Consider the following 57248-nt stretch of genomic DNA (forward strand, 5'->3'; position numbering starts at 1 on the left):
GGCACAGCCCGGGTTCCGGAGCGCGGAAGGCCCGGTCGCAGCCGTCACATTCCTGAAGGGGTGTGGCGGCTGCCCCGGTTGGTGGGGACATGGGCGCAGGCAGGGCTGGTGGCAGCCACTGTTCGAGCCGGTGGGCGAGGAGCCGGGCGGGCCGGTGAATGGGTACGCCGGGCAGGCCCACGCTGAGTGTCCGGGCGACCTGCTCGGGCGTCACCTGGCGTTCCAACCAGGTCTCCACGGCGGGGACCAGGTCGGCGACGTCCCGTACGGAGAGGGTGAGGCGGGGGTCGCGGGTGCGGAGGCCGGCGAGGAGGTCGGCGGCAGGCCCTTGGGGGCGAGGGGCAGGCTGCTCTCGCGGGGGCTTGACCAGGCAGACGACGGGTCGTGGGGGCGTGCTCGCCCGAGCGGGCGCTTGCGCGGAGGGCTGTGCGCCAGGGCAGTCGAAGTACGTCGTACGGGTCACGATCCGCTGCCCGGCGGTCCGCACCTTGGCCCGTTCCAGATACCCGGTGGCCTCAAGTTCCCGCAACGCGGCGGCAATCCGGTACTCGCTCTCCGGGAAGCGGGCGGCGAGGACCTTGATGCCGACGTGGGCCCCGTCGGGCAGCGACTGGACGTACACGGCGAGCCCGATGGCGGTGGCGGAGAGGGCGCGATGCTGAGCGAGATGATTGCCGACCACTGTGAAGTGGGTGGTGTGGCGGTGGCGGATGTGGGTGACGCCGCCGGAGTTGGGGGCGTGGCCGACAGTGGGCGCGTTAGACTGCGCTGAGCTCATGGGGAAGGGTTTGCTTCCTCGTAGTGAGGCCCTCGGACCGGGATTGCCGTCCCGCCGGGGGCCGTCTTTGTGTGCGGTTGTTGCTGCGAACGTAGCGCCTTCGCTCCTGCATATTCCACTCCGTCACCCGATGGGATGACAGGGGGAGTTGGCGAAGTCCCCTGGTGGTCAGGGGAGTTGGCGGGAAGGTTGGAAGGTTCCTTGCTCGGTGTCCTTTAGGGGGCGCCGAGGGTGGGTGCGTCGCGGTTCACCGGGTCGCGGGGGGTGTGATCCGGTGAGGGGTGGGTGCTCACACAGGGCGGCGTGCGTCAGGCGCGATCAACGCCGTCACACTTCAGTAGGGGGCGGCCACGCGGATCTGCGAACAGGCGTCAGACCGAAAGGAATTCGTGCTTCAGCTTCTTGACCATCACCGCATAGCGAGGTGAGTCCTCGGACGGCTGTGATTCTCCCGCCTTGCTATACCCCCACCGCTCGTACAGAGCTTGGACTTTGGTACGTCCAGTCTCGACTTGGAGCGAAACGAGATCCGCAGGTACGGATTCGAGCAGGGCGTCATGAAGTAGCCGCGCCCTGCCGGTCCCACGCCACTTGGGAATCACCATGAGTTCCGAGAGCGCGAACACAGCCCCTCTCGCCGTGACAGGTCGCTGGTGCCCCTTCCACCAGCCTCCTGGTTTCAGCATGGAGCCGTACGCGTAGCCGACTGGGCCACCGTCCTCCCACCCCGATACGCACTGCCAGTTCTCCCGCGAGGACCACAGGTCGACGAAGTACGAGAAACGCTCACGCGAGTGGAAGGGGTCGGGGTCGTCTGCGTATGCCTCGGCGTGGATGTCCAGCAGAAGAGAACGGACGTCGCGCGCATCGGCGTGCGTGTAGCGCTTCAGGTCCATTGGACAGACTCCTCGATCCACTCGACGACTTCGGGGGCCCTCGCGTCTGAGGCTACGAGCACGTTGCGTGTGGCAGCCAGAGTGTTCGTGGTGCGCTTCGACCCGGACGCCGGGGGGAGCATCTTGTACGCCTGCCTGCCGGTTGCGCACGCGAGCTCCAGCTCGCCCTGCCGGGCCTGTGCGAGCGACAGATGTGCGGTGTACAGGGCTCTGTTGCGGACCATGTCGTCGGGGAGGGCAGCAAGTGCGCGGTGAAGGCAGTACTCGGCGCGGCCGTGGTCTCCCAGGGCGGTCCACATGAACGACGCGAGTGCGTCTATTTCACTCGCGTCATAGAACTCGATCCACTGCCACTCCGTGGGCTGATCCTCGATGCTGCGAGCAAAGGACCGTTCCGCATCGCTGAGCGCCCTCAGCGCCTCGGAACGGTGCTGCAAACGGGCAAGACCATTTGCATTGCGCATGTGTCCCAGCGATGCGTACAAGGGGTCGCGCCTGGCAACGGAGGAGCGCTTCATGACCTCAGCACCCGCCACGGCTTCCGCGTGATTCTCCCGCTGGCTTGACGTCAAGGTCAGATTGTTCCAGACGTGATACGCCGTTTCGCTGTGCCTGGACAGACCCGCGAACGCCAGCGCCTTGTCGAGATGGGCGCGTGCTCGCCCGGGAGAGCTGGCATCGATGGCTGCGAACGCGGCAGAGCTGAGGACATCGGCAGCCAGGCGGTGAAGCAGACCCCGGACTCGGGGCGAAGCCGATGCCATGGCGAGTGCGGACTGGGTACGGGAGGCGAGCTCCACCGCGAGGTTCTCGACCTTCCGCGCCCCTCCACCGACTTGGTCTCGTCGCAGGATGGCCATGTAGTCCTGGTGGAAGCGCCGCACGTCGTTGATTCCGAGCCGGGCCGGGGGAGTGGCGATGGCGAGAGCGCTGCCGCTTGTGGCGGAAAGAGACCTACGTCGGTGCACGGGCACGAACCCTAGAGCTTCGGCATCGAGTCCGAGAACCTTCTCCAGGCATAGCCTGATGCGTTCTTGGGGCCACTTGGTATCACCGCGTAACCACCGTCGGACATCGGAATCGGTGACGCTGCCGGGTTTGCCCGTCAAGATTCCGATCTCCGAGTTGACCTGACGTGCCAACTCGGCCTGAGAGAAGCAGAGCTCAGCGACCCTTTCGGCGAGTCGACGATTCTCCTGTGCCATGCCTTGACGGTAGCGGTGAGCGACCGCCCGGACACGAGTGAAGGTAAAAATCACCGGGGTTATGCGAGCGGCAGACCTGTTGTTTCATCTGTCCTGCTCCGCTCGTCGTCCGTTGACTAGGCAGCACCAAGCCGAAGCGGACGGAGTTGAATCATGACCGGGACAGACGCGCATGTGGTGGTAGCCGACATGGCCGAGGACGGGGCGCCATTCGACCTCGCCCAGGTAGGCCGGGACTTGGCATGGGTCCTGCACCCACGACTCGACGTTCCTCGCTCACGCCAGACCATCGATGCCCACGCGCGGCGACTGCACTCGGCGCTCTCGATCCTGGTCACTCTGGATCTCGGGATCGACCGCACCGACACCGGATATGAGCGCCTGTACGCCATGGCGGAAGACGCCCTCGCTCAACTTGACGAGACCGGGCATTGGCGCGTCGCGCTCACCCAGCCCCGGGAGTGGGAGCGCTGCCGACAGATCGCGAAATCCGTGCGGGTCTTCGTCGCGCTCTACCGGCGCCGAGGGGCAAGGAACCCACCCAAGCTTGAGATGTCGGAGCCCCGACCATGCGGGCGCATGCACGACCGCAAGAAGCAGTAGCACCCGAACTCCCGTCCCTGACCGGTCTGTTGAAGCAGCCTCCTGGTCCGGAACGGGCGGTGGCCGGAGAGTCGCAACCTCTCCAGCCACTCATTCCACCCTCCACCCGAATGGAAGGCAGGACACCATCATGGCAACAGTCATCGACACTCCCACCCTCGAGGGCCGGGATCTCGTCGACCCCGCCCTGTTCAAGCGGCTGACCGACTTCTGCGCTGCCGAATACGGCCTCGAAGCGTGCATGGCCGAGCGGATCATGGACGAGGGCCTCGCGTTCCTCGACACCATGGGCCGCAGCGGCGAACCCCTGTCCCCCTCACGACAGGTTGACCCGGCGTGGCACACCTTCATGCTCCACTCCGCCGAGTACACCGAGTGGTGCATGCAGCGCTACGGCCGCTATATGCACCACGCCCCCAACTCCCGCTACCGCGACCGGTCAGCCATGGTCGACGTCACCTCGCGCATCCGTGCCCTGGGCTATGACGTCGACGACTCGCTGTGGGGCGTCGCGGCCGAGTGCAACGAGCCGGCCTGTTGCGGCGACGGCCCTTGCTGCTGACATCAACTCCCCGTCGGTGCGGGCCCCGAGTCGGGGCCCGCACCGATCGGCCGTCCTCTCTGGGGCCTTCGATGAACAGCACGCACAAGGGCATTGGCCGCCGCATCACCGTGTTTCAGATGTTCGACGAAGTCTTCGCCTACACCTCCGGGTCGGAGGACGGGCGGAAGCTCGGCGAGGTTGCCTACGTCGCAACCCTTCGCCGGCGGACGTCGCCCCACATCATGTGGGCCCTCGCTCGCGAGTACTGCAAGGTTCATGACCGTGCCCCGCAGTGGGCGGCATGGATTCTCGCCCAGTCGACCCGCTCCCTGGTGACCGGCGCAGGCCGCCTGTCCTGCCTCACGGACACGGGATGGTCGGCATGGGTGGAGCGAGAACACCACTTCGAGGTCCTGACCAGCAACCACGAAGTCCTGCGCACGGGACACATGACGATCGATGGCTACCACCCCGTGGCGCTGCCATGACCCACCAGGATCGCAACCGCCGACGCCGCCCGCGCCGCTCCGCCGTGGTGGAGGCCGCCATTGTCACGGTCCTCATTGCAGGAGTGGTGCTTACCTTCGCTGCTTTGCTCTATCAGGTCGCCAACGACGGCTCGTAGTACGCGTCTTCCGATCCACCGTCTCTCCCGAGGTCGGGATGCCCGACCTCGGGACGAACTCTCTTACGGGTGAACGGGGCCGGTGGACCTCCACCAATCCTGCTCGGCGTGCTGGGATCGGTGGCGCACCGAGAGGAGACCGTCATGAGCGCACGCACAGGTGGTCATTGGTCCGGTCGGAGCGAGGAATGCCGCCTGCCGCCGGGAAGCGGCAGGGGGGCACAGTTTGAGTGAAAGTACCGAGGGCCAGACACGACCCTCGCAGTGGAACGTCCCGCCAGTCCCCGGACCGGCGGGGCCTTGCATTTCTCTACCCGTGGTCGACGAACCAGGGGGCACACGTGCTCTTGTCGGAGTCATGAGGCCTCATGCACGCCCGCACCGCGTAGGACTTGCCTCCACCGGCCTGCAATTGCACCGTCGGACTCTCGAAGTAGTCCCACGCCGCGTTCCACCACGTTGCCTCGTACGGGCCGCACTGCTTCCAGCCACCGTTTGCCTGTACCTCGTCATCGCTGGGATGGCTCGCGTCGGAGCCCATGACGAACGGGTTGACGCTCCGGTCGATCCACACCTTGTCGTACCGCTCCACGCTGCCGCTGATGGCAGCGAACGCGTAGAGGTCGGTCGCCTTGGCGGTGTAGGTGGTGACGGTGCGGTCGCCGTCGTCGGCGCTTCCAGAAGCGCCCACGAAGTCGTTGTTGGACAGCCAGTCGCACTGATCGCTTTCTGTATAGACACCGCTGTCTGCTCCTACGGCGGCCTGAGCCGGTCCGGCCGCTGTCAGCGAGCACAGGACGACGGCAGTGGCTACAGCTGCCCCTTTGCCGATGCGCATAGACGAACGTCTCCTGTTCCGTGCCGTCACACGGGCGGCACGCCCCCGAATGCCTCCCCCTGAGACACCCGGTCAGGCTGGCATCCTCCGCCCCTCCTGCACAGGCCGGGAACCTGACGCACAGCGCCTCTACCCACGTCCTCCACCCACCCATCGCTATCGGAATGCCCGTGACCGTCGCGATTCAGTGACCGATGGGCCGTCCTCTCCGGGGCCTCCGATGGACAGCACGCACAAGGGCATCGGCCGCCGCGTCACCGTGTTTCAGATGCTCGACGAAGTCTTCGCCCGCACCTCCGGGTCGGGTGACCGGTGCGGGCCGCCTGTCCTGCCTCACCGACACGGGATGGTCGGCGCGCGTGAAGCGGGGAACACCACTTCGAGGTCCTGCCAGCCCGACCTCGGGACGAACTCTCGTACGGGTGAACGGGATCGGTGGACCAGTGCCGGTCCCGTTCGGCATGCTGGGATCGGTGACGACCGATTGGAGACCGCCAATGAGCGCACTCACTGTCGACCACTCCGTGAGCTACGGCCACGAGTGGGACGACATCGTCCGGACCTGGGAAGGTACGGATGCCCCCGAGGGCTGCAAGGTGGAGATCATCGAGGGCCTCGTCACTGTGACACCAGCACCTACTGACCAGCACGGCAAGGTTGCTTGGAAGCTGCAGCGCCCTCTGACCGCTGTGTTGCCTGAGGACTGGGGCATCTTCCAGAACGTCGCCCTTGACATGCCTTCGCGCCTCGGACGCTACCAACCCGACCTGTTCGTGGCTCCGGAAGATGCGGTGGAAGGCAACGCCACCCCCGTGACTGCCGTGGAGCTGGTCGTCGAAATCACATCGCCGCGCAACGCCAGCCATGACCGCATCACCAAGCGCGCGAGCTATGCGGCCGCCGCCATCCCTCTCTACCTCCTCATCGACCGCTGGGCCCCAGGCGGCCCCACGATCACTCTCTACGGGGAACCTACCGGCGACGTCTATCGCACCCTCCACGCCTGCAAGTTCGGCGAGACCATCAAGCTCCCGGACCCCTTCGACGTGGACATCGACACCTCCGAGTTCCCCACGGACTGACCCGGACTGCCCCGGCCCCGGCGGGGCACCGCAAAGCACCGCACCCCACCGATGAGTTCCGCCCCTCCGCACAGTCCACCCACCATGGACACCGACAGCTGGCCCCACCCCGACACCCCGCCCCACCTGACCCTGACCGGCACCCTCGACCAGGACGCAGTGCCCCGCCTCTGTGTTGACCTGCAAGGCCACGTCCGAGCGAGTCCCACCGGCACCGTCGTCGTCGACGTCGCGGGCCTCGGGCCACCCGGTCTCGCCACCCTCGACGCCCTCGCCAGAGCCCAGTTGGCCGCCCGCAGAGCGGGAGGCAGGGTGCAGCTACGCAACCCCACCCCCGCGCTCCAGGCCCTGCTCGACCTCGCGGGCTTCTCCGAACTCCTCGGCCTAGTCGTCGAGATGGAGCGGCACCCCGAACAGCGGGAACCACCTCTCCGTGTCGAGGAAGCAGTGGAATCCGGCGATGCGGCCCTCTGAGATCTCGATGACCTGGATCGACCACGGCATGAAGCCGCCGTTGTCCGGGTCGGGCTTGTACTGGGCGAAGCCCGGCGTGCCGTTCACACTCACCGGCAGCAGGCGGCCGTTGGCGCAGGCCGCGCCCATCGTCGACATGAAGCCCGTGATGTCGGAGGTGCCCTGGAGCCAGAGGTCGAACGGCGGCATCGTCATGACGGCGTCCTCGGCGAGCAGCTCCGTGAGTGCCTTCATGTCGTAGCCCTCGAAGGCCGCCACGTAGCGGTCGAGGAGCTTCTGCTGGTCCTCGTCCAGCGGGTCGGACGTCGCGGTGTCGTCCTTCGGGGTCTCCGCCAGCGTCGCGCGGGCCCGCTGCAGCGCGCTGTTGACCGAGGCGACCGAGGTGTCGATCAGCTCGGCGACCTCGCTCGCCTTCCACGCCAGGACCTCGCGCAGGATCAGCACCGCCCGCTGCTTCGGCGGCAGTTGCTGCAGGGCCGCCATGAACGCGAGGCGCACCGACTCCTTCGCCACCGCGGCCTCCGCCGGGTCCGAGACGGACGGAAGCACGCGGGCGTCCGGCATCGGCTCCAGCCAGACGTTGTCCGCGCGGGGAGTCAGGGCCGCCTGGGCCAAGGGCGCGGCTGCCGTCAGGTCCATGGGGCGGGCCCGTTTGTTGCCCGCGTTGAGCATGTCCAGGCAGACGTTCGTCGCGATGCGGTACAGCCAGGAGCGGAGCGAGGAACGCCCCTCGAACTTGTCGATGTTGCGCCACGCCCGCACGAGCGTGTCCTGCACCGCGTCCTCCGCCTCGAAGGCCGAGCCGAGCATCCGGTAGCAGTAGCCGGTCAGCTCGGTCCGGTGGCCCTCGAGGCGGGAGTCCAGGTCTGCCGTCGTCGCCAGATCACCCATGGTCCCCACCCCTGATCACCGCGAGATCGCCTTGATCGTCGCTGGTCGTCCCCAGGGCCTGTCCGGTGGATCAGGTCCTCGTCCGGCACGCAGTCGCGCCGACACTCAAGGAAGCTACCTGAGCCCACTGACAATCGCCCGGCGAGCAGGGGAAGTTGCAGGTCAGCGACGTATGTGCGCCATCCTGGCCACATGCCCCACAGCGGCCACCCCCTGCCCGTGCCGCACCCGCTCCACCCGCGCCGCCCTGCTCCCGTACAGCGTCACCGACACCACGCCGAGCACCGCAAGCAGCCCGAGCCCCACGGCCCCGCCCCAGCCGCCGGCCCGGTACGCCGTCGCGCCGAGGGCCGCGCCCGCGCTGGAGCCCAGGTAGTACGCGGACTGGTACAGCGCCGACGCCTGCGCGCGCCCCGTCTCGGCGGTCCGGCTCACGGACGAGGAGGCCACCGCGTGCCCCGCGAAGAACCCGGCGGTGATCAGGACGAGCCCGAGCAGCACCGCCGCCAGCGCGTCCGAGAGGGAGAGGAGCAGGCCCGCCGCCGTCGTGCCCACCGCCAGGTACAGCGCCCCGCGCCGCCCGAGCCGCGCCACGAGCTTCCCGGCCGCCGCCGAGGAGACCGTGCCCACCAGGTACACGAGGAAGATCGAGCCGATCACACCCTGGGGGAGGGAGAACGGCGCCTCCGTCAGGCGGTACCCGATCACGGTGTACACCGCCCCGAACACCGTCATGAAGAGCGCCCCGATCGCGTACAAGCGGCACAGCAGCGGGTTCGACAGATGCGAACGGACCGTACGCGCGAGGGACTTCGGGCTGACCGGGCCCCGCGTGAAGTGCCGGGGCGCGGGCAGCAGCGCCCGGAAGGCGAGCGCGCACAGCACGGCGATGACGCCGACCACGCCGACGGCCACGCGCCAGCCCCAGACCTGCGCGACCCAGCCGGTGATGATGCGGCCGCTCATGCCGCCGATGGAGTTGCCCGCCACGAACATGCCGATCGCGCCGACCAGCGCCTTCGGCCGCACCTCCTCCGCCAGGTACGCCATCGCGGAGGCCGGCAGGCCGGCGAGCGCCGCGCCCTGTACGGCGCGCAGCGCGATCAGCGCGCCGATCGACGGCGCGAAGGGGACGAGCAGTCCCACCGCGACCGCGACCGTCAGCGACACCGTCATCAGCGTCCGCCGCCCGAACCGCTCGGACAGCGCGCTCAGCGGCAGCACGAACAGCGCGAGCGCGCCCGTCGCCCCCGACACGGTCCAGCTCGCGGTCGAGGCGCTCACCCCGAAGTCGCCGGAGACGAGGGGGAGCAGGGCCTGGGTGGAGTACAGCAGCGCGAACGTCGCGACCCCGGCGAGGAAGAGAGCGAAGCTCATCCGCCGGAATCCCGGCCCGCCGGGCGCCATGCGCGAGTCGGTGGAGGAGGGAGAGGAATCGGAGGCGGCGGCAGGGAACGACTGATCGAGGGCGACCGCACGACTGTCGTCGGCGGCCGCCCCGCTACTGGCGGAAGGCATGCACCGAACGTACGACCGCGCCACTGATGCGTCCAATGCATGAAAGAGCCATAATCGATCCCGTGCCGCATCAACCGAGCTCACAGCCGCGCCTGTCACGGAACAGTGACACAGAGGACATCGTCACACTGCTCGCCCCGCGGCTCGCCTACTTCGCGGGCGTCGCCCGCACCGAGCACGTGACGCGGGCCGCCCAGGAACTCCAGGTCCCCCAGTCGACGCTGTCCCGCGCCCTCGTCCGCCTCGAACAGGACCTCGGAGTCGACCTGTTCGCGCGCCACGGCCGCACGGTCTCGCTCACGCCCGCGGGCCGCACGTTCCTGACGTCGGTGGAGCGGGCGCTCGCGGAGGTGGGGAAGGCGGCCGAGTCGGTCCGCGCCGATGCCGACCCGGACTCGGGCAAGGTCGCGTTCGGCTTCCTGCACACCATGGGCTCCGAGACGGTGCCCGGCCTGATCCGCGCCTTCCGCGCCGACCACCCGCGCATCCGCTTCAGCCTCGTCCAGAACTACGGGGAGGCCATGATCGAGCGCCTGCGGGCGGGCGACCTCGACCTCTGTCTGACGTCCCCCGTGCCCGACGCCCCCGACCTCGTCGCCCGCCGCCTCGACGAACAGCGGCTGCGCCTGGTCGTCCCCGACGACCACCGCCTGGCCACCCGCAAGCGCGTCCGCCTCGCCGAGACCGCCGACGAATCCTTCGTCACCCTCGAACCGGGCTACGGCCTGCGCCGCATCACCGACAACCTCTGCCAGGAGGCGGGCTTCAAGCCCCGCATCGCCTTCGAGGGCGAGGAGGCGGAGACCCTGCGCGGCCTGGTGGCGGCGGGCCTCGGCGTGGCCCTCCTGCCCCCACCGGCCGTGCCGCGCCCGGGAGTTGTCGAACTGACGGTGACGGGCCAGCGGGCGGTCCGCGAGATCGGCGTGGCCTGGCTGGACGGCCACCCGGACACACCGCCGGTGGCGGCGTTCAAGAGGTTCTTGCTGAACAGGAAGGGCACCCTGCTGAATCAGAGCCTGTCCGGCGATTGAGGACGAGGCGCGCAGCGCCGATACGGGGGTCCGGGGGCGAAGCCCCCGAGAGGGCGCCCATGCCGAAGCGCACCCCGACCCGAAGGGTCACCCGAGAGACTGCCCGAAGCCGGAGGCCAACGGCATGCGAAGCCCCAACGGCGGCGGCGCCGCCAACGCGTCCTCCAGGGGCCGCGCGAAGTCCCGTCCGAACAGCACCCCCATCACGAAGTCCACGGCGAGCGCGTGGACTTCGGCGTGGTGCTGGCGCAAGCCGTGCCCGTCCGAGTGCACTTCGAACCGGCACACCTCCCGGTTCGTCTTCTTGGCGCGCTCGGCGAGCCGGAAGGACAGCTCGGGGTCGGTCCGCAGGTCGTTCGTGCCGTGCACGATCAGCACCCGCCGCCCCGCCAGTTGCTTCACCGGCTCGGGCGGCGCCGCCACGTCCTCCTCCGGCAGCCAAGGGGCCAGCGCGAGCACGGAGTTGACCGCCGGGTGCCCGCCCGCCCGAAGCGCCGCGCGCCCGCCCATGTCCACGCCGACGAGACAGACGGGCACGTCCCCGTACCGCCGTACGACCTCGTCGGCCGCCCAGGTCGCGTCGCGCGCCAGCTGCGCCTCGGCCCCGTTCCAGCCGCGGTAGCGGTAGTGCACGACGTGGGTGGCGAGCCCCGCGTCCCGGCCGTCGTGGGCGAGCCGCCGGCCGAGCCCGCGCACCGAGGCGGTGGCGAGCGGGGAGGGTCTGCGGGTGGATGTCTCGTGGCCGGAGGGCAGTAAGAGCACCGCCCCGCTCACCGCCCCGGCGCCGGTACCGATCGCGCGCCCCAGCCTGGCCGAGCGCGCAGGCTCCGCCGTCCCTTGCTGTGCCATGACAGAACAGTGTCAGAAGCCATGGTGTACGCGACCCGTCCGCCGGGTCACTGTTGCGTATCGCTGTCGATCGGCGGGGTCCGAGTGTTACGTATAACCGTTCCGTATCGACCGCGCGCGAACCCCCGGTGATCTACGCGCGTAGGCGTTAGAGTGCGGAAATGACGAGCCAGCCGAGCCAGAGCAGCGCAACTGGTCCCAGCGACCGCGAGATCCCGAGCCCCGAGCAGATCCGCCGGGCCCCCAAGGTGCTTCTGCACGACCACCTCGACGGCGGCCTGCGGCCGGGCACGATCGTCGAACTCGCTCAGGAGCAGGGCTATACGGGCCTCCCCGAGACCGACCCCGACAAGCTCGGGATCTGGTTCCGCGAGGCCGCCGACTCCGGTTCGCTCCCGCGCTACCTGGAGACCTTCGCCCACACCTGCGCCGTCATGCAGACGAAGGATGCCCTCAGGCGCGTCGCCGCCGAGTGCGCCGAGGACCTCGCCGAGGACGGCGTCGTCTACGCCGAGATCCGGTACGCGCCGGAGCAGCACCTGGAGCAGGGCCTCACCCTCGAAGAGGTCGTCGAGGCGGTCAACGAGGGCTTCCGCGAGGGCGAGCGCCGCGCGAGGGAGAACGGCCACCGCATCCGCGTCGGCGCCCTCCTCACCGCCATGCGGCACGCCGCCCGCGCCCTGGAGATCGCCGAACTCGCCAACCGCTACCGCGACTTGGGCGTCGTCGGCTTCGACATCGCGGGCGCCGAGGCCGGCTTCCCTCCCACCCGCCACCTCGACGCCTTCGAGTACCTGAAGCGCGAGAACAACCACTTCACCATCCACGCCGGTGAGGCGTTCGGCCTCCCCTCCATCTGGCAGGCCCTCCAGTGGTGCGGCGCCGACCGGCTCGGCCACGGCGTGCGCATCATCGATGACATCCAGGTCGCCGACGACGGCACCGTGAAGCTCGGCCGCCTCGCCTCGTACGTGCGCGACAAGCGCATCCCCCTGGAGATGTGCCCCAGCTCCAACCTCCAGACGGGCGCGGCCAGTTCCTACGCCGAGCACCCCATCGGTCTGCTCCGCAAGCTGCACTTCCGCGCGACCGTGAACACCGACAACCGCCTGATGTCGGGCACCAGCATGAGCCGCGAGTTCGAGCACCTGGTCGGTACATTCGGCTACACGCTCGACGACATGCAGTGGTTCACTGTCAATGCGATGAAATCAGCATTCATTCCTTTCGATGAACGACTGGCCATGATCAACGACGTCATCAAGCCCGGATACGCCGAGCTGAAGTCCGAATGGCTGTTCCGTCAGACCGCTTCGACCAGCGGTTCTGTGGAGTAACGACGAGAATTCGTGCGAACCGTCAGCGGCCGGGAGCCTCAATTCCCGGCCGCATTTCGGTGTTTGCGGGCGTCCCGGCGGCATGTTTACGGTCGTTGCACCGCTCAAAGACCCCGTCATCAAGGACGCATTGAAGATGAAGCAGTCTGCTGCCAAGACCCTCGGTGTCGCCGCGCTCGGTGCCGCCTTCGCCGCCGCCGGTGCGGGTGCCGCCAACGCCGCACCCGCGGTGCCGGACGCGGCCCAGGCCGTCGGCACCGTCACCTCGATGCTGCCGGTCGAGGACGCCGCCAAGACGCTGCCCGCCGGCGCCCCGGAGTCCCTGGCCGCCGGGCAGAACGCCCTCGCGAGCGGCCTCAGTACCGCCAAGCCCACCATCGAGCAGACCGCCCCCTCGGTCCTGCCGAGCGACGACAAGGCCGACACCAAGGCGGGCGCGAAGGGCGGCGACCCGCTCTCCGGGCTGCTCGGCGGCCTGCCCGTGAGCAGCAGCAACCTGCCGGTCGGCGGCCCCGGCGGCGGCCTGCCCGTCAGCATGGGCTGACCGCACGCGCCGAAGCTCCGCGCATACGAGGATGGGGCGCCCCTGCACAGGGGGGCGCCCCATCCTCGTACTCATGTGGTCGTCACCAGGCTTCGCGGGCGCCGGCCTTGCCCTCCGAGGGCAGCAGGATCCACAGCGCGATGTAGAGCAGGAACTGCGGGCCGGGGAGCAGGCAGGAGAGCACGAAGATCACGCGCATCGTCGTCGCCGACGTACCGAAGCGGCGGGCGAGGGCCGCGCACACTCCGCCGATCATCCGGCCGTGGGTGGGGCGGGCAAGGGCGGTCATGGCGGGCTCCTTCAGAACCGTAGGGACGAGGCTCCTGTGTGGGCCTCTCGATGTCCTCAAAGCTACGGTCGCGAAGGGGGCAAAGCGTCGGACTACGGGGCGATCCCGACCCTGGGAATCGTCGGGGTCGACCCCTGAGGGATGTCCTCCCGCGGACCTGCGACGGCTCGTCCCGTGGAGCGACAGCGGCGCAGCCTGGCCCGGGCGGCGGGCACCACCACGAGATGCGCGAGGGCCACCCCCACGGTGTTCAGGAGCAGCGAGTCGACGTCCACGACCTGCCCCGGCACCCCGGTCTGCAGCAGCTCGATGCCGAGGGAGAGCAGCGCGCCCGCCGCGACGGTGCGCGCCAGGGACGCCACCGGCGACACGTCGAGCCGCCCCCCGGCCAGCGGAAGCAGCACCCCGAGCGGCGCGAGCAGCAGCATCCCGCTGCCCAGGTGCCGCACGGCCTCACCCGGGCCGAGTGCCAGATCCGCCTTGATCCCGGCGAAGGGCTGGAAGTTCGCCGCGCTCACGTACGGCACGTCCAGCGGACGCAGCGTGAGCCAGCCGACGAACAGAAGATGCGCGACGAGGAGGAGTCCTCCTGCCACACGGATGCGGATGGCGGCACCGTGGCCGCCCGAGCCTTGACGCACGCCCCCCAAGACGCCCGCACCGGGAGGATCGGTTCCGCCTCCCGCGCTTCTCCGGTCGCGCTACTTCACCGTCTCCGACGGCGGCGCCTCCGTGCCGGGCCGTGCGCGCACCTCAGGCGTGCACTCGTAGCGCTCCAGGGGGTCGTCGCCAGGGCCGCCGAGCACCACCGAGCGGTCGCCGTCCGCCGCCGCGCTGCTGGCGTACGTGCAGACGATCTGGGCGAGCGCGAACGACGACAGGTCCTCGGGCCGCGTACTGAAGCGGAGCGCGTCGTCGGGGTCGCCCGCGCGCGGTCCCGAGACCACCGTGCCGCCGCGCACGTCCGTGGAGAAGCCCGCCTGCTCCTCGGCCTCCGACGGCGACGTGGCGAGCTGGTCCAGGAGCGCCTGCGCGATGCGGACGCGGTCCGTGGTGGGCTTGTCCGTGGCGATCCGCACCGACCGGTCCACGGTCACCAGCTGCGCCCCGCACACCAGATAGACCTGCACCGGCACCGCGCTGCTCGACTTCGGGGCGAGCCCGCCGCCCGACAGGAGACAGGCCGAACGGGAGGGCGCAGGACCGAAGTCGGTGGGCACCTCCGTCGACCGGATCCCGCACCCGGCGAGCACCGTGGCGAGCCCGGCGACGAGCAGCCCGGCGCGCAGCGCCCGCCCCCTCATCGGCCTTCTCCTTCGCTCGTGACGCGGCTGTCCCCGGTGCCGGCACCGGAGCCGTTCCCGTTCCCGTTCTCGCCCTGGTCCGTCGCCGTCAGGGGCGAGGCGTCCCGGGGCAGGCGCAGTGTGAAGACGGCGCCGCCCTTGGGGTGGTTGGCCGCGGTGATCTCGCCGCCGTGGATGTGCGCGTTCTCCAGGGCGATGGACAGGCCGAGCCCGCTGCCCTCCGAGCGCGGCCGTGAGGCACTGGCCTTGTAGAACCGGTCGAAGACGTGCGGCAGCACGTCCTGGGGGATGCCGGGACCGTGGTCGCGCACGCCGATCACCAGCTTCTCGCCCTCCAGGCGCACCGAGACCTCCACCGGCGAGCCGCCGTGCTTGAGGGCGTTGCCGATCAGGTTGGCCAGGATGACGTCGAGGCGGCGCGGGTCGAGCCGGACGATGCTGCCCCGCTCGGCGTCGAGCTCGACGGCGTCGAGCCAGGCCCGTGCGTCGATGCACGCGGTGATCTGGTCGGCGATGTCGACGTCGTCCAGGACGAGACGGGCCGTCCCCGCGTCGAAGCGGGTGACCTCCATCAGGTTCTCCACCAGGTCGTTCAGGCGCCGGGTCTCGCTGACCACGAGACGCACGGCGGGTTCGATCATCGGGTCCACGGAGCCGGTCTCGGCGTCGAGCTCCTCCTCCAGGACCTCCGTCACGGCGGTGATCGCGGTCAGCGGGGTGCGCAGCTCGTGGGACATGTCGGCGACGAAGCGCCGCGACGCCTCGTCCCGCGCGCTCATGTCCTCGACCTTCTTCTCCAGGTTCGCCGCGGTCCGGTTGAACGTCCGGGAAAGATCCGCGAGTTCATCCGTCCCCGACACCCGGAGCCGCGTATCGAGCTTCCCCTCACCGAGCCGCCGCGCGGCGACGCCGAGCCGGTGCACCGGCTTCAGCACGGTGGTCGCCGCGGCCTGCGCGAGCAGCGCGGCCCCGATGAGCGCGAGCCCCGTGGCGATCGCGAGCGACCACCCCAGCGAACTCAGGTCCTTGGCTTCTGGCTCAAGGGACTTGAGCATGTACGCGGTCGGCCCGCCCCCGATCACCTTGGCGCCGCCCACCAGATACGGGGTGCCGTGATCGACGGTCCGCTGCCAGTACAGGTGGTAGGGGCTCTTGTTGCTGGAGGTGAGCGGCTGCTCCTTGTCGACCGCCTGCCGCAGCGACCTGGGCACCTTGGCCAGCGTGAACTGCCCCAGGTCCGAGTAGCCGGTGACGGTGTCGCCCTGGGCGTCCGTCGCGATCAGCAGCACGCTGTAGCCCTGGCTGCTGCTCGCCATCAGGCCCACGGCCTGCTGGAGCTGGTCCCGGGTCGGGTGCGGCGGCAGCGCGGCGGCGCGCGTCTGCAGCTGCTGCTGGAAGTCCTTCAGCGCCGCGTCCTGCGCGCGCGTGAGCACCGCTTCGCGGTTGAGCCAGTACGCGATGCCCGAGGCGCTGACCGCCGCGGTGAGCGCCACGAGGGCGAACACCACGACGAGCCGCAGCCGCAGACTCGTGAAGCGCAGTCCCGCCAGTATCGCCTTGCGCGCCGCGGCCCAACCGCGGAGCTTGTCCTGCGGTTTGGTCACTGAGGCGTGTCCAGCCGATAGCCGACGCCGCGCACCGTACGGATCAGGGTCGGCGAGGACGGCACGTCCTCCACCTTCGCGCGCAGCCGCTGTACGCACGCGTCCACGAGCCGCGAGTCACCGAGGTAGTCGTGCTCCCACACGAGCCGCAGCAACTGCTGCCGCGACAGGGCCTGTCCGGGCCGGCGGCTCAGCTCGAGGAGCAACCGCAGCTCGGTCGGGGTCAGTTGCAGGTCCTCGCCGTTCTTGGTGACGGTCATGGCGGCCCGGTCGATCACCAGAGAGCCGAAGGAGGCCGCGTCGTTGGCCTCCCGCTCGCCGCGCCGCAGCACCGCGCGGATCCGCGCGTCAAGGACCCGCCCCTGCACGGGTTTGACCACATAGTCGTCGGCGCCCGACTCCAGGCCCACGACCACGTCGATGTCGTCGTTGCGCGCGGTGAGCAGGATGATCGGCAGCTGGTCGGTGCGCCGGATGCGACGGCACACCTCGAAGCCGTCGATGCCGGGCAGCATCACATCCAGCACGATCAGGTCCGGCCGCTGCTCGCTGAGCAGCTTCAGGCCGTCCTCGCCGGTGGCAGCAGTGGCCACCCGGTGCCCCTGGCGCGTCAATGAAAGCTCCAGGGCCGTCCGGATGGCGTCGTCGTCCTCGATCAGCAACAGGGAAGGCACGGACGTCATTCTGTCCCATGGCACGGCCCCAGTTCGACCGTCGGAGCGCTCCCACACTCGACCCACACGACCCGGAGCCCTGTGACAGGCCTGTGACAGTCGGCGGACACCGTCATGAAGTGGCTCGGGCAGAGTTTTGGTCACACGGAAAAGCCGGACTCCACCGACGGGGGGCGCAAGATGAACACGCTGCACAGCACCAGCTCAAGCGCAGTTGTCACGCGTCTGCACGACGTCGGACGGAGCCAGGAGAAGTCCGGTGCCGTGAGCGGGCGGGGGTGCGCTCGCGGCACCGGGCGTCAGCACACCGCGTACATGACGGTGGTTGACGCGCACCACGGGGGAAACGACGGGGGAGCTCACGGGGGAGCCGCGTACGGGGAGGACACGGGGGAGCGGAAGTCCCTGTCGGAGGCGGAGTTCACCGCCTACGTCCAGGAGCGCCGCGCCTCCCTGTACGCCACCGCCTACCACCTGACCGGTGACCGCTTCGAGGCCGAGGACCTGCTGCAGAGCGCCCTCTTCTCGACGTACCGGGCATGGGACCGCATCAGCGACAAAGCGGCCGTCGGCGGCTATCTCCGTCGCACCATGACGAACCTGCACATCAGCGCGTGGCGCCGCCGCAAGCTGAACGAATACCCGACCGAGGAGCTGCCGGAGACGGTGGGCGACACGGACGCGATGCGCGGCACCGAGCTGCGCGCCGTCCTGTGGCAGGCCCTGGCCCGGCTGCCCGAACTCCAGCGCACCATGCTGGTCCTGCGCTACTACGAGGGCCGCACGGACCCGGAGATCGCGGACATCCTCGACATCAGCGTGGGCACGGTGAAGTCCAGCATCTGGCGCTCCCTGCGCCGGCTGCGCGAGGACGAGGTCCTCAGCTTCGGCCGTGACCAGGAGGAGTCCTTCGGCGAGCTCGTGGCCTGAGGGATCTGGGGGGAACACGGGGGAACACGGGGAAACGGGGGCCGCCGCTCCGGGGGGACGCGGCGGAACAGAGAGCGGGACCGGAAGGCCGGGGGGTCTTTCCGGTCCCGTTTTTTTGCGCCCTCTTCTTGCGCCCTCAGTTGATGGTCGCGGTGTTCTTCGTTGCGGTGTTCCGCGCCTTGACGCATCTGCCCGCCGCGGCGGCGGCCACGCGGCCGAACGCCTCGTCCTTGCCGCAGGGGTGGGCCCCAAGTGCCGCCTGGCGGGCGACGATTGCGCGCTCGGCGCGCATCAGGCGCCAGCCGCGGCGCAGCAGGAACGGCACGGACTTGCGGCCCTCGCGCAGATCACGGAGCAGGCGGCGGCGGAACGTCGTGGCGGGGCGGCCGCGCAGACAGATCGCGTCGGCGAGGACGCCGAGTTCCCGGCAGCGCGCCACGATGTCCGCCGCGAAGATGCCCTCCGCGACGAACAGCGGGGTGCGCGCGATGTCCATCGGCTCCTCACCGGTGCGCGAGCTGGTCGAGATGTCGTACACGGGTACGCGCGTACGGCCCTTCTGGCACAGCTCCACGATGGCGGCGACCGCCACGTCCGCGTCCCACGAGAGCGGGGAGTCCCAGTCGATGTCCGCGCTGCCCGGGACCTGCGGCAGCGTCGGGTCGCCGGCTTCTTTGTAGAAGTCGTCGAGGCAGAGGACCGGGAGGCCGGAGCGGGCGGCGAACGAGGACTTGCCGGAGCCGGAGGGGCCGGCGAGCAGCACGACCCGGGTGGGTATCGGGGGATGGGAACCCAATTCTGTGAGCCTTTTCACCTGGGGTTTTGCTGGCGAATCGGACATTGGTGCCGTCTTCAATCCGGTTCAACCCTCCTGGATCCTGCCCGGTCCCTGGTGCGTGCGCACACGTGTGCACGCACCAGGGACCGCAACAGCGCAGTACAGGAGGCCCGTTGGACCGCATCTCCCGACACGGCTCGTCAGCGTGGTCGGGAGCCATTATCAACCGAGGCGCAAGGGGCGCACAGACGGCTGCGGTCGGCAGTTCCGTGCGTGTTCGAGGAGCGGGCCCGGGAGGGCTCCGGTCGCCTTAGTTGCAGATTTGCCAAGTGATTGTGAGTATCGCAAGTGAATGATCCGCGCGACCTGGGGGGATCTCCGCATGGATCCGCGGACCGCCGCCGGCCGTGGCTCCCGCGCTGGCCCTGCTCGGCTACCTGGTGTCACGGTGGAGGGCCTGATGAGCGAAGAGGGGCAACACCGGCGGGCGTTGACCACGTTGATGCACTCGCCGGTGCGCCTGGCTGTCCTTGCCACCCTGCGGCGCGTGCACAACGCGTCGTTCGCCGATCTGTGTGAGGCGCTCGAGCTGGATTCACCGGAGCTTTCACGGCAGTTGAGGGTCCTGGAGGACGCGGGCGTGGTGGAGCTGGCCAAGCTGCGTGGCGGCCAAGGGCGCCGGTTCCGTACTTTCGTGCGCCTGTCCGACGAAGGGCGCGCACGCTTCGAGGAGTACCTCGCACACCTGCGGGCCCTGGTCGGCGAGAGCTGACGGGCCCACCGGCAGAAACAGACCCACGCGGCAGGCCGAGCTGGGCGGCCATGCCGGCGACGCCGCCAGGCCGCCGAGACCGACGCCCTGGAGCAGGCGCGAGGTGTAGCTGGTCGATGCCGGTTGACGTCCGCGTTCAGCCGCTGGAACGTGCCTTGGAGAGGAGAAGGAGGACGGCGTCATCGGTGAGACCGCCACCCACGTAGTGGACGAGATCGGCGTACAGCCGGGTTGCCAAGTCTTCGAGGGAGCCGTCACGGTTGGGGACGGTCTCGGTCGGAGTGGTGGGAGGTCGGCCGATGGTGATGGGGGGTGCCGGTGTTCGGGAGCACAAGAGGCGCAGGCGCTCTTCAAGTGGATAGAAAATGCCGGTGAGTTGGCTGCGGGCCTCAGTGACTCCGTCGGTGTACAGAACGAGGATCTCGTCGGGCTGCATCGGGGCCGTCCAGGCGCTGGGGATGCCGCCTGCCAGGCTGGAGAGGCCGAGGGGAGCGCCGACGTCCGGTGCTTCCAGGGGGCGTACCGAACCTCCGGGGCCCACCAGTAGCGGTGGCACGTGGCCACAGGAGACGAGGGTGAGAGCGGCTTCGTCAGTGAGTTCCACGAAGACAGCGGTGACGAAGGCGTCCGGCGCGGTGGAACGGGCCACGCATGCCTCCACTTTGGCGGCTACTGTCGTGAGCGTGCGCTCGTACTGAGCGGCTTCGCGGAAGGCACCCAGGACGCGTGCGGTGGTCTGCACGGCGGAAAGTCCCTTCCCTTGTACGTCCCCGACGACGACACGTGTTCCGAACGGGGTGAGCACGACTTCATAGAGGTCGCCACCCACCTGGGCCTCGGCCGTCGCGGAGGCATAGCGCACAGCGGTGCGCACCGTGCCGACAACCGGATCGGGGGGCTGGAGCACGGCCCGTTGGGCGGTTTCGGCAACAGATGTGACGCTCCGCAGAGCTGCCTCTCGAACCTCACGCAGACGGGCGGTGTACATGCTGAAGAGCGTGATCGCCAGGTAGCTCGAGGCCAGGCCGACGTAAATGCCTGGTCTCTCTCGGAGCTGGCCGACGTACTCGGCCATGCCGATGCGCCCTGCCAGCGCGAGGACGCCCATGACGGCCACCCACGCTGGTCGTGCGTGCAGAGCGGTCAGCGGGGCGATGAGCACCAGCATCGGGGTGAAGATGGAATGGCCGCGGCCGGTGGCGAGATCTGCTACGACGAGCGCCACCAGAATGGTCGCGGACATGGCGAGTCCACTTCTTGGATGGCGCAGACGGCTGGCTTCGCGCCACGACCGCCAAGTGGCATGTACGAATGCACGAATGGCATGTGCGGTACGGGCGAGGCGTCCTTTGTTCACGCGCTGAGACTAGGAGGGCATGGCCGTTGTCAGGCAGTGACATACCGTTGGCTGTGAACGCGGAGGCCGCCGCGGAGACTTCAGGTGCGATCAGGGGCGGCACGGGCCGGAGCGTGAAGGGTTCACTCGTACGAATTGCTTCTGTGTTTACTCTCTGTGCCTCCCTGCGACAGTCGTCGGGGAGTGAATCAGGAACGAGCCCACCACCTCGGCGAGACGCCCGCGCCGCTGCCCCGTTCCGCACCGCACCGCCGCCCGAAGACACGGCGTGGAACGGGGGATTCATGCCAGAGCCCCGAACGCGACCCCCTGAACCGCTCCGTGGCCGGCGAAGGCTCCGGCCGGAACTCGAGGCGGCTCAGTGCGGCGCCAGGGCTACTGGCGGCGGATGGCGTCCCAGAACTCCGGATCCTCCTGTCCGAGCGCCCACAGGCTGGTGTTGTTCACTCCGTACTTCTTCAGCACAGGCAGTTGGGCCATGACCCCGTCCGCGTCCTGGTACCACACCTCGTGCTCGGTCTCGCCCTCCTTGTACGTGAAGTACGGGTTGCCGGAGGCGTGCAAGCGGTACGGGAGGCCCTTGCTCTGGCGCAGATTTTCTGCCTCTTTCCATGTCACACGGGCCGCGCGGGGATTGGCGCCCTTGGCGCTGGAGCCCTTGGTCCAGTTCCAGCCGTACCCGGGAAACGCCAGCTCCACCTTGCTCCGGGGGACGCGGGCGGTGGCATAGCGCAGGATGCCTTCGTACCAGTCGTGGGAGGACAGCGGCCCCGGTCCACTGGTCGCCCAGTGCATGTTGTAGGCCATGATCCGCATACGGTCGACGATCTTGCCGAGATGGCGGTAGTTGTACGCGCCGCCATCGCCGTTGACGCGGGGCATCACGGTGACCACGCAGGTCTTGCCGCGAGCGTGCAGCCGGGAGCACAACTCGCCGACCAGCGCGTTGAATCCGCCCCGTACCCGGGTCTGCAGCTGTGTGTCGGTGGTGAAGCCCATTTTCTCGTAGTTCAGCTCGATGCCGTCGTACGGCTGGCTTGCGGCCACCTTCAGCAGTGCGTTGACGTGCGCGGTGCGCTGGACGGGGTCATTCAGCAGGGCGGCCATGGCCGGGGCCTGGAGGCTCTCGACGACGGTGGGGACGACCTTGATGCCGGCGGCGTGCAGCCCGTCGATGATGCGTCGCGAGCCCGCGCCCTTGTAACTCTTGATCTTTGTGGCGGAGTCGGTTCTATACCAGAACGGGCTGACAGTGTGCAGCTGGGCCGCGTGGCTCAGCGCGTCAAGGTAACCGATCTCGGTGTCCCAGTAGGGGAGCCAGGCAGAGGCGGTACGGGACTCTGGCGTGGGGGCGGTACGGGGTCCGGGAGCTGCGGCTTGTGTGGTGGATGCCGGTGTAGCGACGGCGACCGTGACCGCGGCCAGCAGGAGTGCGGCAGCCCGGCCGGACCATGGTCGAGAGGCTGGTGGTTGATCCATGCCCTGAGGGTGACCTGGTCGGGGTCGTCACGCCTAGCCGGTTCGGCCGGATGGGTGTGCCGTGGCAGGCACGGGCCCCCGCGCCGGCTCCGGGGGGCCGTTGTCCGGGCCCGGTCCACGAGCACCGTGACGAGCCGTTCGGCCGCGGCCGCGCGGGAAACACGCGGTTCGACGCGGTTCCCGGCCGACCTGGGTGTACCAGCCCTTCGGCCTACCTTCGGTGGTCGACCGTCGGCGGTGCCGATACCTCTGGAACCAGGCGAACCATCCTCTAGCGGCGACCTGGGAGCAGACGTGGCACACGCACCGGCGACTGGCAGGAGACACTGCATACTCTGCTGGGTGTTGCCCCTCGCAACCGCTCTGACCGCCGCCGTGTGCGGCTCGGGCGCGGCTGCCGCAACACCCGCTCCGGACTCTCCGGAGACCCAGACGTGCACCGCGGTGACCGGGCCGAGCCAGTGGCAGGTGGAACACCTGCTCGGTCTGCGCCGCGACGGCCAGATGTCCTCCGAGGACTGTGTGGCCATCCGAAGCGCCCAGCAGCGCCTTGGCATCTCTCCCGCCGACGGCTCGGCGGACCAGCGGACCTTCCAAGTACTTCTCACAGCCGGTCAGCAGGCCGCCCGGCGCCCCGCAAAGACCAAGCCGAAGCCCGAACCTGAGCTTGCCCCCAAGCCGAAGCCCGTACCCAAGCCGAAGCCCGTACCCAAGCCAAAGCCCAAGCAGCCGGCGGCTTCCCACTGGATGCCTCCGGTGAAGGGCAAGCAGCACATCTCCGCCCGCTACCACCTTCCCGGCGACTGGCTCGCCGGTTACCACACGGGCGTCGACCTCGTCGTACCTTCGGGCACTCCTGTGTACGCGGTGGGCTCCGGCACCGTCACCTTGGCCGGGTGGTCGGGCAAGTACTACGGCAACGCCGTGAAGGTGAGGCTCTTGGACGGGCGCCATGTCGTCTACGCCCATCTGTCACGCGTCTCGGTGCGCAGGGGCACGAGGGTGGATGCCGGTGTCCGCTTGGGCTACAGCGGCAACACGGGCCGCTCGTCGGGACCCCACCTTCACTTCGAGGTGCGCAGCCAGCGCCACTACGGGTCCGACATCGACCCCGTCCGCTACCTCACCAAGAAGGGCGTACGGCTCCGCTGGTCCACCTCGGGCCACAGAGCCGGAGAGTACTCGTCGTGCGATCCGGCGGCCGTGGCGTCGGCGGAGGCGCTTCGGGGAGACGTGACGTAATGCGGCCGAGGTGACACGGCGCCGGGTGCTGGGCTGTTCGGGCTGTCGTCATGCGGCAGCCCGGCGAAATCTCCGAAGGCATCCAGGCTGAGGCGCAGGGATTCCGGTCCTCTGGCCTCCGTCGGCTGCCGCGATGTCACCACGAACTCCATCGAGCAGGGAGGACTGCGCTGTACCCAGGGAGTGCTCGTCGTGGCTGCGACGAACGGTGGGTCGTCTGCGCGGTCTGGAGTCGCACTCCTACGCCTCAGAGCAGTCCGACTCCGGAATCCACGGCGGCCAGTGCGACTCGTGCGACACGGTCGTGCGGCACAACACGGTTGAGCACAACGCGGTCGGCATCGAGGTCACCAACGCCTCACGGGACCTGTACTTCCTGGGCAACACGGCGCGCCGCAACCGGGTGGCAACGCCGCCGACAGCGCCGGCACCGCGTTCGTCCTCGCCACCTCGCGCACCGGCGGCAACTGCTTCACCGGCGAGGGCGCCGGGCACGACGGCGTCGGTGGCGGCGCCGCCGGGGGGGCGTTCAAGGAGGCCGCCGCGCCGGGGCCGCAGCAGCAGATGCCGGGGGTGGGACCGCGCCGGGGCGGCCCGCCGTGGGTTTGCCCGGCCCGGTCGCCCCGGAGCGCTACCGGCTGTCGGCCCCGTGACGGCCTCGCGGAGCGTCAAGAAGTACTGGAGGCGGTGCCAGGAAGGCACTTGTTCACGGCCGGCGCGACGACTTCGAGCAGGTGGGGGAGCTGCTCCTTGGGGAGCTGATCGCCGAGCTCCGTCAGGTCTTGCACCAGCTTCTCAGTTTTGGGGACCTTGTTCGACGCGAGGTCGGCAATGGATTCGTTGATGTCCTGGCGGACGGTGTCCAGGGTTGCTTGATCCACGGTTTCGGCGAGCTTTGGAAGCGAACCGCGGAGGCCCTGCATGGCCTTCTTGCAGCTCGCATGGTCCAGAGGGGGCGGTGCGTCCGCTGCTGCGGCCCTGGCGAACGCGGCGGGCGCCGTGGCTGCCACGGCGCCGGTTGCGAGGGCAGCGGTGGCGATCAGTGTGACCAGGGGGCGGGTGAGGCCTCTCATCGGGATCCTTTCCGGGCGTCACGTCACACGGAAGGCGAGGGAGTCGGCAAGCGGACCCGTGTTGCGTGTGACATGGCTGTCAGTGAGGTGACCGTAATTGCGTGTGGCGTGACCTGCGACTCGGCGAGTGGCCCTCGCACGCTGGGGTGCCCGCGAAGTCCTGGGGACGGTCGGTGGGACCGCCCTGGTCGGCGCCGTTGCGGGTGTCTGATCACAAGCCTCCCCGAAGGCGAACCGCACCTGACGCCGTTCAGGTGCGGCCTGGGTGCCTGGCCGGGGGCGCGGGCCGGTCCGTGTGCGGCCGGAGCCGGGTCGGGAGCTGCGCCCCGCAGGGGGAGGACACACGGCGGCCCCCCTCCGCGCCAGCAGCCCCCTTCGGCGCGGGCTGCCCGGCAGCTGTGGGCCCGGGCGGGGGCCGGGGAATTCGGCCGTCCAGGGCGGTTTTATCAGCTCAGCGGGCTAGTTCCGGTGTCGGAATCAGTTCGGTCATTCATTGACGGCTACTCAGGTACGCGGCCCGCCGTGTGTGCGGCTCGGGTCAGACCTGCAGGTCTCTGAAGGAGGCGTCTTGCCTACAGTTCTCCCTGCCGCACTGCGCGGCAGACGTCTGCCGCAGCGCGCGGGCACTTGGGGTGTCGTGCTGCCGCTGCTGGCCTCCAGTATCGGGTTGGGGGCCGCGCCTTTGGCGCATGCCGCCGACACCGGTGATGGTGAAGTCAAGGTCCGTGTGGTCCGTGAGGTGAATGCCAACAAGACCTGGGACCGGGTGCTCGAGCCCGGCATGGACCAGGTCAAGGTCAACCTCACCGATGACGCGGGGAACACGATCAGCGGGACGACCGGCGCTGACGGCACGGTCACCCTCAAGCCGGGGGAGAAGCTGAAGGGCGGCAAGTACCGCGTCCAGGTCATCAACCCCAAGCCGGGCGTGCTGTTCTCCGCGTTCGCCTCGGAGAAGGGGCTGCAAGCCGGCAGTACCGAAGAACTCGTCAGTACCGAGGAATTCGTCGACCTCTCCCACGGCAACGAAGCGGAGATGACGACGGCGTTCTGGAACCCGGGGGACTACTGCCAGAAGAACGCCGATCTGGTGACCGCCTGTATCCGTAACGACAACCCGGTCGGCGAGCAGGACGTCGACACGCGGACCCTGGTCAAGTTCCCGTACAACGTCCCCACCGGCAGCTGGGGACAGCGGGAGAACGACGTCACGAACCTGTCGGACAAGTCGATCACGGGTTCTTCGCTGTACGGCATCGGGTACAGCAAGCAGAAGAAGCGGATCTTCTCGGGTGCCTTCGCCCGCCGAAACGCCGAATACGGGCCCGGCAAGCAGGGCGCGATCTACGTGACCGACCGGAATTCCGGCAAGACCTCGCTGTTCACCAAGGTCCCCAATGCCGGTACCACCGAGCACGCTCTCGGCGGCAGCAACGACCAGGACCTGGCCTTCAACAAGGCTGTCACCAAAGAGGCCCTGGGTGATGTCGAGGTCTCTCCGGACGGCAAGGACCTGTACGTCGTCAATCTGAAAGACCGCAAGCTGTACCGGTACGACGCCACCAAGGAGACCGCGGACGCGCCGAAGGCGTCGTACGAGATCCCGGACCCGGGCTGTGCGGACGCGGGTGACTGGCGCCCCTTCGCTCTGGGGGAGCAGGACGGCGTCTGGTACGTGGGTGGTGTCTGCTCGGCGGAGTCGACCCAGGACCGGGGCGACCTGAAGGCCGTGGTCCAGAAGTTCGACCCGGGCACGGGGAAGTTCACCGGCAAGGTGATGGAGCAGAAGCTGGACTTCCCCAAGCAGGTGGCCGACACCATCGCCGGCTGCCAGGGCCCGGGCTGGTTCTCGTGGTCGGACACGTGGCGCGACCAGCAGACCCCGGGCCTGCCCGGTGGCGCGACACGGACCTGTGGGGCCGGGCGCCAGGCCTACCCGCAGCCGATCCTGGCCGACATCGTCTTCGAGACGAACGGCGACATGGTCCTCGGCTTCCGTGACCGCTTCGGTGACATGGGCGGCAACGGTGTGCCCTTCAAGCCCGGGGGCGTGGGCGGGCTCGTCAACACCATGTCGGGTGGTGACATCAACCGGGCCTGCCCCGGGGCGGACGGCAAGTTCGTGATGGACGCCAACGGCGGCTGCACGAATAACTCCAGTGATCCCAGGGTCAAGGAGTACTACGACGGCGACCAGCGGACCGTCTGGCACCCGGAGGCCGCGTTCGCCGGTATCGCGCTGTCCAAGGTCGAGGAGACCATCGCCTCCTCCGGTATCGACCCGTCCAATGAGACGTACAAGAGCGGCACCATGTTCCTCAACCGGTTCTCCGGTGCCGCGGCCGGGGGCAAGACGCTCACCAACGTCTTCGGCAAGGGCGGCGGCATGGCCGACCTGGAGGTGCTGTGTGACGAGGCGCCGATCCAGATCGGCAACCGCGTCTGGTACGACGTCGACAAGGACGGCATCCAGGACCCGGGCGAGAAGCCGGTGGAGGGTGCGACGGTCAACCTGTACGACGAGAAGGGCAACAAGGTCGCGTCGACGAAGACCACCGCTCGCGGTGAGTACTACTTCGACAGCATCGATGACGGGCTGAAGTTCAACACGAAGTACAGGATCGCGATCGACAATCCGGCGGACTACGAGGAGGGCGGCCCGCTCTACCAGTGGCGCGTCACCAAGAACGACGCCGGTACCAACGACTTCATCGACAGCGACGGCAAGGTCCCGGCCGGGGGCAAGTTCCCCGAGCACACCATCACCACCGGTAGCGCGGGGCAGAACAACCACACGTACGACTTCGGCTACAACCAGCCCGGCAAGGGCACCGTCAAGGTGCTCAAGGTCGACGCCAAGACCAAGAAGCCGCTGGCGGGTGCCGAGTTCCAGCTGTGGCGCGAGACCAACGGCACCAAGGGCCTGCAGCGGGGCGGGGACAAGCCGGACACCAAGGTCGGCGAACCCTGCACCACCGACGGCCAGGGCGCCTGCAAGCGCGAGGACCTCGATCCGGGCACGTACTACTGGGAGGAGACCAAGGCTCCCAAGGACGACAAGGGCAAGCAGTACCCGCTGCCCAAGAACCCCGTCTTCGGTCCGCTCGTGCTGACCGACGACAAGGAGAAGGCGGAAGTCTCCGCCACGGTCGAGAACGTGCGGCCGACCATCACGCCCATCAAGAAGGACGAGGACACGGACTCGGATGCCAATACCGAGGACGATGCGGTCATTCTCCCTGACACCAAGGAGAAGGTCCTCAAGATGGACAACGTGAACAACGGCACCGAGCCGTTGATCAAGATCAAGAACGGCGACATCGTCATCAAGGGCGACGCCAAGATCAAGGATCTGAAGTGCACCTGGCCTGACGGCACCACCAGCACGGACCCGGCGGGCAAGGAGGTGCGCTGGGAGGCTTCCTTCAAGGAGGACGCCAAGACCAACAAGGCGGCCCAGCTCGCGGTCGGCGCCAGCTACAAGTGCACCGCCGTCCTCTATGACATCAAGTCGGGCGTCATGCACGGCGACAACTTCACCGTCGAGGGCGAAGGCGCCCACAGCGGGGAGCCCGTCAAGGGCGATGACCCCTGGTACGGCGTGCCGATCCGGCTCATCAAGGTCGACGGCAAGACCAACAAGCCGCTGTCGGGTGCCGAGTTCCAGGTGTGGCAGGAGACCAACGGCACGTCGGGTCTGCAGCGCACCGGCGACAAGCCGGACACCAAGGTCGGCAGCCCCGTCACCACGGGCGCTGATGGTCAGGCGCAGCTCAAGGGCCTCAAGCTGAAGATGGGGTCCACGTACTACTGGGAGGAGACCAAGGCTCCCAAGGGGTACAAGCTGCCCAAGAACCCCGTCTTCGGTCCCATGGTCCTGACCAAGGACAAGATCGTCGCGACCGCGTCCATCACGGTCAAGAACGAGAAGCCGAAGATCATCACCGACAAGAAGGACGAGGCCACCAACTCGGCGGCCGACACCGAGGGCACGGCGGTCATTCTCCCTGATGTCAAGGAGAAGACCCTGTACATGACCAACACGAACAACGGCACCGAGCCGTTGATCAAGATCCGGAACACGGACGTCGTCACCAAGGGCGATGCCAAGATCAAGGATCTGAAGTGCACCTGGCCTGACGGCACCACCAGCACGGACCCGGCGGGCAAGGAGGTGCGCTGGGCGGCCTCCTTCAAGGAGGACGCCAAGACCAACAAGGCGGCCCAGCTCGCGGTCGGCGCCAGCTACAAGTGCACCGCCGTCCTGTACGGCACGAAGCCGGGTGTCATGCACGGCGACGACTTCACCGTCGAGGGCGAAGGCGCCAACAGCGGGGAGCCCGTCAAGGACGACAACCCCTGGCACGGCGTGCCGGTCCGGCTCATCAAGGTCGACGGCAAGAGCAACAAGCCGCTGGCGGGTGCCGAGTTCCAGGTGTGGCGCGAGTCCAACGGGACTGCGGGTCTGCAGCGCGACGGCGACACCAAGGTCGGTAGCCCCGTCACCACGGGTGCTGACGGTACGGCGCAGCTCAAGGACCTCAAGCTGAAGATGGGGTCCACGTACTACTGGGAGGAGACCAAGGCTCCCAGCGGGTACAAGCTGCCCAGGAACCCCGTCTTCGGTCCCATGGTCCTGACCAAGGACAAGCTCGTCACGACTGCGGCCCTCACGGTCAAGAACGTGAAGCCGAAGATCGAGACGGACAAGCGGGACCAGCGGACCAACTCGGCGGCCGACACCGCCAAGGACAAGGTCAAGCTGCCCGACACCAAGCCGCAGATCCTGACCATCAAGAGCACCAACAACGGCACCGAGCCGCTGGTCAAGATCCAGCAGACGGACGTCATCACCCACGGCAACGCCAAGATCAAGAACCTGAAGTGCACCTGGCCCGACGGCAGCACCAGCCTGGACCGTGAGGGCAAGGCCGTGCGCTGGGAGGCGTCCTGGAAGGAAGACGCCAGGAAGAACCCCAAGGCCCAGCTCGCGGTCGGCGCGTCGTTCAAGTGCACGGCCACGCTGTACGGCCTCAAGCCCGGGCAGCTGCACACCGACGACACCAAGGTCACCGGTGAAGGCGCCCACAGCGGCATTCCGGTCAAGGACGACAACCCGTGGAACGGTGAGCCGCCGGAGAAGCCGAAGATCATCACCGACAAGCGGGACCAGGCCACCAACTCGGCGGCCGACACCGCGAAGGACAAGGTCAAGCTTCCGGACACCCGGACGCAGGTCCTGACGATCAAGAGCACCAACAACGGCACCGAGCCGCTGGTCAAGATCCAGCAGACGGACGTCGTCACCCACGGCGACGCCAAGATCAAGGATCTGAAGTGCACCTGGCCTGACGGCACCACCAGCACGGATCCGGCCGGCAAGGCGGTGCGCTGGGCGGCTTCCTTCAAGGAGGACGCCAAGAAGAACAAGGCGGCCCAGCTCGCGGTCGGCGCGTCCTTCAAGTGCACGGCTGTCCTGTACAACCTGAAGCCCGGGCAGCTGCACACCGATGACACCAAGGTCACCGGTGAAGGTGCCAACAGCGGGATTCCGGTCAAGGACGACAACCCGTGGAACGGTGAGCCGCCGGCGAAGCCGAAGATCATCACCGACAAGCGGGACCAGGCCACCAACTCGGCGGCCGACACGGCCAAGGACAAGGTCAAGCTTCCGGACACCCGGACGCAGGTCCTGACGATCAAGAGCACCAACAACGGCACCGAGCCGCTGATCAAGATCCGGCAGTCGGACGTCGTCACCAAGGGCAAGGCGAAGGTCACCAACCTGCGCTGCACCTGGCCCGACGGCACCAGCAGCTTCGACCCCGCGGGCAAGTCCGTGCGGTGGGAGAACACCTTCCCGACGGACCCGAAGAGCAAGCCCAAGTCCCGGTTCCACGTGGGTGACAGCTTCAAGTGCACCGCCCTGCTGACCGGCCTTAGGCCCGGTGAGCTGCACGCGGATGTGACCCGGGTCGACGGCGAGGGTGAGCACTCCGGCATCCCCGTGCACGACGACAACCCGTGGCACGGTCAGCCGCCGGCCAAGATCAGCATCCTGAAGCGGGACGCCAAGACCGGCAAGCCGCTGATGGGAGCCGTCTTCGAGCTGTGGCGCGAGAGCAACGGCATCATGGGCTGGCAGTCCGACGACACCCGGGTCAGCGGTGGCCAGGCGACCGACGGCAAGGGAAGGACTTCCTTCAAGATCAGGGACGCCGGCACGTACTACCTCTACGAGAGGTCCGTGCCGGGAGGCTACAAGCTGCCCAAGCAGCGCGCCTTCGGCCCCTTCCAGATCACCGGAAAGAGCGCCTACAACGTGCTGGTGAAGCTCGCCAACCAGCCGCATGAGGAGCAAAAGAAGAAGTAAGGAGTAGCGTTCGAGATCCTCGGGCGGCGGTCCCCTCACCGGAGGGGGCCGCCGCCCGATCGTTTGTCCACTCACACCCCGCGCCGAGCAGTGCTCGGCCGGGTCATCGGCTCACGCTGGCGAAAAGGCTCCGGCCAGCCTTCTCGCATACCCGTCGATGCCGATTGCGCATGCGCGAAGGGCATCGTGCCCCTGCTCCCAGGGGTCCGGAACGTCGTCCTCCGAGGCAGGGACCGCGGGCAGTGTGCCTCTGCGTACGGCAGCACCGGCCACACCGGTTCCGTCGTGGAGGCGCAGGAACTCGCGCAGTGTGAAGGTGCGGCGCAGCGCGAGCGGGGTGAGGCGGACGGCGGCCTCGCGGTGCTCACGGGCGAGGCCGAGGACCAGATCGGCCCGTTCGACGAGTGCCCGCGTGAGCGGCTGCGACGCGAACCCGGTGCCGTCGCCGCCCAGTTCCTCCAGGACGGAACGGGTCGCCGGGTCCATCGGCGCTCCCGGGCACGCGCGTGTACCGGCGCTGGAGACCTCGGCGCCGGGCAGCCGGGCGGCGAGGAGACGCTCGGCGAGGGGGGAGCGGTGGACGTTGCCGGTGCAGATGAACAGAACGGAGGGCGTGGCCACGGGTGCCCTTCAGGTCGAGGCTTTTCATGCCGTTGGGTCTGGTATGGACCGAAGAGTAGAGGGTGCGGGGGCGGACGTCCGCCGGGGAACCGCCGTCGCCACGCTGGCCTTTCTGGGGGCCCGTCTCATCGGTGTCACGGGACTCGCCGTCTGGGCGTGGAGCACCGGTCGCGCCCCGCTCGGCCTGCTGGCGGCGGGGGGCGATGCCCGCTGGTACCGGGCGCTGGCCGAGCACGGCTATGACGCGACTCCCGCGCTCCTCCCGGTCCCCGGCCGCAGCCCGCTCGTCTTCTTCCCCCTCTACCCCTGGCTGATCCGGACGGTCGACACTGTCCTGCCCACGGGCCCCGTGCTCGCCGCGCTCCTTGTGTCCTGGACGGCCGCCGCCGTCGCCGCCGCCGGGCTCTTCCGGGTAGGGGCGCTGCTGCACGGGCCACGTGTGGGCGTTGTGCTCGCCGTCCTGTGGGGCGCTCTTCCTCATGCTGTCGTGGAGTCGATGGCGTACACCGAGTCGCTCTTCACCGCCTGTGCGGCCTGGGGCCTGTACGTCGCCATTGCGGGGCGTTGGCTCCCCGCGGCCGGGCTCGCCGTGGCCGCGGGTCTCGCCCGGCCCACCGGGATCGCCGTCGCTGTCGCCGTGTGCACGGGCGCCGCCGCAGAGGCCCTGCGACGGCACCGCTCGGACGAACAGGTACCCAGGACCCTGCTCCTCGCGCTGCTGACAGCCCCCTTGGGCTGGGGCGGCTATGTGCTGTGGGCCGGGGCGCGCTCCGGCGCAGGGCCCAGCGGCTACTTCGCGGTGCAGCGCGCCTGGGGCTCCCGCTACGACTTCGGAGCGGGCACGTTGCGCCGCCTCGCGGGCTCCCTCGCCGCCGGGGACGTCGCTCCGGCGGTGGCCGCGGCCCTGGCCGCCGCGGTTCTGGGCGCACTCCTGGTCGCCGGGGTGCGCCAGAGGCAGCCACTGCCCCTCCTGCTCTACACGGCGACGCTCGTGGCGATCGTGCTCGGTGGCGACGGGTATGTCCACTCCCGGCCCCGGTTCCTGCTGCCCGCGTTCGGTCTGCTGCTCCCGCTCGCACTGCTGGTGGCGCGGCTACGGCTGCGGGCGGCCGCGGCGCTGCTGTCCGCCGCGGCCACCGGGTCCGCGCTGTGCGGCTGCTATCTGCTCGCCCACCTGAGCACGGCCGCGCTGTGACGGTCTGTCATTTCTCGCCTGCCGAGTGCGACATCGCCGGCTGGGGCACGCTCGGGCGCGGTGCGGGCAGTTCCCCGTAGGCGCCGTACGAGCCGTAAGCCGCGCCCCGTACGACCGGCGCCATGCTGAATACCGTGCCGATGACCCGCGCCCCGACCGTGCCCAACGACTCGGCGGCGGACCGTACTTGATCGCGGGATGTCTTGGCGGCGCGTACGACGAGGAGCGTGCCCTGGGCGAGTGGGGCGAGGCCCACCGTGTCGGCGACCGGCAGCAGGGGCGCTGTGTCGACGATCACCGTTTCGTAGCGGTCGGCGAGTTCGCGCAGCAGCTGGCCCATGCGCTCGGAGGCGAGGAGTTCGGCCGGGTTGGGCGGCATGGGGCCGCCGGTCAGGACGGCGAGGCCGTGCGGGGCCTGTTGCGTGACGTCGTCGAGCCCGGCCCCTCCGATCAGTACGGTCGTCAGGCCGGCGTCCTGCACGAGCCCGAACGTCTTCGCCACGCACGGCTTGCGCAGGTCCGCGTCGACCAGACAGGTGGCGACGCCTGCCTCGGCGAGCGCGAGCGCGAGGTTGGCGGCGGTGTTCGTCTTGCCCTCGCCCGGCAGTGAGCTCGTCACCGCGATGATCTTCGGCCGGTCGTCGATGTGCGCGAACTGGAGGTTGGCCCGCAGCCTGCGGAACGCGTCCGCGCGCGGCGTGTGTCCGGCGTCCCCGACCGTCAGCGGCCGGATGGGCGCCTCCTTGTCGTAGGGGACGGAACCGAGGGCGGCGATCCCGGTCAGCTCGGTCACCGCATCGGCGCTCTTGAGCGTCGTGTCGAGGCACTCGCGCAGGAACGCCACGGCCGCCCCGAGCAGCAGCCCGCCGAGTACGCCCGCGGTGAAGTTGAGCGCGGTCCGCGGCGAGACGGGGGTGGTGGGCACCGCGGCCTCCTGCGTCACGCTGAGCGTGACGGGCGACCAGACGATCGGGACCCCGTCGGTGACTTCCTTGGCTTCCGGCGCTTCCAGGCGTTCGACGACGGCGCTGAAGCGGGTGGCGACGGCGTTGGCGATGCGCGCGGCGCGGTCGGCGTCGCCGTCGGTCACGGTGATGCCGATGAGGACGGTGTCGAGGGGAGCCTTGGCCGTGATGTGCCCGGCAAGCTCCTCCGGCGTCATCGGCAGCTTCAGCTGGCGTACGACGTGCGCGGTGACCTGACGGGTGTTCGCGATCGCGGCGTACGACTGGACGCGGGCCTGTGTGAAGCTCTGGCCCTGCTGGAGCTGAGTGGCGTCGCCGGTGCCGTGCGTGGCGACGAAGAGCTGGGCGCGGGCCGCGTACACGGGGGAGGTGAGGGATGTCGCCAGCCAGGCGGTGGCGACACCGAGGAGGAGACAGACGCCTACCGTGCGGAGGCGTCTGCGGAGGGTCTGCAGGAAGCGGTGGAGGTCCATTGCGGGTCCCTGTGGTTCGGTGGGGTAGGGCGTTGTTGTTCTGCTGCGGGCCGGTGGGGCTTGTCGCTCCCCCGAGTTCTCGGCTCCGCTCGAACAGGGGGGACCCCTGCACGGCGGAACCGCGGGGCAATGCAGCCCGCGCCCCTCAGCGCGCTGCTTGCCTCAGCCACGCGTAAGTGCTGGCCACTCCGTCCCTCAGGGCGATCTCCGGCTTCCAGCCCATGAGAGTGAGACGGGAGGTGTCGAGGAGCTTGCGAGGAGTGCCGTCGGGGTGGGACGGGTCCCACTCGATCGCGCCGCGGTAGCCGACGACGGAGGCGGTGAGGTCGGCGAGCTCGCTCAGGGGGATGTCCTCGCCCCAGCCGACGTTGACGGGCTCATCGGCGTCGTAGTGCTCCAGGAGGAAGAGGCAGGCCCGGGCGAGGTCGTCGACGTGCAGGAACTCGCGGCGCGGGGTACCGGTGCCCCAGTGGGTGAGGCGCGTGGCGCCGCGCTGGTGGGCCTCGTGGGTGCGGCGCAGCATGGCGGGCAGGACATGCGAGGTGTGCGGGTCGGTGTTGTCGCCGGGGCCGTAGAGGTTGGTCGGCATCGCGGAGATGTAACCGGTGAGGCCGTACTGGCGGCGCAGCGCCTGGACGTGCTGGATTCCGGCGATCTTGGCGATGGCGTAGGCGTCGTTGGTGGGTTCGAGGGGGCCGGTCAGCAGGGCGGACTCGCGGATCGGCTGCTCCGCGTGCTTGGGGTAGATGCAGCTGGAGCCGAGGAAGAGGAGCCTCTCGACGCCGAACTCCCGTGCCGCGTCGAGGACGTTGACCTGAATGCGCAGGTTGTCGGAGAGGAAGTCGACGGGGCGTGCGGCGTTCGCGGCGATGCCGCCGACACGGGCCGCCGCGAGCACGACGGTGTGCGGCCGCCGTTCGGCGTACAGGCGGCGCACGGCCTCACGGTCGCGCAGATCGACGCGGTCGGAGCCGTACAGCATCAGGTCTTCGAATCCCTCGGACCTGAAGTGGCGTACGAGCGCGGACCCGACGAGGCCGCGGTGGCCGGCGATATGGACGCGGACGGTGCGCGCGAGGGGGCGGTGCACGGGACGGGCTCCTTGGTCAGTCGAGGCGTGAAGGTGATCGGGCGGTGCGCGGTCGGGTCGTTGAGCGGTTTCTCGGAGTTGAGGCTAGAGACTTATGCGTCGAATGTCCGGAACGCGCGACGTAAGGAGCCCACGTGGAGCCACCCCGGGTAGCCGTCCTGATGACTAGTCACAACCGGTGCGCCACCACGCTCGCCGCCCTTGACGCCATCGCCGCGCAGCGCGATCTGCCGCAGGGAGCGACCGTGCGCACACACCTCGTCGACGCGGGCTCGACGGACGGCACGCCGGAAGCGGTGCGTCAGGCCCGCCCGGACGTCCAGGTGACGGTTGTCGGGCCTGATGTGTACTGGGGCCATGGCATGCGCCTGGCCAGCCGCAACAGCCGTGCGGCGGGTACCCGCGGGCCGACGCACCAGCTGTGGCTCAACGACGACGTCCGCCTGGAGCCGGACGCCGTGGCCCAACTCGTCTCCGTATCACGGGACTTCAACGACAGTGCGGTGGTCGTCGGTGCCGTCCGCCACAATGGCGCCACCACCTACTCCGGCCGCCGCGGCCGCGCCCTCGCACTGGTCGAGCCGACCGGACGGCCCGAGCCCTGTGACACGTACAACGGGAACGTGGTGCTGCTGCCGCGGACCGTGCGTAACCGGGTCGGTGACGTCGACAAGGTCTTCCGGCACGGCATGGGCGACTACGACCACGGCTTCCGAGCCCGCCGCGCGGGCATCGCCGCGTACGTCGCCCCGCGCCACGTCGGCGACTGCCCGGCCAATCCGCCGCTGCGCGGCTCCCGCGAACCAGGCATCGGGGTGCGCGAGGCCCTGCGCCGTCGGGTGTCTCAGCGGGAGCTGCCGGTGTGGCAGTGGTGGGTGTACTGCTGGCGGCATGCGGGGGTACGGGCACCGGCACTCATGGTGTCGCCCTACGTGATGACGGCAGTGCGGGCGGCGCGGGAGAGGGGGACGCGGTGAGCGCCGTCGCCGCCGCGCGCGGACGGCGTGGCGCGGGTGGCATCCAGGAGACGACCGCGCGGCGCTTCGGGCCCTCCGCCGGATTCGTGCTCCTCGTGGGTGGTGCCACCTGCGTCACCTCGCTGCTGGCCGCCCGCGAGGATGCCACCGGGCTCGCCCCGCTGGAGGGGACGGGCCTCCTGGTCTCGCAGGCCCTGCTCGCGCTCGTCCTGGTCGGGGCCGTCGCGCTCTTCGCGCGGCGTGCGCCGCAAGCGCCGCTGACCGGTTCCCTGCGCGCTCTTGCCTGGGGCGGGGCGGCCTACGCGGCGGGGCCGGTGGTGTCGGCGGCCGCCGCGGGGCACGGCGGTCTGCGCTGGAACCTGGCGCTGCCCGTGGTCCTCTTCGGTGCGTTCCTCGCAGCACCCCGGCCGCCGCTGTCCGAACTGCTGCGGGCGCTGCGGCTCGTGCTGCGCTGCTTCATGTGGGCGGGGCTCGCCGCCCTGGCCGTCGCCCCTGACTGGGCCGCTCCACCGCTGCACCACGGCTCCCCGGCCACCCGCGACTTTCTCGGCCTGGGCGTCCCCCAGCTCGCGGGCCTGGCCACCAATCCCAACCAGCTGGCACCCCTCGCCGCCATGGCCCTTCTGGTCGAACTCGCGCCGGTGGCCCGGCGTGGGCTGTGGCCGCTGCACGCTCTGGCCGCTGCGGTCTCGTTGCTCCTCACCCAGTCCCGGATGGGCTGGGCGTGCGCGGCGGCCGTGCTGTTGCTCGACGGGGCATGGAACCGCACCAGGATGCGCACGGCGGCGTCGACAGCCGTGGCGGCGGCGCTCGGCACGGCCGCGCTGCTGGTTCCCGCCGCGCAGGACGCAGTGGTGCGGACGCTCACCACCGGGAGCGATGACCTCACGGACGTACGCGGCGTGGCCTGGCGGCTCGCGTACGAGGAGTTCCTGCGCAATCCGCTGTTCGGCTACGGCCCCACGCTGTTCGACCCGGCCTACCGGCAGCGGGTGTTCGGCACCGCGGACACCTGGATCGGGCAGGCGCACAACCAGGTCATGTCGACCCTCGGGGACAGTGGCCTGGTGGGTCTCACCGGCCTGCTGCTCCTCTTCGGCGCCCTCTTGGTCCGTGCCGTGCGCACCCGTGCCGCGAGCCACGGCCTGTCGGTGGCCCTGGTGACGGTCCTGGGCACGGCGTGCCTCACCGAGTCGCCACTGCGGCACATGGGCGGCCTCTTTCCACAGGCATTGGCCGTGCTCACGGTGTGGCTGGTCGTGATCTCGCCCTCTACCAAGTGCCCGAATTCATCCGATTTGGCGGATTCTCGCGCTACGCTCCGCTCATGACTCGGAAGATCGCGCTGATCACCGGCATCACCGGCCAGGACGGCTCATACCTGGCCGAACTCCTGCTCGCCAAGGGCTATGTGGTGCACGGCCTGATCCGTCGCTCGTCCACCTTCTCCACCGCTCGCATCGACCATCTCTACCAGGACCCGCATGACCCGGACGCCCGGCTCTTCCTGCACTACGGGGATCTCTCCGACGGCTCACGCATCGCCGCGCTCCTGGAGCGCGTCAAGCCCGATGAGGTCTACCACCTGGCAGCCCAGTCGCATGTGCGGGTCTCCTTCGACGAGCCCGAGTTCACCGGCTCCACCACCGGACTCGGAACCACCCGCCTCCTTGAGGCGATCCGCATGACGGGCCTTCCGTGCCGCTTCTACCAGGCGTCCAGTTCGGAGATGTTCGGCATCACGGCACCTCCGCAGTCCGAGTCGACGCCGTTCCACCCGCGTTCCCCGTATGCGGCCGCCAAGGTGTACGCGTACTGGGTCACGCGCAACTACCGTGAGGCATACGGCCTTTACGCGGTCAACGGCATCCTCTTCAACCACGAGTCACCGCGCCGCGGCGAGACCTTCGTGACCCGCAAGATCGCCCGCGCGGCCGCCCGGATCGCCCGCGGCGAGCAGGAGTTCCTGCACCTGGGCAACCTGGAGGCCCGCCGCGACTGGGGCTACGCGCCCGAGTACGTCGACGCGATGTGGCGCATGCTCCAGTGCGCCGCCCCCGACGACTACGTGGTCGCCACCGGCACCAGCTACAGCGTCCGCGACTTCCTGACGTTCTGCTTCGAACGCGCGGGCCTCGACTGGGAGCGCCATGTCCGGTTCGACGAGCGGTACTTGAGGCCGTCGGAGGTGCCGGACCTGGTGGGCGACGCGGGAAAGGCGGCCCGCGACCTCGGCTGGACACCCACCGTGCACACGCCGGAACTCGCCCGCATCATGACGGACGCCGAACTCGACGTGCGTACGGACATGGTGGTGCCGGAACAGCTCTCGTCATGACCGCCGCACCGCTCGCCCTGCAGCTGCCCAGCGACAGCGGACTCCAGGTCTCGGCGTGAGCCGTGCGGTGGCGCGCGGGCTCGCCTGGTCGTCCGCCGGGTCGCTGGTCTCGGCCCTCGTTCTGCTCGGCTACACATCGGTCACGGCCAGGCTCGTGGCGCCCGATGCGTTCGGCCGGTACGCGCTCGCCCAGACCGTCATCGCGCTCTTCGGGCAGGTGGCCAACTCCGGCCTGGCCACCTGCCTCTTGCGTGCGGACCGGCTCGACCGGGGGCTGTTGCGCGCGACCGCCGCTGCCGCCGCTCTCACCGGCGCCGCCGCCTGCGCCGTAGTGGAGGGCACAGCCGCGGCCGCCACGGCGTACATGGATGCCCAGACGCTCGGCCTGCTGCGGCTGCTCGGCGCGCAACTGCTGCTCCAGCCGGGCGCCGGCGTCGTGCTGGCGGCGCTGCGCAGGGCGGGGCGGCCACGTGCCGCCGCGCTCCTGGAGACCGGGGCGAGCACCGGTGGCTGCGCCGTCGCGCTGACCCTGCTCGCCGCCGGCTGGCGCCCGTGGGGCCTGGCCGTCGCCGCACCGGCCGGGGCCCTGCTCACGCTCGGGGCGGGCCTCGCGCTGCTCGCCCGGGTGCGCCCGCCCCATGGGCCGTGGGTGCCTGTCCGTCAGCTCCTCGGCCACGGCGGGTTCTTCGCCGGATACGGCCTGGTCCAGTCCGCCACCAACAACGCGCCGCTGTGGTGCGCCGGCTGGCTGCTTGGCCCTGCCGCCACGGGCCAGCTCTCCCGCGCCTGGTTGGCCTGCGGCATTCCGCTCACCGCACTCACCCAAGGGCTCCAGCGCGGCGCCGCACCGGTGCTTGCCGAGGCGCGGGGAGCCAACGCCGGACAACTGCCGGGCGCGGCGGTGTACGACCTGATGTGCGCTGCCTCCGCCCTGTCGTTCCTCGGCTTCGGGGCGCTGGCTGCGGCGGGGCCCGACGCCCTGCGCCTACTCCTCGGCCCCGGCTGGGAACCGGCGGCCGCTCTCGTGCCGGTGCTCGCGCTCGGCGCGGCCTGCGCCCTGCTGTGCTCGACGGGCAATTCGCTGGACCAGATCCGCCGTGCGCCCCGCGCCTCGTTGGCCACTCAGGCGGCCGTCATCATCGGCACCGGCCTCGCCCTGGCCGCCGCCTGGCGCACGCACGACCTCACCGTCCTGGCGCTCGCCGCGACGGCACCCGCCCTCGGCCACGCGCTTCAGCTGCGCCGCTGGCACCGCTCGTCCGTGCTGCCGGTACGCCCCTTGCTGGCCGCGCACGGGGCGCACGCCGCACTGGGCCTCGCCCTGTACACGGCAGGGCGCGCCGCCGCCGACGGGCACCCTCCCCTCGCCGCCGCCCTCACCTCCACGCTCGCCGTCACGCTGGCCGCCGCCGCCTGCTGGCCGCTGCGCACCCGTATCCCGGCGGGCCGTGTGGCACTGCGGCGCGGCCTGCTGCCCCCACCGCGCCGCAAGGAGAAGACCGCATGCACATCGCCCTGACCGGCCCTGTCGACCTGGCCCCCCTGCGGGACGCGATCGGCGGCTCACCGCCGCCGGTCCTCCGGGGCCCCTCCACCGGCCACCTCGCCCGCCTCTGGTGGCGCCGGGGGCATCAGGTGACGGTCGTCGCGCTGAGCGACGCCGTGACCGAGCGGTGCGCGTACGACTCCGGCAACGGGCTGCGCCTGGTTGTCGTGCCCCAGCGCAGCGCGGGCCGCGCCCGGGACCTGTTCCGCCACGAGCGACGACAGCTGGCGGCAGCCCTGCGGGACGAGCGCGCCGACGTGATCAGCGCTCATTGGACGTACGAATTCGCGCTCGGCGCCATCGCCTCCGGCCGCCCGGCCTTCGTCACGGCCCGGGACACCCCGCTGCGCTATGCCTGGGAGATGCGCAGCGCCTACCGCTGGGCCCGGCACAGCCTCGCCGTGCCCGCCGTCCACCGGGCGACCGCGCTCAGCGCCAACTCCCCTTATACGGCAGCTCATTTGCGGCGTTGCCTCGGCGCCCTGCGGCCGATCGAGATGATCCCCAACGGCGTCGATCTCACCGCGCTGCCGAACCCGGCGGCGCGCACTGGCGGTCCCGTCTTCGCCGCCGCCCTCCAGGGCTGGGGGCCACTCAAGAACACGACCTCGCTGCTGCGTGCCTTCGCGCTCGTACGCCGTCAGGTGCCCGAAGCCCGCCTGCTGCTGATCGGCACGGACCATGAGGAGGGCGGACCCGCGCACGCCTGGGCACGGACCCACGGACTCGACGAGGCCGTGGAGTTCGTGGGACGACTGCCGCACGCGGCGGCCCTGGCGCGGCTCTCCGCCGAGGCGTACGCACTGGTGCACCCCTCGCGCGTCGAGTCGTTCTCGATGATCTGTGCCGAGGCCATGGCCCTCGGCCTGCCGGTGGTGGCGGGCCGCAGGAGCGGCGCCGTCCCCTGGGTGGTGGGCGAGGCGGGGTTGCTCACCGACATCGACCGGCCCGAGCGGATCGCCCGCGCCATGGTGCTGCTCGCCCGGGACGAGGGCCTGGCGGTACGGCTCGGAGCGGCCGGACGGCGGCGGGTGAGCGCGCACTTCTCGCTCGAGGCCACGGCAGGGGCCTATCTGGACTGGTTCGCCCGGCACGCCTGACGGCGGCCCGGGAACTCACAGTTCGTCGTTCTCCGGGTCGTAGGGGTTGTACAGGTGCTTTGGCAGCTCCCAGTCCTGCCGGAGCGCCTTGAACAGTGCCTTCGCCTGGCCCTCGACCGGCTTGACGCGGCCGGAGTAGTCGGGGTGCCTCACGCTCGGGACGGTGACGAAGGTGGTGCGGCCCTCGGGCACCTTGCCCGCCTCCTGCGCGAGGTTGTACAGCTCGCTCAGCGAGTCCAGCCCCTTGTCGGCGGTGAGGGAGGAGGTGACCGCACTGAGGACCGGGTACAGGCGCGTCGCGGAGTCGAGCAGGCCCGCGTCGTGAACCTTGTCGAGCATCAGGCGCATGAACTGCTTCTGCCGTTCGATGCGCTGCAGGTCGTTGCCGTCGCCGACGCCGGTGCGGGCACGGACGTAGACGAGGGCCTCGGCGCCGTCGAGGTGCTGTCGGCCCTTGTTGAGGACGAGGTCCTCGGTGGGCACCTTCATCCGCGCGGGTACCTTCACGTCGATGCCGCCGAGCGCGTCCACGACCTTCTTGAACCCGGTGAAGTTCAGCACCAGGTGGTGGTCGACACGGACTCCCGACAGGTCCTCGAAGGTGCGGATCGCACAGGCCGCGCCACCGCGCTCGAACGCCCAGTTGAACTGCGCGTACTGCGGCTTGCTCCGCCCTCCGTACGGCAGCCGGCAGGCCGGGATGTCCACCATCAGGTCGCGCGGCACGCTCACCAGGGCGGCCCGCTTCCGGTCCGCGGACAGGTGCAGCAGCATCGTCGTGTCGGAGCGCTGGCTGTCCTTGGTGAACTCGATGTCCGAGCCCATGATCAGGATGTTCCGCGCGGCGGATTCGCGGACGGCGGGCCGTTTACCGAAGTCGACGGCGAGGGCCTGGTCGGTGGCCTCGTCCGTGCGGATGTTGCCCTCGAGCCGCGCGTACGCCCAGGCGCCCGCGCCGACCGCGACGGTCAGAAGCAGACTGACGCCGAGCAGAGTGCGCCGCACCCAGGGCCGGGCCGGAAGCAGATTACGAAGTGCCATGAAGGAGTCCTTCCACGCCGTGTGTGAACCGTGCGGCCATCCCCTCGACCGTGTACCGCTGTGCATCCGCCCGGCAGGCGCGGCGCAGGGACGCCAACTGCCGTGGCCGGGTGAGGAGTTCGGCGACCGCGGTCGCGTAGCGTTCCGGGTTGCTGTCGGGGGTGACGACGGCGTTGCGCCCGGCTTCCAGGTAGCCGAATTCGGGGCCGTGGTAAGGCCACGAAGTGGTGACCAGGGGTGTGCGCAAGGCGAACGAGTCGACTGCGCACAGGCCGACGGCTCCCGGCACCAGCATCACGTCGGAGGCCGCGCCGAGCAGCGCCTTGTCCTCCTCGCCGGCGACACCGACGTACACGACGTGCGGCCCGTGCCGCTCAGTCATCGCTCGCTGTGCCCCGTCGCCCGCGACGAGCAGCCGGAACCCGGGCAGACGCGCGGCGAGCGCGTCGGCGGCGGCCAGCAGGAACGGGGTGCGCTTGGGGGCGTCGAGCCCGCCGATGTAGAGGCCGGTGAGCCCCGGTGTGAGCTTGTGCCGCTCGCGCAGCCGCCGCACCCCGTCCTCGGTGACCCGATCGCGGGCGGCCTCCAGGGAGCGGGTGTCGAGGGAGTTGTTCAGGACGGTGATCCGGTGGGCGGGCACCCCGGCGCGCCGGGCGTAGTCGCCACCTTCCTCGGTGTACGCGAAGAACCAGTCGGCCCGCCGGGTCAGCAGCGCCTTCGCGCGGTGCTCCAGGGCGGAGTGCCGGGTGGTGTGCGTCCGCCCGTGCCCCCACAGGCCGATGCGCAGGCCACGCGGCGGGCGGAGCAGGAGCGGGTAGCTGTCGAGGTGGTGCAGGGCCTGGGTGAGGATCACGGCGTCGGAGCGACGGACCGTCTCGCGCAGATCGCGCCAGTCCACATGCACCCCGCCCAACACCCAGTGCTTCTGGGAGAGTTCGACCGCGCCGGGCAGGCGGGTGCTGTCCCTGCGGTCGGCCGCGTCGCCCACGGGCCGACCGTGCGCGACCGTCAACTGCACTTCCCGAGCGGCGAGTTCTGCGCCGAGCCGCTGGAAGAACGGCAGTCGGTACCCGGTGAGGTACGGCTGCACGACGGTGACGACGCGGGCACGCCCCCTCATGCGTACTCCACCTTCCCGGCGGGAGTGAGGGCGGTGTACAGGCGCTCCGTCCGCTCGACCCACACCGCCTCCCCGTACCGCTGCGCGTACACGGTCCTGCAGCGCTCGCGCAACGTCGTGAATGCCTGCGCGGCCGCGTCCAGGACGTCCGGCAGCGGGTGATCCCAGTCGGTGACGATGCCGGTCCCTTCGGCCCGCACGGCGACCGGTACCGCCGACCCCTCGAAGGCCAGCACCGGCAGCCCGACGGAGAGGGCCTCCAGGTACACGAGCGGAACCGCGCCTTCCAGCCAGCGGCTCGGAAAGACGAGTCCCTGGTACCCGGGCAGCGCCGCGCGCAGCGCGGCCCGCTCCACCGACCCGAGGAAGCGCACGCCCGCGGGCGCCACCGCCCGGCACTCGCGCTCCAGCGGCCCCGCGCCGATCACGTCCAGGCGCCGTCCCGCAGGCCAGCGGTGCAGCAGATCGAGGATGCCCTTCTCCCGCGAGAGCCGACCCACGTAGACCCAGACGTCACCCGTGACCTGCGCAGAACTCTCCACTGGAGGAACGAAATTGGGGATCAGTTCGATCTGTTCCTCCGGCAGGCCGGCCCGCACGTAGGTGTCCCGGCTCAGCTCGGAGAGAACCACCACCCGATCGGCGCGGCGTAGCAGCGGATCCTCCCGCACCCCGCCTCGCGAGGCCCACGCAAGCGGCACTGTCGCAAGCCGCGACCCTCGATAACACCCGTGCCGCACCCCCGCCCACCGGTCCCCGTCGGGGCACCGGGTGCAGGGCGCGCCATCGCGGTAGAGGACCGCGGCTGCGCACAGGGGACGGTAGTTGTGCAGGGTGGTGACCAGGGGGCCGGTCCAGGCGGTGGCCCAGGCGCGGCCGAAGTTGGGGAACAGGTTGTGGACGTGCACCACATCTGGGGCGAGGGCGCGCAGCGCGGGCAGCGGGGTGCGGCCGTGCCCGGTGGCGACGGTGACGGCGCACCGAGCCGCGTACCAAGGCGCCTTCTGCAGGTCGTCGGTGCGGGCGGCGACGAGGTGCACGTCGTGCCCCGCGCGGCCGAGGGCGGCGGCTTGGTCGAGCACGGCCTCGTTCTCGCCGCCGGGCACGGACGAGCCGTAGAAGCTGTGGACGAGCACGATCTTCATTCCCGTACTCCCTTGGTTCCCTTGGTTCCCTGACCCGTACGCGCGCCCTGGCAGGCCGCCCAGATGAACCGCGGATGTCCCCACACGACCCGCCGCCACAGCCGCCGTGGCTCGCTGCACAGCCGGAACAGCCACTCCAGGCCGTGCCGCTGCATCCATCCAGGGGCCTGCGGCTTGTTTCCCGATACGAAGTCGAAGGCGGCGCCCACCGCCACGTACACCGCTGGATGCAGCGCCGCGAGCCGGGCAACCTCGTGGTCCTGCTTGGGTGTTCCGAGCCCGACCCACACGACATGCGCGCCGGACGCCGCGATCCGCCGGGCCTGGGATTCCCGTTCCTCGGTGCTCGGTTCACGGAACGGTGGCGCCTCTGTGCCCACGATCATCGCCTCGGGGAAGCGGATGCGCAGCTCGGCCGCGAGCCGGTCCAGGACGTCACGGGTGGAGCCGAGGAGGTAGTGGCGCAGGCTGTGCGCCTGCCCGGCGCGGAAGGCGTTCAGGAAGAGGTCGGGGCCGTAGACGCGGTCGGCGGGAAGGTCCAGGTGCCGGTGGACGAGGCGCCCCGCCCACACCACGCCCTGGCCGTCGGGAAAGTTGACCGCGTCCGGCTGCCGCAGCACCGCCCGCAGCGCCGGGTCCGTGTCGGCGAGAGCGAGGGTGTAGGCGTTGCAGAGGTGGATGTGGCGGGGGGCGGTGCGGGCGAGGGCGGTGTCGATGACATACCGGGCGGCAGGGTCGGGTGCGACGGCGGTGATGGGCACCTGAGCCACTGCTGCCGTGGGCAGGTGTACCGCTGAGGGCCCCGCCGCGCCCTTGGTGCCGCAGGAGAGGACCGGGTGGGCGCAGTCCCCGGCGTCGGTCGGCGTGTCCATCGGGCCTCAACTCCTCGCCAGGTCACCCGAGTTGCCCCGAGCTCGCGCGGGGTCCCGAACCTGTCCCCGGGCCCCGTACACCGGCACTCGCAACAACAACACCACCGATGCCGCGGCCGCCCCGCCCAGCCACCCCACCATCGGGGCCCCCACGACTCCGTGGTGCAGCAGCACTCCGGTCGCTGTTCCGGTCCCGGCCGCCGCGCCCAGGGCCACCGCCGCCCCGGGAACGGTCAGGCCCAGGTGCCGCAAGCGGTGCGCGATGTGGTCCGTCCCGCCGCACAGCAGCCCGCGCCCGGCCCGGTGCCGAGACACCAGCACCAGCACCGTGTCGGCCGTCGCCACCACGGTCACCGCGAACAGCGACGCCAGCGAGGCGGGTGCGGTGTGCCCGACGTTCACGAGCAGCGCGGCGCAGGCCACCAGGAACCCGGCGAACAGCGATCCGCAGTCGCCGAGGAAAATCCGGGCCGGATACCAGTTGTGCACGAGGAACCCGGTGAGCGAGGCAGCGAGCAGCCCGAGCACCAGGGCCAGCGAGTCGAGCCCCTCCGCCCCGGCGCACACGCAGAGCCCCAGCGCGGTGATGACACCCACGGTGCCCATCGCCCCGTCGGAGTTGTCGAGCAGGTTGAAGGCATTCGTCACGAACACCACCCACAGAACCGCCAACGCACCCGCCGTAAACCCGAGTTGGGTCCCGTGGACGACGACGCTGGCTGCCCCCGCCTCCACGATGACCCGCACCCTTGCCCCCATCGGCCGCAGGTCGTCGAGGAAGCCGAGCAGGGCGACGGCACCCGCGGCGAGCAGCAGTGTGCCGGTCGTGGAGTCGAGCGGTGTGGTCCCGGAGGCGGTGGCGGCCGTCGCGACCGCGCCGGTGGCGGTGGCCACGGCAACCCCGCCGAGGTGCGGCGTGGGCCGGGCGTGGGCCTTGCGGCCGCCGGGTCGGTCCACGAAACGGCGGCCGGTGCGCAACGCCAGGGAACGCAGCCCGGCGGTCAGGGCGGCGGCGAGCAGCAGCGCGGTCCCGGCGGCGGCGATCCCGTACAGCACGGTCAGGCCCTGGATGAACCGGAGGGGTGTGGAGCTCCCCGGAGGGGTGGTGCGGGGAGACGGGCGGGAGGGAGCACCACTGGGGCAGCGGGCCCGGGGAGGCCGCCGCCCGCGTCGAGAAGTGCCGCATCCACGATATCCGTGAGATCCAACTCCGGTGCCCAGTCCGTGAGTTCACGCAGCTTGCGGGTGTCGGGGATGCGCCGGGCCATGTCCTCGAAGCCGTGGCCGCCGGCATACACCTCCTCGTACGGAATGAACTTCAGCGGCGACGACGAGCCGGAGCGTTCCAGGACGAGGTAGGCGAGCTCGGCGATGGTGGTCTCCTCGGAGCCGCCGACATTGAAGACCTCGCCGTTCGCGTCCGGGTGAGCGAGCAGCCGCAGCAGCGCGTCGACGACATCCGCGACGTGCACGAAGCAGCGCATCTGGGTGCCGTCTCCGTAGATGGTGAGCGGCCGCCCGGCGACGGCCTGCGCGGCGAGGCGCGGTACGACCATGCCGTAAGCGGGCGACTGGCGCGGCCCCACGGTGTTGAAGAGGCGGGCCACCGTCACCGGCAGTCCGCGCTCACGGTGGTAGCCGAGCGCGAGGATCTCGTCGACAGCCTTCGACGTGGCGTACGACCAGCGGGCGACGGTGGTCTGCCCGAGGATCCGGTCGTCGGTCTCGGCGACCGGCCCTGCGCCGTTCTTGCCGTAGATCTCGGAGGTCGAGGCGAGGAACAGCGGGCGGCCGTGCCGATGGGCGGCCTCGACGACGGTCTCGGTGCCGCGCACGTTCGTCGTGAAGGACTTCAGCGGCTGCTCGACGACGAGCCGTACGCCGACCGCGGCGGCCAGGTGGACCACCCGGTCGCATCGGCTCGTGAGTTCGTTGACGAGCCGGGCGTCGAGGACCGAGCCGCGGACGAAGTCCAGGTTCGGGTGGGACTGACAAGCGGCGAGGTTGGCGCGGTCGCCGGTGGACAGGTCGTCGAGGACGACGACGGTGTGGCCCTGTGCGAGCAACGCGTCGGTCAGGTGCGAGCCGATGAAGCCCGCGCCGCCGGTGATCAGATACCTGGTCGATGCGGCCATCGTGGCCCCCTTGGTGAGGTGAGGCATCGGGGTGACACCGGCGGGGCGCGCCCGTTCGGAGCCTTAGGCAGGCTATTCCGTAATGTCCAAGTATGTGTTGAATGACACGATTTACTGTGTGTCAGCTTCGCCCGTCCGCGATGCCCCCGCCCACACCGGAGAACCTCATGCCCCCCATGACAGATGTTCGGGTCACCGTCGTCGGCCTCGGTTACGTCGGTCTTCCGCTCGCCGTCGCCGCCGCCGAGAAGGGCTTCGCCGTCACTGGCCTCGACACCGACGAACTACGTGTCAAGAGGCTCGCGTCCGGCGACTCGTACGTCGAGGACATCCCCTCCGAGCGCCTCCTCGCCGCCCTCGACTCCGGCCGCCTCCGCGTCACCGTCGACCCCGCAGACACGGACGGCTTCGACATCGCCGTCATCACCGTTCCCACTCCGCTCACGGGCGGTGCCCCCGACCTTTCCTGCGTCGAGGCAGCCGCCCGCTCGCTCGCCCCGCTGCTGCACCGCGGCGCGACCGTGATCCTGGAGTCCACGTCGTACCCGGGCACGACAGAGGACGTTCTGCGCCCGCTCCTGGAGCAGGGCAGCGGACTGACCGCGGGCACCGGATTCCAGCTCGGCTACAGCCCTGAACGCATCGACCCCGGCAACGCGCGCTGGCGCCTGGAGAACACCCCGAAGATCGTCTCGGGTATCGACGACGACTCGCTCGAAGCCGTGGAGGCGTTCTACGACAGGATCGTCGATCGCACCGTCCCGGTCTCCTCGCCGCGCACCGCCGAGCTGACCAAGCTTCTGGAGAACACCTTCCGGCACGTGAACATCGCCCTCGTCAACGAGCTCGCGCTGTGCGCGCGCCCGCTCGGCGTCGACATCGGGGAGGCGGTCGAGGCGGCTGCGACCAAGCCCTTCGGCTTCATGCCGTTCTACCCCGGCCCCGGCGTCGGCGGCCACTGCCTTCCCGTCGACCCCTCGTACCTGTCCTGGCAGGTGCGCCGCCAGCTCCACCACGACGTGCGCTTCGTCTCGCTCGCGAACGAGATCAACGAGCACATGCCGTCGTACGTCGTCCAGCGCGTCGCCACCGGCATGGGCCGAACCCTGGCCGGAGCGCGGGTGCTGCTGATCGGTCTCGCGTACAAGAAGGGCACGGGCGACGTGCGCGAATCGCCGGCCGTGGAGGTGGCCCGCCAGCTGCACGAGGCCGGCGTCGTGGTGCACGCGGTCGAGCCATACGCCTCCGCGGCGCATCTGCCTTCGTACGTGCTGTGCGTGGAGCTGACGGAACAGGAGCTCCGGGCCTCGGACGCGGTGGTCGTGCTCACCGACCACGACGGCCTCGACTACGACCTTGTGGAGCGGGCCTCCGCGTATACCTATGTCTTCGACACCCGCAGCCGGTGCCGGACGGAGTCCGTCGAGCGGTTCTGAGGGGGCGTGCGGCAGGCAGCGTCACTGACGACCCGCATCGGCCTGATACGTGGATCATGTTGGAGTTCTCCCGCATCCCGTGCCGGCCCTCGGCCCGCGTGCTGCACGCGCATTGCTGTGGCCTCTCGGTCAGCTCTTTGCAGAAGGCGGCGCCGGGCAGGAGCGGAGCCACGCGTGACGCGCCGCCGTGGGACATGACTGCGGGCTGCGGCGGCGCGGGCTCCCGTGCGCCTTCAGCGCCGTGCGTGGTGCGATCAGTCCACCACGGTTACGGGAGGTGCCCCCAGCAGCGGTGGACGACCTACGGTGGCGCACGTCGTATGGACGTGTTACACGCCCGGAGCGGCCCCGGCCGCCCGGGGACTTCCCTTGTCACGTACGGGATGGCGCCCTTCGAGCCGTCAGGGGCGGTGTCAAAGTCACGCCCTTTGCGGCCACATAGGTACTTCTTATGTACCGCTTCGGCCTATTCCGGCATGCCGAAGTGCCGAAATTCTGATCATTCGCGATACGTCAACCTGTGCACGCCTTCGCCACCCTCCGGAAGTCAGGTATGAGTAGACGAAGCAGAAAGAGCTGGCTCAGAGCGCTACTCACTGGGCTGCTCGCCATCGTGATGATCAGCGGCACTGTCCTGCTGTTGGGCGGTAACGCGGCCAGCGGCCAGATGTGGCGGGCCGAGGGAGGGTTGGACCCGTCCGGGCCCGACTGCGATCCCCTGCCCTCCTCCAGCGGGACAGGGCAGCCCACCGGGGCCAGCAGTCCGGCCAAGAACAGTCAGGTGGGTGACGGCAAGCCGGCGAGCGTTGGAAGCCGGCCGAGCACGGACCCGGCCAACTGTGAGCACGCGTCGAACCTGATGGGCACCCCCCAGGCCGAGAAGACTCCGTCGCCCACGAACTCCGAGGCCGCCGCCAGCGAGACGCCCTCGGGGACGGGCAAGCCCAGCGCCGAGGGCAAGAGCCCCGAGACACCCAAGAGCGCGGCCACCGGTGGCATCGACTGCGCCGAGAATCGACAGGCGCCGGACTGCTCTCCCTCTGCCGAGGCGCAGAGCCGGACGCAGGGTGGGCTGAAGATCGCCAAGTCGGTGTCCTCGAAGTCCGTCAAGGCCGGGGACTCGGTCACGTACACCCTGTCCATCGTCAACCCGGACGGCTTCGTCCACAGGAACGCCAAGGTCGCGGACGACCTGTCGGATGTGCTGGCCAAGGCGGCGTACGGCCATGACGCCAAGGCCAGCAGCGGCAGTGTGTCGTTCACGGAGCCCAAGCTGACCTGGCAGGGTGACGTGGCAGCAGGCCAGACCGTGACCGTCACCTACTCGGCGAAGAACAAGGCAGGCGTCGGCAGCACCCGTGACAACGCCGTTCTCGGGTCGTTCGGATCCCCGTGCTCGCCCGAGGCCACGGACCCCAAGTGCGCGACCAGGAACGGACCGTCGGCGCTCACCATCAGGAAGAGCATCGACAAGCCCCTGGTCAGGCCGGGCGACAAGGTGGCGTACACCATCTCCATCGCCAACACCAGCACCGTGGACGCCAAGAACACGGTGGTGTTCGAGGACCTCACCGGAGTCCTCGGTGCTGCCCGCTACAACGATGACGCCGCTGCCCGGTCGGGTTCGGTCTCGTACGTCGAGCCGCAGCTGATGTGGACCGGCGACATTCCGGCCGGTACCACCGTCATCGTCACCTACTCCGTGACGGCGCGCGCCAAGCTGAAGGGAGAGCGCACCCTCACCAACATCCTCACCAGCCCGGGAAACACCAACTGCCCCAAGCCGGGAAGCAAGCGGGACATCGGATCCACTGACTCGAGCTGCAGCGCGACCACCCTCGTGGACTCGTCGACCGAGGCGACCGAGCCGACCAAGGTGATCGATATGACCGGGCCGGCCAAGGTGTTCGGGGAGACCGAGCCGGCCAAGGTGGTCGAGGAGACCAGGCCGGCCAAGGTGGTCGAGGAGCCCGAGCCGGCCAAGGTGATCGACATGACCGAGCCGACCGAGCCGGCCACGGCGTTCGGGGAGACCGAGGCGACCGAGCCGACTGAGGTGTTCGAGCCGACCGAGGAGACTGAGCCGACGGAGGTGTTCGGGGAGACCGAGTCGGCCGAGTCGTCGACCAAGCCGACACTTGCGGAGACCGGCGTTGAATTCCCGGTCTTTGCCGGGATGATGGCAGCAGTTCTCCTCGGAGGCGGTGCCCTGCTCTTGATGTACCGCAACCGGATCGGACGGGACTGACCCGTCCTGCTCGGTTCGGCGGACGCCGACTGAGTGAGCAGCGTGGGGCCTGCACTTTCGCGTGCGGGCCCCACGCGCGTTCGTGGGACGGATGAGGAGTGCAAGCGGCCGCTGGGGAACACCGATGAGAGGAGATCCTGTGTGTGGTGAGGATGTACGCCCGCGCAGCGGGCCCAGATCCCGTGGGCGGCGTGGCGGGTCCGTCCTCGTGGCCGTCGCGGCCTGCCTCGCTTGCCTGGCCGTCGTGGACTCGCCGTCGGCTGCCGCGGACCCGCTGCCACCACCACACCCGGCCGTTACGGGGGAGACTCGCCTTGCCGCGGCGCGCGCCCGCCTCGACACCCTCTACCGCGAGGCCGAACGCGCCACGGATGCGTACAACGCGGCGAAGGAACTTGTCCGCCTGGGGGAGCGGCGCACAGCTGCCGTCGACCGGTCCGTCGTCCGCCTGACGCTGAAGGTGACCGAGCTACGGGACGGCGTGGGCTGGCTGGCCCGCAAGCAGTACCAGTCGGGAGGGCTGCCGCCCGCCGCCGCGGCCTTGTTCAGCCCGGACCCCGGCCAGTACCTGCGCTCCCAGATGACCATGGGGTACGGAGCGGGCCGTGTGGCGGGGCGGGTCGACCAACTCCGGCGGGCACAAAGGGAACTGGCGGAACGTCAGGTCCATGCCCGCCGGGCTTTGGCAGCGGTCCGTGCGCTCCGGCGGAACAAGCAGACGGCGCAGGAGAAGGTACAGGAACGCGTCGGACAGGCCGAGAAGCTCCTCGCCGACCTCACCGAGCAGGAGCGGCGTCGGCTCGCGCGAGCGGAGGAGGCGGCGGCCTGGGAGCGCCAGCGGCGCTGGCTGGAGCACACCTCGCCGTCCGACCTCAACCGGGCGGCGGGGCCGCGCGGACGGAGGGCGCTGCACTTCGCCCGCGAGCAGCTGGGCAAGCCGTACGTCTGGGGGGCGGAGGGTCCGGACACGTACGACTGCTCGGGGCTGACCCAGAAGGCATGGCAGGCAGCCGGAGTCTCCATCCCCCGTACATCCCAGGAGCAGTGGGCCCGGCTGCCGCACGTCGCCCTGGCCGACCTGCGGAAGGGGGACCTCGTCATCTACTTCCACGACGCGACCCATGTCGCCCTCTACATCGGCGACGGCCTGATCCTGCACGCGCCCCGCCCCGGCCGTCACGTGACGATCGGTCCGGCCGGGGGCATGCCCATTCTCGGGGTGGTGCGACCGGACGCGGTGTGACCCGGGATCCGCCGGGGCAGGGGAGCGGGCGTCCGGCCGCGCGGGCCTTCGTCAGGTGGCGAGGGGCTCCAGGTGCCATGCCTTGATCCGGACGACCGCGGAGCCGCCGGTGCCTCCCGTATGGTCGATGCGGGTCCGGACCGTGAGGCGGTAGCGCTCGCCCCCCAGCTCCACCTCGCCCGAGAGCCGCGCGCCCGTCGGCCGCTCCCCGTACCCCTCGACCTCGACCGGGACCTGGCCGACCCAGGTCACGGCGGTGTGCGGAGCGATCTCGGTGGGCAGCGGGACGCCGGGGGCCACCGTCTGCCACCAGTCCGGGCGGTCTTCGGTGAGGGCGCGCAGCGCGGCACCGGTCACGCGGACCGAGGCCGCCGAGACCTTGAGCGGGTGAGGGCCGTTCCGGTAGGTCTCGTCCAGGTCGCGGCTCACGTTCAGCTTGCCCAGGGACATGCCGACCTTGTCCGGCGTGAAGTCGTCGGCGCGTGTTCCCGGCGGCAGCCCGGGCACCACCCGGGGCCAGTTGGCCGGCTGAGCAGTGGGCGCGGTCCGCCCGGCGGCGGCCTTCTCCCGCACCAGGCGCGCGGTGACGACATACCGCTCGTCGCTGGGGAACAGTGCGCCGATGGGCCAGCAGGTGACGAGCTTGAGCTCCGGCTTCGCGGAATGATGCACGGGGTGACCCTTGCGGACCACCTTGCCGCCCGTTACCCGGTAGGTCCAGGTGCGGCAGGCGCCCTGTACCTCGACGGAGTCTCCCGGTCGCAACTTGTCGAGTTCGTTGAAGTACGTGATGTCGTGGCCTTCCAGGACGGTCGTGCCGCCCTGGTCCGGCCACTGGCTGCTGGGCAGGTGGCCGACGGCCCGGTCGAGCGTGGCCCGGTCGGCGCCTTCGAGGACCGCGGTGCGCAGACCGGTGCGCGGCACCCGCAGCACGGCGCGCGGGACGCCGGAGCGATCGATGCGCGACGGCGGCAGTTCGGAGCAGCCGTCCGGAGCGCCGAAGGCGGGTGCGGCGGGCGCACCGAACGCCGCGCCGTCGTCCCACATGCGGGTCAGGCGGGTGCTCGAGGCGGTCCATGTGGCGTCGAACCACGCGGCGTGCCCCAAGGTCCCCGCACCGGCGGCGAGCAGGGTGACCGCGGCCGTGGTGGTGATGACGCGGCGCCGCACGGACTGGTGCCGCGGGGCCGGTCCCGGGGTTCGGGGGCGCGCCTCCCGCCCCTCGTGCTCGACAGCGGGGATCCGCACGGCCACGGGCCGGTACCGGACGCCCACCGTGGGAACGGTCCGCAGCACATACTTGATGCCCGGCACGTGGTGGATGCCAGGGAGCGGGCCCCGGTAGCGCGCCTTGTAGGGCTGGGGCACATAGCGTCGTACTCGCCGGACACGCAGCTGCGCCACGAGCAGGGTGCGCGTGTCAAGGCGGAGGCGGATCCGGCGCTTCGGCCGGAGGGCCTTGATGGGGGACTCCGACGCGGACCGCCCGCAGTGCGGGCAGCACTGCGGGCCGGTCGACGAGGGATCGCTCAAGCCGTCGATCACCGTGAGATGCCTCTCCGTCTGCTGTGTCTACGGGGCGGTCAGGCGACGTTCCTGGTGCGGCGCAGTCCGCTCGCCGCACCGAGCAGCAGAGTGGTCCCGGCCGCGAGCGCGAGCCCGGCGCCGACCAGTTCGGGCGTGAGCGGAACGCCGGTCTGGGCCTTCGTCGCGCCCGCGATCTCGGTCCCTGCCGCTGAGTTGCTTCTTGCCGCTGCCCCGCTCTTCGAGTCGGCCGCCGCGCCGGCTCTGGCAGCACTGCTCTTAGGGGCGACGAAGATCAGGTCCGGGGTGCCATTGACCCTGAGTTCGGCCTTGCCGGGGGAGAAGCTGGCCTTCTGTTCCTCCGGGTGTGTGAGGTTGAGCTGGACCGCCTTCTGTCCCTCATGCAGGCCGCTGCCCTTGACCGTGAGGGAGAGAGGCCTGGCGAACTTGCCCTTCGTGGTGGAGCCGTCGACCTTGTACGCCTTGACCCCGACGGCGGCGAGAGTGCGGTATCCGGAGTAGCCGACCTGGCCGAGGCCGCCGTCGATAGCCGTGGTGTCCGCCGTGGTCATGCGGAGCACGGTCGGCTTCTTGAAAGCACCTTCGGGGACGATGAGTTGGGCGGTGCCGCCGTTGACAGCGCCGGAGAGGGTGCCGCCCGATCGGTCGACGATCTGGCTGGCGACCACTCGGGCGGTGGGGGACGCGGCTGTCGTGTCGTGGGGAGAGAGCGCCAGGGCCGCCGGGGCTGACACGGTGGTGGCGCTGGCAACGAGTGCGGCGACAGTCATGAACTTGCTCATGGGGTACATGCCTCTCTGTCTCTGTCTGTGCTCTGGGCGGATCGAACTGCTGGCCGTGGGTGGATCGTTGATCCGAACGGCGGCGCGGGGCGTGGCCGTGCTCGAGAGCGTCCACGTTCCGTGCCCGGTGGCCTGGGGATGGCTCACCTTCCACCTCCGCCCGCACTGGAGATGTCGGCGCGCAGTGCGTCCAGTGCGGCGTACAGTCCCGCGAATCCCGTCTCGATCTCGTCCTCGTCGGCACCGGATGCGGTCGCCGGTCCTTGGAGGGAGGACGGACTCTCCGGCAGCACGGAGACGGGTGGTGTATCCAGTCGGTGGTCCCCGTCGGGAGAGCGAACGCAGGGGACGGAGGCGAAGTCCTCCTCATGCTCTTGCCGGAGAGCGATGGCGGGCTTCGGCTCTTGCTGGACCGGGACGGCGGCGAGCTCATCCGATGGGCCGCCGGTGTCGTGTCGTCGGCGACGCGCGGCGAGTACGGCCGCACCGGCCAGGCCCGCCAGGACCGAACCCGCGCCGACCGATACGTAAAGCGTGGTCCGCTCCGGTGGAGTGCCGTCGGCGGGCGCCGGAGCGGTGACCGGCACCTCCGCCTGGCAGGCGGAAGCGTGACCGGACGGCGTGCAAGGACCGGAGGCCAGTTCGCTGCTCGCCCGAACCGTCAGGCCTCGCGTCGGCGCTCCAGGCCGGACCGTGGCGTCCGAGGTGAACGTGACGGTCACGGTCCGGCCTGCAGGCAACGGGCCTGTCCAGACCAGATGGTGCCCCGTGAACGCCGCAGAACCCGCCGTCGCGCGCACCTTCTTCGGGGCTCCGGAGGCCCCGCCGAGGCCCTTGAGGTCGACGTCGAAGGTGGCGGGGTCCGTGGCGGTCCAGCCTCCCGCGCCGACATTCTTCGCGGTGACTTGGAAGGTGACCTGGCCGTCGCCGGAGACCTCGTCCGGATGCGCCCGAACGGTGAGTTCCAGTCCGCGCAGCCGGACCGGAGATCCGGCCTCCGGAATGCTCAGCACCGGCCGTTCGACGGTCCGATGGACGGTCGCACTGAAGTAGATCCGCGCGTGCTGACCGGGACCCAGGTCTCCCGTCCAGCGGAGCGACCTGTCCCGTAGCCTCACCTGGCCCGGCCCCACGACCACGGCCTCGCCGGCCAGGTCGGCCGAGGCGAGGACGCCGGAGAGGTCGATGTCGACATGGCCCGGCGCCCCTGAGGGCCGGGTGGGGCCGGTCACCTCCACGAACCAGCCGACCGTGTCACCGGGGCCGGCTACCGCGGCGTCCGCCGAGACATCGGTGATCCGTGGCCCCTCACTTCGGGGCGGGGCTTCGGTGCCGGGTGTCATCGAGGACGCGTCCGACGACCGTGAAAGTGGTGACAGGGCGGGCGCGGCAACGGCGCCACCCTCCGCCGACCACACCACGCCCACCACGAACACCAGGCCCGCCGCCCGGAACGCCCGGCCCAACCCGCCGTACACGGCGGCTACTTACCAGAGTCGGAGCGCTCCGCACCGACAGTCGGGCCCGGCAAGGGGCCCAGCGGTCCGAGCGGTTGGGCCGCCGCCGTGTAGCAGACCTGGTCCCCCGTCCCGTCGGACAGCGCACTGTCACCAGTGGCTGCGGCAGAGTTCTGCGAGGGGAGCTTCAACGCCTTGGCGGGCGTTTCCTTCCTGCGGATGTACACGGCGAGGACAGCGAGCAGACACAGCACGCCCGAGAGGCTCCCCGCAGCCACCGGCCACGAGACCCGCCCGCCGGCCGTCGATCCGCTCGAGACGATGGCATCCGTGTCGGTCGCGCACACCGGCGAGTCACCGCCCTCGGCACAGGCCGTCAGGGTCAGGCGATCAACGTCGTCGGGCGTCGCGCCCACCGTCCCCGTGAGCGTGAGCACCTTGCTCTGACGGGGGGCCACGTGCACCTTCCACTGGACCTGGTCTCCCGTATTGACACCGTCGTCATCGGCCGACCCCCACCGGAATCCCTGGGGCAGGTTCGCGGAGACGGAAGTGGCGAGACCGGAGGCCGCACTCTGGTTCTTCACGGTGATCCGGTACGCCACTTGGGAGCCCTCGGACACCTGGTGCACCCCGTCCTCCACGGAGACGGCGGGCTTCGCCTCTCCGAAGGGCGCAGTGCTCTCAGCGTTCTCCACCTGTCCGAAACCCGGGATTCCCCCCGGGCCTTCGTCTGCCGATGCCCCTCCGGCGATGACGCCGCACAATGTGGTGGCGAGTACCGTCGTCGCCGCGAATGCCCCGAAACGGGCCCTGGAGTACGAGGGCA

50 protein-coding genes are annotated in these 57248 nt (G+C 70.1%); 21 read left to right on the forward strand and 29 right to left on the reverse strand.

From position 1 onward, the window contains the following. The 3 genes from ACQB60_RS43860 to ACQB60_RS43870 form a co-directional block, all read right to left on the reverse strand. A partial coding sequence (locus ACQB60_RS43860; protein ID WP_496931703.1) for a helix-turn-helix domain-containing protein occupies window positions 1–778 on the reverse strand: 778 nt, incomplete at its 3' end. Between the two features lie 371 nt (window positions 779–1149). After that, on the reverse strand, window positions 1150–1674 hold the full coding sequence (locus ACQB60_RS43865) for a GNAT family N-acetyltransferase (RefSeq protein WP_496931704.1): 525 nt from the start codon (window positions 1672–1674) through the stop codon (window positions 1150–1152). Then, complete coding sequence (locus tag ACQB60_RS43870; protein WP_496931705.1) at window positions 1665–2879, reverse strand: NsdA family TPR-like regulatory protein; 1215 nt, start codon at window positions 2877–2879, stop codon at window positions 1665–1667. The genes ACQB60_RS43865 and ACQB60_RS43870 overlap by 10 nt, the downstream gene beginning before the upstream one ends. Window positions 2880–3032: 153 nt before the next feature. On the opposite strand from ACQB60_RS43870, the gene ACQB60_RS43875 reads away from it, so the two are divergent. The 3 genes from ACQB60_RS43875 to ACQB60_RS43885 all read left to right on the forward strand — a co-directional run bounded on the left by ACQB60_RS43875 (window position 3033) and on the right by ACQB60_RS43885 (window position 4514). Next, entirely contained in the window at window positions 3033–3482 is a 450-nt protein-coding gene (locus tag ACQB60_RS43875) for a hypothetical protein (protein ID WP_496931706.1), read from the forward strand. 130 nt (window positions 3483–3612) lie between these two features. Next, window positions 3613–4044 carry a glycine-rich domain-containing protein gene (locus tag ACQB60_RS43880; RefSeq protein ID WP_496931707.1) on the forward strand — a complete coding sequence of 144 codons (432 nt, stop codon included), beginning with the start codon at window positions 3613–3615 and terminating at the stop codon, window positions 4042–4044. A gap of 71 nt (window positions 4045–4115) precedes the next feature. Continuing rightward, window positions 4116–4514 carry a hypothetical protein gene (locus ACQB60_RS43885; RefSeq protein WP_496931708.1) on the forward strand — a complete coding sequence of 133 codons (399 nt, stop codon included), beginning with the start codon at window positions 4116–4118 and terminating at the stop codon, window positions 4512–4514. Window positions 4515–4961: 447 nt separating this feature from the next. Here the strand turns inward: ACQB60_RS43885 and ACQB60_RS43890 are convergent, their stop codons facing one another. Beyond that, complete coding sequence (locus ACQB60_RS43890; protein WP_496931709.1) at window positions 4962–5489, reverse strand: hypothetical protein; 528 nt, start codon at window positions 5487–5489, stop codon at window positions 4962–4964. 497 nt (window positions 5490–5986) lie between these two features. Here ACQB60_RS43890 and ACQB60_RS43895 point away from each other — a divergent pair, with 497 nt between their 5' ends. Both ACQB60_RS43895 and ACQB60_RS43900 read left to right on the forward strand, forming a co-directional pair. Then, complete coding sequence (locus ACQB60_RS43895; RefSeq protein ID WP_496931710.1) at window positions 5987–6571, forward strand: Uma2 family endonuclease; 585 nt, start codon at window positions 5987–5989, stop codon at window positions 6569–6571. Between the two features lie 84 nt (window positions 6572–6655). Continuing rightward, on the forward strand, window positions 6656–7045 hold the full coding sequence (locus tag ACQB60_RS43900; protein WP_496931711.1) for an STAS domain-containing protein: 390 nt from the start codon (window positions 6656–6658) through the stop codon (window positions 7043–7045). Here the strand turns inward: ACQB60_RS43900 and ACQB60_RS43905 are convergent. Together ACQB60_RS43905 and ACQB60_RS43910 are read right to left on the reverse strand one after the other, a co-directional pair. Continuing rightward, entirely contained in the window at window positions 6956–7936 is a 981-nt protein-coding gene (locus tag ACQB60_RS43905) for a sigma-70 family RNA polymerase sigma factor (RefSeq protein WP_496931712.1), read from the reverse strand. The genes ACQB60_RS43900 and ACQB60_RS43905 overlap by 90 nt on opposite strands. A 162-nt stretch (window positions 7937–8098) precedes the next feature. Further along, entirely contained in the window at window positions 8099–9454 is a 1356-nt protein-coding gene (locus ACQB60_RS43910; RefSeq protein ID WP_496931713.1) for an MFS transporter, read from the reverse strand. A 62-nt stretch (window positions 9455–9516) separates the two neighbouring features. Here ACQB60_RS43910 and ACQB60_RS43915 point away from each other — a divergent pair, with 62 nt between their 5' ends. After that, window positions 9517–10485, forward strand: a complete 969-nt coding sequence (locus ACQB60_RS43915) for a LysR family transcriptional regulator (RefSeq protein WP_496931714.1) — start codon at window positions 9517–9519, stop codon at window positions 10483–10485. Window positions 10486–10572: 87 nt separating this feature from the next. Here ACQB60_RS43915 and ACQB60_RS43920 read toward each other — a convergent pair whose 3' ends face one another. Continuing rightward, window positions 10573–11334 (reverse strand): alpha/beta hydrolase family protein, encoded by a 762-nt coding sequence (locus ACQB60_RS43920; RefSeq protein WP_496931715.1) that lies wholly within the window; start codon window positions 11332–11334, stop codon window positions 10573–10575. 161 nt (window positions 11335–11495) lie between these two features. Between ACQB60_RS43920 and ACQB60_RS43925 the strand changes: the two genes are divergently transcribed. After that, complete coding sequence (locus ACQB60_RS43925; RefSeq protein ID WP_496931716.1) at window positions 11496–12671, forward strand: adenosine deaminase; 1176 nt, start codon at window positions 11496–11498, stop codon at window positions 12669–12671. A gap of 136 nt (window positions 12672–12807) precedes the next feature. Next, a complete protein-coding gene (locus ACQB60_RS43930; protein WP_496931717.1) occupies window positions 12808–13215 on the forward strand; it encodes an ATP-binding protein in 408 nt (135 codons plus the stop codon). 82 nt (window positions 13216–13297) lie between these two features. Here the strand turns inward: ACQB60_RS43930 and ACQB60_RS43935 are convergent, their stop codons facing one another. From ACQB60_RS43935 to afsQ1, 5 genes are all read right to left on the reverse strand, one after another. Continuing rightward, window positions 13298–13504 (reverse strand): PspC domain-containing protein, encoded by a 207-nt coding sequence (locus ACQB60_RS43935; RefSeq protein ID WP_384845739.1) that lies wholly within the window; start codon window positions 13502–13504, stop codon window positions 13298–13300. A 92-nt stretch (window positions 13505–13596) separates the two neighbouring features. After that, window positions 13597–14100, reverse strand: coding sequence for a VanZ family protein (locus tag ACQB60_RS43940; RefSeq protein WP_496931718.1), 504 nt, complete (start codon window positions 14098–14100; stop codon window positions 13597–13599). Between the two features lie 105 nt (window positions 14101–14205). Then, complete coding sequence (locus ACQB60_RS43945; RefSeq protein ID WP_496931719.1) at window positions 14206–14808, reverse strand: hypothetical protein; 603 nt, start codon at window positions 14806–14808, stop codon at window positions 14206–14208. Beyond that, window positions 14805–16412, reverse strand: coding sequence for an ATP-binding protein (locus ACQB60_RS43950; protein WP_496931720.1), 1608 nt, complete (start codon window positions 16410–16412; stop codon window positions 14805–14807). Before ACQB60_RS43950 ends, ACQB60_RS43945 begins: the two co-directional genes overlap by 4 nt. Next, entirely contained in the window at window positions 16409–17086 is a 678-nt protein-coding gene (gene afsQ1, locus ACQB60_RS43955) for a two-component system response regulator AfsQ1 (protein ID WP_384845731.1), read from the reverse strand. Before afsQ1 ends, ACQB60_RS43950 begins: the two co-directional genes overlap by 4 nt. A 180-nt stretch (window positions 17087–17266) precedes the next feature. Between afsQ1 and ACQB60_RS43960 the strand changes: the two genes are divergently transcribed. Then, window positions 17267–18016 carry a SigE family RNA polymerase sigma factor gene (locus ACQB60_RS43960; RefSeq protein ID WP_496931721.1) on the forward strand — a complete coding sequence of 250 codons (750 nt, stop codon included), beginning with the start codon at window positions 17267–17269 and terminating at the stop codon, window positions 18014–18016. Window positions 18017–18152: 136 nt separating this feature from the next. Here ACQB60_RS43960 and ACQB60_RS43965 read toward each other — a convergent pair whose 3' ends face one another. Then, window positions 18153–18812, reverse strand: a complete 660-nt coding sequence (locus tag ACQB60_RS43965) for a uridine kinase family protein (RefSeq protein ID WP_496931722.1) — start codon at window positions 18810–18812, stop codon at window positions 18153–18155. Between the two features lie 442 nt (window positions 18813–19254). Here ACQB60_RS43965 and ACQB60_RS43970 point away from each other — a divergent pair, with 442 nt between their 5' ends. Then, entirely contained in the window at window positions 19255–19566 is a 312-nt protein-coding gene (locus ACQB60_RS43970) for a transcriptional regulator (RefSeq protein WP_496931723.1), read from the forward strand. Window positions 19567–19702: 136 nt separating this feature from the next. Here ACQB60_RS43970 and ACQB60_RS43975 read toward each other — a convergent pair whose 3' ends face one another. Both ACQB60_RS43975 and ACQB60_RS43980 read right to left on the reverse strand, forming a co-directional pair. Then, entirely contained in the window at window positions 19703–20809 is a 1107-nt protein-coding gene (locus ACQB60_RS43975) for a PP2C family protein-serine/threonine phosphatase (protein ID WP_496931724.1), read from the reverse strand. Between the two features lie 489 nt (window positions 20810–21298). Beyond that, window positions 21299–22402, reverse strand: coding sequence for a glycosyl hydrolase family 18 protein (locus ACQB60_RS43980; RefSeq protein ID WP_496931725.1), 1104 nt, complete (start codon window positions 22400–22402; stop codon window positions 21299–21301). Window positions 22403–22744: 342 nt separating this feature from the next. Here ACQB60_RS43980 and ACQB60_RS43985 point away from each other — a divergent pair, with 342 nt between their 5' ends. Then, window positions 22745–23644 carry a M23 family metallopeptidase gene (locus ACQB60_RS43985; RefSeq protein WP_496931726.1) on the forward strand — a complete coding sequence of 300 codons (900 nt, stop codon included), beginning with the start codon at window positions 22745–22747 and terminating at the stop codon, window positions 23642–23644. Between the two features lie 668 nt (window positions 23645–24312). Here ACQB60_RS43985 and ACQB60_RS43990 read toward each other — a convergent pair. Then, window positions 24313–24717 carry a hypothetical protein gene (locus tag ACQB60_RS43990; RefSeq protein WP_496931727.1) on the reverse strand — a complete coding sequence of 135 codons (405 nt, stop codon included), beginning with the start codon at window positions 24715–24717 and terminating at the stop codon, window positions 24313–24315. Window positions 24718–25285: 568 nt separating this feature from the next. On the opposite strand from ACQB60_RS43990, the gene ACQB60_RS43995 reads away from it, so the two are divergent. After that, window positions 25286–31090, forward strand: a complete 5805-nt coding sequence (locus tag ACQB60_RS43995) for a SpaA isopeptide-forming pilin-related protein (protein WP_496931728.1) — start codon at window positions 25286–25288, stop codon at window positions 31088–31090. A 111-nt stretch (window positions 31091–31201) separates the two neighbouring features. Here ACQB60_RS43995 and ACQB60_RS44000 read toward each other — a convergent pair whose 3' ends face one another. Then, window positions 31202–31711: an arsenate reductase/protein-tyrosine-phosphatase family protein gene (locus ACQB60_RS44000; RefSeq protein ID WP_496931729.1), complete on the reverse strand. Its 510-nt coding sequence runs from the start codon at window positions 31709–31711 to the stop codon at window positions 31202–31204. A gap of 43 nt (window positions 31712–31754) precedes the next feature. Here ACQB60_RS44000 and ACQB60_RS44005 point away from each other — a divergent pair, with 43 nt between their 5' ends. Then, on the forward strand, window positions 31755–32906 hold the full coding sequence (locus tag ACQB60_RS44005) for a putative hexosyltransferase (protein ID WP_496931730.1): 1152 nt from the start codon (window positions 31755–31757) through the stop codon (window positions 32904–32906). Window positions 32907–32913: 7 nt separating this feature from the next. Here the strand turns inward: ACQB60_RS44005 and ACQB60_RS44010 are convergent, their stop codons facing one another. Together ACQB60_RS44010 and ACQB60_RS44015 are read right to left on the reverse strand one after the other, a co-directional pair. Further along, window positions 32914–34344: a tyrosine-protein kinase domain-containing protein gene (locus ACQB60_RS44010; protein ID WP_496931731.1), complete on the reverse strand. Its 1431-nt coding sequence runs from the start codon at window positions 34342–34344 to the stop codon at window positions 32914–32916. Window positions 34345–34489: 145 nt separating this feature from the next. Continuing rightward, on the reverse strand, window positions 34490–35434 hold the full coding sequence (locus ACQB60_RS44015; protein WP_496931732.1) for a GDP-L-fucose synthase family protein: 945 nt from the start codon (window positions 35432–35434) through the stop codon (window positions 34490–34492). Between the two features lie 161 nt (window positions 35435–35595). On the opposite strand from ACQB60_RS44015, the gene ACQB60_RS44020 reads away from it, so the two are divergent. The 5 genes from ACQB60_RS44020 to ACQB60_RS44040 are packed head-to-tail and all read left to right on the forward strand — an operon-like array spanning window position 35596 to window position 41395. Further along, complete coding sequence (locus ACQB60_RS44020) at window positions 35596–36411, forward strand: glycosyltransferase family 2 protein (RefSeq protein WP_496931733.1); 816 nt, start codon at window positions 35596–35598, stop codon at window positions 36409–36411. After that, the gene (locus tag ACQB60_RS44025) at window positions 36408–37742 is read left to right on the forward strand and encodes an O-antigen ligase family protein (RefSeq protein WP_496931734.1); all 1335 of its coding nucleotides are present in this window, start codon (window positions 36408–36410) and stop codon (window positions 37740–37742) included. The genes ACQB60_RS44020 and ACQB60_RS44025 overlap by 4 nt, the downstream gene beginning before the upstream one ends. Further along, the gene (gene gmd / locus ACQB60_RS44030) at window positions 37739–38749 is read left to right on the forward strand and encodes a GDP-mannose 4,6-dehydratase (RefSeq protein ID WP_496931735.1); all 1011 of its coding nucleotides are present in this window, start codon (window positions 37739–37741) and stop codon (window positions 38747–38749) included. The genes ACQB60_RS44025 and gmd overlap by 4 nt, the downstream gene beginning before the upstream one ends. 55 nt (window positions 38750–38804) lie before the next feature. Further along, window positions 38805–40268 carry an oligosaccharide flippase family protein gene (locus ACQB60_RS44035; protein ID WP_496931736.1) on the forward strand — a complete coding sequence of 488 codons (1464 nt, stop codon included), beginning with the start codon at window positions 38805–38807 and terminating at the stop codon, window positions 40266–40268. Then, window positions 40253–41395, forward strand: a complete 1143-nt coding sequence (locus ACQB60_RS44040) for a glycosyltransferase family 4 protein (RefSeq protein ID WP_496931737.1) — start codon at window positions 40253–40255, stop codon at window positions 41393–41395. The genes ACQB60_RS44035 and ACQB60_RS44040 overlap by 16 nt, the downstream gene beginning before the upstream one ends. Window positions 41396–41410: 15 nt before the next feature. Here ACQB60_RS44040 and ACQB60_RS44045 read toward each other — a convergent pair whose 3' ends face one another. From ACQB60_RS44045 to ACQB60_RS44070, 6 genes are read right to left on the reverse strand one after another with little or no spacing between them, the layout of a single operon-like run. Beyond that, a complete protein-coding gene (locus tag ACQB60_RS44045; RefSeq protein ID WP_496931738.1) occupies window positions 41411–42436 on the reverse strand; it encodes an LCP family protein in 1026 nt (341 codons plus the stop codon). After that, on the reverse strand, window positions 42423–43556 hold the full coding sequence (locus tag ACQB60_RS44050; protein WP_496931739.1) for a glycosyltransferase family 4 protein: 1134 nt from the start codon (window positions 43554–43556) through the stop codon (window positions 42423–42425). The genes ACQB60_RS44045 and ACQB60_RS44050 overlap by 14 nt, the downstream gene beginning before the upstream one ends. Continuing rightward, window positions 43553–44701 carry a glycosyltransferase family 4 protein gene (locus tag ACQB60_RS44055; protein ID WP_496931740.1) on the reverse strand — a complete coding sequence of 383 codons (1149 nt, stop codon included), beginning with the start codon at window positions 44699–44701 and terminating at the stop codon, window positions 43553–43555. The genes ACQB60_RS44050 and ACQB60_RS44055 overlap by 4 nt, the downstream gene beginning before the upstream one ends. After that, window positions 44698–45573: a WecB/TagA/CpsF family glycosyltransferase gene (locus ACQB60_RS44060; protein ID WP_496931741.1), complete on the reverse strand. Its 876-nt coding sequence runs from the start codon at window positions 45571–45573 to the stop codon at window positions 44698–44700. Before ACQB60_RS44060 ends, ACQB60_RS44055 begins: the two co-directional genes overlap by 4 nt. Window positions 45574–45579: 6 nt before the next feature. Next, window positions 45580–46629 carry an MraY family glycosyltransferase gene (locus tag ACQB60_RS44065; RefSeq protein WP_496931742.1) on the reverse strand — a complete coding sequence of 350 codons (1050 nt, stop codon included), beginning with the start codon at window positions 46627–46629 and terminating at the stop codon, window positions 45580–45582. Window positions 46630–46631: 2 nt separating this feature from the next. Further along, complete coding sequence (locus ACQB60_RS44070; protein ID WP_496931743.1) at window positions 46632–47708, reverse strand: NAD-dependent epimerase/dehydratase family protein; 1077 nt, start codon at window positions 47706–47708, stop codon at window positions 46632–46634. A 176-nt stretch (window positions 47709–47884) separates the two neighbouring features. Here ACQB60_RS44070 and ACQB60_RS44075 point away from each other — a divergent pair, with 176 nt between their 5' ends. The 3 genes from ACQB60_RS44075 to ACQB60_RS44085 all read left to right on the forward strand — a co-directional run bounded on the left by ACQB60_RS44075 (window position 47885) and on the right by ACQB60_RS44085 (window position 52635). Next, window positions 47885–49144 (forward strand): nucleotide sugar dehydrogenase, encoded by a 1260-nt coding sequence (locus ACQB60_RS44075; RefSeq protein WP_496931744.1) that lies wholly within the window; start codon window positions 47885–47887, stop codon window positions 49142–49144. An 859-nt stretch (window positions 49145–50003) separates the two neighbouring features. After that, complete coding sequence (locus ACQB60_RS44080; RefSeq protein ID WP_496931745.1) at window positions 50004–51392, forward strand: DUF7927 domain-containing protein; 1389 nt, start codon at window positions 50004–50006, stop codon at window positions 51390–51392. A gap of 244 nt (window positions 51393–51636) precedes the next feature. Further along, on the forward strand, window positions 51637–52635 hold the full coding sequence (locus ACQB60_RS44085; protein WP_496931746.1) for a C40 family peptidase: 999 nt from the start codon (window positions 51637–51639) through the stop codon (window positions 52633–52635). A gap of 51 nt (window positions 52636–52686) precedes the next feature. Here ACQB60_RS44085 and ACQB60_RS44090 read toward each other — a convergent pair whose 3' ends face one another. From ACQB60_RS44090 to ACQB60_RS44105, 4 genes are all read right to left on the reverse strand, one after another. Further along, window positions 52687–54168, reverse strand: coding sequence for a class D sortase (locus ACQB60_RS44090; RefSeq protein WP_496931747.1), 1482 nt, complete (start codon window positions 54166–54168; stop codon window positions 52687–52689). A 50-nt stretch (window positions 54169–54218) separates the two neighbouring features. Beyond that, a complete protein-coding gene (locus ACQB60_RS44095; protein ID WP_496931748.1) occupies window positions 54219–54962 on the reverse strand; it encodes a hypothetical protein in 744 nt (247 codons plus the stop codon). Between the two features lie 143 nt (window positions 54963–55105). Then, on the reverse strand, window positions 55106–56440 hold the full coding sequence (locus ACQB60_RS44100) for a hypothetical protein (protein ID WP_496931749.1): 1335 nt from the start codon (window positions 56438–56440) through the stop codon (window positions 55106–55108). 5 nt (window positions 56441–56445) lie between these two features. Continuing rightward, window positions 56446–57117 carry a hypothetical protein gene (locus ACQB60_RS44105; protein ID WP_496931750.1) on the reverse strand — a complete coding sequence of 224 codons (672 nt, stop codon included), beginning with the start codon at window positions 57115–57117 and terminating at the stop codon, window positions 56446–56448. Between the last annotated feature and the right edge of the window lie 131 nt (window positions 57118–57248).

Origin of the sequence: Streptomyces odontotermitis (assembly GCF_050510915.1) — a bacterium.
GTDB lineage: Bacteria > Actinomycetota > Actinomycetes > Streptomycetales > Streptomycetaceae > Streptomyces.

What these genes read in the sequence shown, in the direction of transcription:
- ACQB60_RS43930 (WP_496931717.1), top strand. Translation starts at nt 12,808, where the DNA reads ATGAAGCAGTCTGCTGCCAAGACCCTCGGTGTCGCCGCGCTCGGTGCC.
- ACQB60_RS43980 (WP_496931725.1), bottom strand. Translation starts at nt 22,402, where the DNA reads ATGGATCAACCACCAGCCTCTCGACCATGGTCCGGCCGGGCTGCCGCA.
- ACQB60_RS43910 (WP_496931713.1), bottom strand. Translation starts at nt 9,454, where the DNA reads ATGCCTTCCGCCAGTAGCGGGGCGGCCGCCGACGACAGTCGTGCGGTC.
- ACQB60_RS43870 (WP_496931705.1), bottom strand. Translation starts at nt 2,879, where the DNA reads ATGGCACAGGAGAATCGTCGACTCGCCGAAAGGGTCGCTGAGCTCTGC.
- ACQB60_RS44005 (WP_496931730.1), top strand. Translation starts at nt 31,755, where the DNA reads ATGGACCGAAGAGTAGAGGGTGCGGGGGCGGACGTCCGCCGGGGAACC.
- ACQB60_RS43920 (WP_496931715.1), bottom strand. Translation starts at nt 11,334, where the DNA reads ATGGCACAGCAAGGGACGGCGGAGCCTGCGCGCTCGGCCAGGCTGGGG.
- ACQB60_RS43885 (WP_496931708.1), top strand. Translation starts at nt 4,116, where the DNA reads ATGAACAGCACGCACAAGGGCATTGGCCGCCGCATCACCGTGTTTCAG.
- gmd (WP_496931735.1), top strand. Translation starts at nt 37,739, where the DNA reads ATGACTCGGAAGATCGCGCTGATCACCGGCATCACCGGCCAGGACGGC.
- ACQB60_RS43970 (WP_496931723.1), top strand. Translation starts at nt 19,255, where the DNA reads ATGAGCGAAGAGGGGCAACACCGGCGGGCGTTGACCACGTTGATGCAC.
- ACQB60_RS43900 (WP_496931711.1), top strand. Translation starts at nt 6,656, where the DNA reads ATGGACACCGACAGCTGGCCCCACCCCGACACCCCGCCCCACCTGACC.
- ACQB60_RS43875 (WP_496931706.1), top strand. Translation starts at nt 3,033, where the DNA reads ATGACCGGGACAGACGCGCATGTGGTGGTAGCCGACATGGCCGAGGAC.
- ACQB60_RS43935 (WP_384845739.1), bottom strand. Translation starts at nt 13,504, where the DNA reads ATGACCGCCCTTGCCCGCCCCACCCACGGCCGGATGATCGGCGGAGTG.
- ACQB60_RS44010 (WP_496931731.1), bottom strand. Translation starts at nt 34,344, where the DNA reads ATGGACCTCCACCGCTTCCTGCAGACCCTCCGCAGACGCCTCCGCACG.
- ACQB60_RS43925 (WP_496931716.1), top strand. Translation starts at nt 11,496, where the DNA reads ATGACGAGCCAGCCGAGCCAGAGCAGCGCAACTGGTCCCAGCGACCGC.
- ACQB60_RS44060 (WP_496931741.1), bottom strand. Translation starts at nt 45,573, where the DNA reads ATGGACACGCCGACCGACGCCGGGGACTGCGCCCACCCGGTCCTCTCC.
- ACQB60_RS44040 (WP_496931737.1), top strand. Translation starts at nt 40,253, where the DNA reads ATGCACATCGCCCTGACCGGCCCTGTCGACCTGGCCCCCCTGCGGGAC.
- ACQB60_RS44020 (WP_496931733.1), top strand. Translation starts at nt 35,596, where the DNA reads ATGACTAGTCACAACCGGTGCGCCACCACGCTCGCCGCCCTTGACGCC.
- ACQB60_RS44050 (WP_496931739.1), bottom strand. Translation starts at nt 43,556, where the DNA reads ATGAGGGGGCGTGCCCGCGTCGTCACCGTCGTGCAGCCGTACCTCACC.
- ACQB60_RS44095 (WP_496931748.1), bottom strand. Translation starts at nt 54,962, where the DNA reads ATGAGCAAGTTCATGACTGTCGCCGCACTCGTTGCCAGCGCCACCACC.
- ACQB60_RS43865 (WP_496931704.1), bottom strand. Translation starts at nt 1,674, where the DNA reads ATGGACCTGAAGCGCTACACGCACGCCGATGCGCGCGACGTCCGTTCT.
- ACQB60_RS43890 (WP_496931709.1), bottom strand. Translation starts at nt 5,489, where the DNA reads ATGCGCATCGGCAAAGGGGCAGCTGTAGCCACTGCCGTCGTCCTGTGC.
- ACQB60_RS44055 (WP_496931740.1), bottom strand. Translation starts at nt 44,701, where the DNA reads ATGAAGATCGTGCTCGTCCACAGCTTCTACGGCTCGTCCGTGCCCGGC.
- ACQB60_RS43895 (WP_496931710.1), top strand. Translation starts at nt 5,987, where the DNA reads ATGAGCGCACTCACTGTCGACCACTCCGTGAGCTACGGCCACGAGTGG.
- ACQB60_RS44075 (WP_496931744.1), top strand. Translation starts at nt 47,885, where the DNA reads ATGACAGATGTTCGGGTCACCGTCGTCGGCCTCGGTTACGTCGGTCTT.
- ACQB60_RS43990 (WP_496931727.1), bottom strand. Translation starts at nt 24,717, where the DNA reads ATGAGAGGCCTCACCCGCCCCCTGGTCACACTGATCGCCACCGCTGCC.
- ACQB60_RS43960 (WP_496931721.1), top strand. Translation starts at nt 17,267, where the DNA reads ATGAACACGCTGCACAGCACCAGCTCAAGCGCAGTTGTCACGCGTCTG.
- ACQB60_RS43880 (WP_496931707.1), top strand. Translation starts at nt 3,613, where the DNA reads ATGGCAACAGTCATCGACACTCCCACCCTCGAGGGCCGGGATCTCGTC.
- ACQB60_RS43905 (WP_496931712.1), bottom strand. Translation starts at nt 7,936, where the DNA reads ATGGGTGATCTGGCGACGACGGCAGACCTGGACTCCCGCCTCGAGGGC.
- ACQB60_RS44045 (WP_496931738.1), bottom strand. Translation starts at nt 42,436, where the DNA reads ATGGCACTTCGTAATCTGCTTCCGGCCCGGCCCTGGGTGCGGCGCACT.
- ACQB60_RS43975 (WP_496931724.1), bottom strand. Translation starts at nt 20,809, where the DNA reads ATGTCCGCGACCATTCTGGTGGCGCTCGTCGTAGCAGATCTCGCCACC.
- ACQB60_RS44070 (WP_496931743.1), bottom strand. Translation starts at nt 47,708, where the DNA reads ATGGCCGCATCGACCAGGTATCTGATCACCGGCGGCGCGGGCTTCATC.
- ACQB60_RS44080 (WP_496931745.1), top strand. Translation starts at nt 50,004, where the DNA reads ATGGGCACCCCCCAGGCCGAGAAGACTCCGTCGCCCACGAACTCCGAG.
- ACQB60_RS43945 (WP_496931719.1), bottom strand. Translation starts at nt 14,808, where the DNA reads ATGAGGGGGCGGGCGCTGCGCGCCGGGCTGCTCGTCGCCGGGCTCGCC.